48 protein-coding genes (1 of these 48 running past the window's edge) are annotated in these 57,671 nt (G+C 31.5%); 24 read left to right on the top strand and 24 right to left on the bottom strand.

Annotation, left to right across the window (positions count from 1 at the left end):
• Positions 1 to 184 precede the first annotated feature (184 nt).
• The 7 genes from CQA53_RS00005 to CQA53_RS00035 all read right to left on the bottom strand — a co-directional run bounded on the left by CQA53_RS00005 (position 185) and on the right by CQA53_RS00035 (position 7,532).
• Complete coding sequence (locus CQA53_RS00005) at positions 185 to 1,630, bottom strand: GTPase (protein ID WP_115541980.1); 1,446 nt, start codon at positions 1,628 to 1,630, stop codon at positions 185 to 187.
• Between the two features lie 68 nt (positions 1,631 to 1,698).
• Positions 1,699 to 3,360: a dynamin family protein gene (locus CQA53_RS00010; protein WP_115541981.1), complete on the bottom strand. Its 1,662-nt coding sequence runs from the start codon at positions 3,358 to 3,360 to the stop codon at positions 1,699 to 1,701.
• Positions 3,338 to 3,748, bottom strand: coding sequence for a hypothetical protein (locus CQA53_RS00015; protein ID WP_115541982.1), 411 nt, complete (start codon positions 3,746 to 3,748; stop codon positions 3,338 to 3,340). Before CQA53_RS00015 ends, CQA53_RS00010 begins: the two co-directional genes overlap by 23 nt.
• Positions 3,748 to 4,593: a GTPase gene (locus CQA53_RS00020; RefSeq protein ID WP_115541983.1), complete on the bottom strand. Its 846-nt coding sequence runs from the start codon at positions 4,591 to 4,593 to the stop codon at positions 3,748 to 3,750. Before CQA53_RS00020 ends, CQA53_RS00015 begins: the two co-directional genes overlap by 1 nt.
• A 328-nt stretch (positions 4,594 to 4,921) precedes the next feature.
• Entirely contained in the window at positions 4,922 to 6,052 is a 1,131-nt protein-coding gene (locus tag CQA53_RS00025) for a YcjF family protein (RefSeq protein WP_115541984.1), read from the bottom strand.
• A gap of 182 nt (positions 6,053 to 6,234) precedes the next feature.
• Positions 6,235 to 6,660 (bottom strand): hypothetical protein, encoded by a 426-nt coding sequence (locus CQA53_RS00030; protein WP_115541985.1) that lies wholly within the window; start codon positions 6,658 to 6,660, stop codon positions 6,235 to 6,237.
• Positions 6,661 to 7,163: 503 nt separating this feature from the next.
• Positions 7,164 to 7,532 carry a hypothetical protein gene (locus CQA53_RS00035; RefSeq protein WP_115541986.1) on the bottom strand — a complete coding sequence of 123 codons (369 nt, stop codon included), beginning with the start codon at positions 7,530 to 7,532 and terminating at the stop codon, positions 7,164 to 7,166.
• A 210-nt stretch (positions 7,533 to 7,742) separates the two neighbouring features.
• Between CQA53_RS00035 and CQA53_RS00040 the strand changes: the two genes are divergently transcribed.
• From CQA53_RS00040 to CQA53_RS00060, 5 genes are all read left to right on the top strand, one after another.
• Positions 7,743 to 8,924, top strand: coding sequence for a DHH family phosphoesterase (locus tag CQA53_RS00040; protein ID WP_115541987.1), 1,182 nt, complete (start codon positions 7,743 to 7,745; stop codon positions 8,922 to 8,924).
• 225 nt (positions 8,925 to 9,149) lie between these two features.
• The gene (locus tag CQA53_RS00045) at positions 9,150 to 9,422 is read left to right on the top strand and encodes a HypC/HybG/HupF family hydrogenase formation chaperone (protein WP_115541988.1); all 273 of its coding nucleotides are present in this window, start codon (positions 9,150 to 9,152) and stop codon (positions 9,420 to 9,422) included.
• Between the two features lie 245 nt (positions 9,423 to 9,667).
• Positions 9,668 to 11,254, top strand: a complete 1,587-nt coding sequence (gene purH, locus CQA53_RS00050; protein ID WP_115541989.1) for a bifunctional phosphoribosylaminoimidazolecarboxamide formyltransferase/IMP cyclohydrolase — start codon at positions 9,668 to 9,670, stop codon at positions 11,252 to 11,254.
• A 13-nt stretch (positions 11,255 to 11,267) separates the two neighbouring features.
• Complete coding sequence (gene cysE, locus CQA53_RS00055; RefSeq protein WP_115541990.1) at positions 11,268 to 12,080, top strand: serine O-acetyltransferase; 813 nt, start codon at positions 11,268 to 11,270, stop codon at positions 12,078 to 12,080.
• 504 nt (positions 12,081 to 12,584) lie between these two features.
• The gene (locus tag CQA53_RS00060; protein ID WP_115541991.1) at positions 12,585 to 13,556 is read left to right on the top strand and encodes a DUF475 domain-containing protein; all 972 of its coding nucleotides are present in this window, start codon (positions 12,585 to 12,587) and stop codon (positions 13,554 to 13,556) included.
• Between the two features lie 338 nt (positions 13,557 to 13,894).
• Here CQA53_RS00060 and CQA53_RS00065 read toward each other — a convergent pair whose 3' ends face one another.
• From CQA53_RS00065 to CQA53_RS00085, 5 genes are all read right to left on the bottom strand, one after another.
• Positions 13,895 to 14,107 (bottom strand): hypothetical protein, encoded by a 213-nt coding sequence (locus CQA53_RS00065; protein ID WP_115541992.1) that lies wholly within the window; start codon positions 14,105 to 14,107, stop codon positions 13,895 to 13,897.
• Positions 14,108 to 14,134: 27 nt separating this feature from the next.
• Positions 14,135 to 14,500, bottom strand: a complete 366-nt coding sequence (locus tag CQA53_RS00070) for a hypothetical protein (RefSeq protein WP_115541993.1) — start codon at positions 14,498 to 14,500, stop codon at positions 14,135 to 14,137.
• 435 nt (positions 14,501 to 14,935) lie between these two features.
• Entirely contained in the window at positions 14,936 to 15,367 is a 432-nt protein-coding gene (locus CQA53_RS00075; protein WP_115541994.1) for a GtrA family protein, read from the bottom strand.
• 72 nt (positions 15,368 to 15,439) lie between these two features.
• Positions 15,440 to 17,221: a glucosyltransferase domain-containing protein gene (locus tag CQA53_RS00080; protein WP_115541995.1), complete on the bottom strand. Its 1,782-nt coding sequence runs from the start codon at positions 17,219 to 17,221 to the stop codon at positions 15,440 to 15,442.
• A 246-nt stretch (positions 17,222 to 17,467) separates the two neighbouring features.
• Complete coding sequence (locus CQA53_RS00085; RefSeq protein ID WP_245945519.1) at positions 17,468 to 18,658, bottom strand: glycosyltransferase family 2 protein; 1,191 nt, start codon at positions 18,656 to 18,658, stop codon at positions 17,468 to 17,470.
• 316 nt (positions 18,659 to 18,974) lie between these two features.
• On the opposite strand from CQA53_RS00085, the gene CQA53_RS00090 reads away from it, so the two are divergent.
• The 7 genes from CQA53_RS00090 to uvrA all read left to right on the top strand — a co-directional run bounded on the left by CQA53_RS00090 (position 18,975) and on the right by uvrA (position 28,307).
• Positions 18,975 to 19,259, top strand: coding sequence for a hypothetical protein (locus tag CQA53_RS00090; protein WP_115541996.1), 285 nt, complete (start codon positions 18,975 to 18,977; stop codon positions 19,257 to 19,259).
• 236 nt (positions 19,260 to 19,495) lie between these two features.
• Positions 19,496 to 20,080 carry a D-sedoheptulose 7-phosphate isomerase gene (gene gmhA, locus CQA53_RS00095; protein ID WP_115541997.1) on the top strand — a complete coding sequence of 195 codons (585 nt, stop codon included), beginning with the start codon at positions 19,496 to 19,498 and terminating at the stop codon, positions 20,078 to 20,080.
• A gap of 351 nt (positions 20,081 to 20,431) precedes the next feature.
• Complete coding sequence (gene feoB, locus CQA53_RS00100; RefSeq protein WP_115541998.1) at positions 20,432 to 22,750, top strand: ferrous iron transport protein B; 2,319 nt, start codon at positions 20,432 to 20,434, stop codon at positions 22,748 to 22,750.
• Between the two features lie 248 nt (positions 22,751 to 22,998).
• The gene (locus CQA53_RS00105; protein WP_115541999.1) at positions 22,999 to 23,226 is read left to right on the top strand and encodes a hypothetical protein; all 228 of its coding nucleotides are present in this window, start codon (positions 22,999 to 23,001) and stop codon (positions 23,224 to 23,226) included.
• 19 nt (positions 23,227 to 23,245) lie between these two features.
• The gene (locus tag CQA53_RS00110; RefSeq protein WP_115542000.1) at positions 23,246 to 24,190 is read left to right on the top strand and encodes a hypothetical protein; all 945 of its coding nucleotides are present in this window, start codon (positions 23,246 to 23,248) and stop codon (positions 24,188 to 24,190) included.
• A 307-nt stretch (positions 24,191 to 24,497) separates the two neighbouring features.
• Positions 24,498 to 25,133, top strand: a complete 636-nt coding sequence (locus CQA53_RS00115) for a superoxide dismutase (RefSeq protein ID WP_115542001.1) — start codon at positions 24,498 to 24,500, stop codon at positions 25,131 to 25,133.
• 372 nt (positions 25,134 to 25,505) lie between these two features.
• Complete coding sequence (gene uvrA / locus CQA53_RS00120; protein ID WP_181882295.1) at positions 25,506 to 28,307, top strand: excinuclease ABC subunit UvrA; 2,802 nt, start codon at positions 25,506 to 25,508, stop codon at positions 28,305 to 28,307.
• An 83-nt stretch (positions 28,308 to 28,390) separates the two neighbouring features.
• On the opposite strand, the gene CQA53_RS00125 is transcribed toward uvrA, so the two are convergent.
• A complete protein-coding gene (locus tag CQA53_RS00125) occupies positions 28,391 to 29,455 on the bottom strand; it encodes a tetratricopeptide repeat protein (protein ID WP_115542003.1) in 1,065 nt (354 codons plus the stop codon).
• A gap of 169 nt (positions 29,456 to 29,624) precedes the next feature.
• The gene (locus tag CQA53_RS00130; protein ID WP_245945521.1) at positions 29,625 to 30,548 is read right to left on the bottom strand and encodes a peptidyl-prolyl cis-trans isomerase; all 924 of its coding nucleotides are present in this window, start codon (positions 30,546 to 30,548) and stop codon (positions 29,625 to 29,627) included.
• 306 nt (positions 30,549 to 30,854) lie between these two features.
• Here CQA53_RS00130 and CQA53_RS00135 point away from each other — a divergent pair, with 306 nt between their 5' ends.
• Positions 30,855 to 31,493, top strand: coding sequence for a bacteriohemerythrin (locus CQA53_RS00135; RefSeq protein WP_115542004.1), 639 nt, complete (start codon positions 30,855 to 30,857; stop codon positions 31,491 to 31,493).
• A 24-nt stretch (positions 31,494 to 31,517) separates the two neighbouring features.
• Positions 31,518 to 32,192 (top strand): bacteriohemerythrin, encoded by a 675-nt coding sequence (locus tag CQA53_RS00140; protein WP_115542005.1) that lies wholly within the window; start codon positions 31,518 to 31,520, stop codon positions 32,190 to 32,192.
• A gap of 109 nt (positions 32,193 to 32,301) precedes the next feature.
• On the opposite strand, the gene CQA53_RS00145 is transcribed toward CQA53_RS00140, so the two are convergent.
• Positions 32,302 to 33,621 (bottom strand): hypothetical protein, encoded by a 1,320-nt coding sequence (locus CQA53_RS00145; RefSeq protein ID WP_115542006.1) that lies wholly within the window; start codon positions 33,619 to 33,621, stop codon positions 32,302 to 32,304.
• A gap of 2 nt (positions 33,622 to 33,623) precedes the next feature.
• Positions 33,624 to 34,730 carry a dihydroorotase gene (gene pyrC / locus CQA53_RS00150; protein ID WP_115542007.1) on the bottom strand — a complete coding sequence of 369 codons (1,107 nt, stop codon included), beginning with the start codon at positions 34,728 to 34,730 and terminating at the stop codon, positions 33,624 to 33,626.
• A gap of 462 nt (positions 34,731 to 35,192) precedes the next feature.
• On the opposite strand from pyrC, the gene CQA53_RS00155 reads away from it, so the two are divergent.
• Positions 35,193 to 36,491: an RNA polymerase factor sigma-54 gene (locus CQA53_RS00155; RefSeq protein ID WP_115542008.1), complete on the top strand. Its 1,299-nt coding sequence runs from the start codon at positions 35,193 to 35,195 to the stop codon at positions 36,489 to 36,491.
• Between the two features lie 669 nt (positions 36,492 to 37,160).
• Positions 37,161 to 38,435, top strand: a complete 1,275-nt coding sequence (locus CQA53_RS00160) for a hypothetical protein (RefSeq protein ID WP_115542009.1) — start codon at positions 37,161 to 37,163, stop codon at positions 38,433 to 38,435.
• 214 nt (positions 38,436 to 38,649) lie between these two features.
• Here the strand turns inward: CQA53_RS00160 and adhP are convergent, their stop codons facing one another.
• Together adhP and exaC are read right to left on the bottom strand one after the other, a co-directional pair.
• Positions 38,650 to 39,699: an alcohol dehydrogenase AdhP gene (adhP, locus tag CQA53_RS00165; RefSeq protein WP_115542010.1), complete on the bottom strand. Its 1,050-nt coding sequence runs from the start codon at positions 39,697 to 39,699 to the stop codon at positions 38,650 to 38,652.
• 163 nt (positions 39,700 to 39,862) lie between these two features.
• Positions 39,863 to 41,371 carry an acetaldehyde dehydrogenase ExaC gene (exaC, locus tag CQA53_RS00170; RefSeq protein WP_115542011.1) on the bottom strand — a complete coding sequence of 503 codons (1,509 nt, stop codon included), beginning with the start codon at positions 41,369 to 41,371 and terminating at the stop codon, positions 39,863 to 39,865.
• 285 nt (positions 41,372 to 41,656) lie between these two features.
• Between exaC and CQA53_RS00175 the strand changes: the two genes are divergently transcribed.
• From CQA53_RS00175 to CQA53_RS00190, 5 genes are all read left to right on the top strand, one after another.
• The gene (locus tag CQA53_RS00175; RefSeq protein ID WP_115542012.1) at positions 41,657 to 41,947 is read left to right on the top strand and encodes a DUF2018 family protein; all 291 of its coding nucleotides are present in this window, start codon (positions 41,657 to 41,659) and stop codon (positions 41,945 to 41,947) included.
• 280 nt (positions 41,948 to 42,227) lie between these two features.
• Complete coding sequence (locus tag CQA53_RS12150; RefSeq protein WP_147289982.1) at positions 42,228 to 42,413, top strand: hypothetical protein; 186 nt, start codon at positions 42,228 to 42,230, stop codon at positions 42,411 to 42,413.
• Positions 42,414 to 42,451: 38 nt separating this feature from the next.
• Positions 42,452 to 42,991: a hypothetical protein gene (locus CQA53_RS00180; protein ID WP_115542013.1), complete on the top strand. Its 540-nt coding sequence runs from the start codon at positions 42,452 to 42,454 to the stop codon at positions 42,989 to 42,991.
• A gap of 496 nt (positions 42,992 to 43,487) precedes the next feature.
• Positions 43,488 to 44,987 carry a glycosyltransferase family 2 protein gene (locus tag CQA53_RS00185; protein ID WP_115542014.1) on the top strand — a complete coding sequence of 500 codons (1,500 nt, stop codon included), beginning with the start codon at positions 43,488 to 43,490 and terminating at the stop codon, positions 44,985 to 44,987.
• Between the two features lie 429 nt (positions 44,988 to 45,416).
• Positions 45,417 to 46,877 (top strand): OprD family porin, encoded by a 1,461-nt coding sequence (locus tag CQA53_RS00190; protein WP_115542015.1) that lies wholly within the window; start codon positions 45,417 to 45,419, stop codon positions 46,875 to 46,877.
• 446 nt (positions 46,878 to 47,323) lie between these two features.
• Here CQA53_RS00190 and CQA53_RS00195 read toward each other — a convergent pair whose 3' ends face one another.
• Complete coding sequence (locus CQA53_RS00195; protein WP_115542016.1) at positions 47,324 to 48,568, bottom strand: LL-diaminopimelate aminotransferase; 1,245 nt, start codon at positions 48,566 to 48,568, stop codon at positions 47,324 to 47,326.
• A gap of 491 nt (positions 48,569 to 49,059) precedes the next feature.
• Between CQA53_RS00195 and CQA53_RS00200 the strand changes: the two genes are divergently transcribed.
• Together CQA53_RS00200 and CQA53_RS00205 are read left to right on the top strand one after the other, a co-directional pair.
• Entirely contained in the window at positions 49,060 to 49,362 is a 303-nt protein-coding gene (locus tag CQA53_RS00200; RefSeq protein ID WP_245945523.1) for a tetratricopeptide repeat protein, read from the top strand.
• A 128-nt stretch (positions 49,363 to 49,490) separates the two neighbouring features.
• Positions 49,491 to 49,775, top strand: coding sequence for a hypothetical protein (locus CQA53_RS00205; protein WP_115542017.1), 285 nt, complete (start codon positions 49,491 to 49,493; stop codon positions 49,773 to 49,775).
• Between the two features lie 348 nt (positions 49,776 to 50,123).
• Here the strand turns inward: CQA53_RS00205 and CQA53_RS00210 are convergent, their stop codons facing one another.
• Positions 50,124 to 52,037, bottom strand: coding sequence for a lysozyme inhibitor LprI family protein (locus tag CQA53_RS00210; protein WP_115542018.1), 1,914 nt, complete (start codon positions 52,035 to 52,037; stop codon positions 50,124 to 50,126).
• 299 nt (positions 52,038 to 52,336) lie between these two features.
• Between CQA53_RS00210 and CQA53_RS13755 the strand changes: the two genes are divergently transcribed.
• On the top strand, positions 52,337 to 54,379 hold the full coding sequence (locus tag CQA53_RS13755; RefSeq protein WP_115542019.1) for a methyl-accepting chemotaxis protein: 2,043 nt from the start codon (positions 52,337 to 52,339) through the stop codon (positions 54,377 to 54,379).
• Positions 54,380 to 54,769: 390 nt separating this feature from the next.
• Here the strand turns inward: CQA53_RS13755 and rpmB are convergent, their stop codons facing one another.
• From rpmB to lepB, 4 genes are all read right to left on the bottom strand, one after another.
• Positions 54,770 to 54,967, bottom strand: coding sequence for a 50S ribosomal protein L28 (gene rpmB / locus CQA53_RS00220; protein WP_115542020.1), 198 nt, complete (start codon positions 54,965 to 54,967; stop codon positions 54,770 to 54,772).
• A gap of 68 nt (positions 54,968 to 55,035) precedes the next feature.
• Entirely contained in the window at positions 55,036 to 55,551 is a 516-nt protein-coding gene (gene def, locus CQA53_RS00225) for a peptide deformylase (protein ID WP_115542021.1), read from the bottom strand.
• 220 nt (positions 55,552 to 55,771) lie between these two features.
• On the bottom strand, positions 55,772 to 56,368 hold the full coding sequence (locus CQA53_RS00230) for a TetR/AcrR family transcriptional regulator (RefSeq protein ID WP_115542022.1): 597 nt from the start codon (positions 56,366 to 56,368) through the stop codon (positions 55,772 to 55,774).
• Between the two features lie 364 nt (positions 56,369 to 56,732).
• Positions 56,733 to 57,671, bottom strand: the 3' portion of a protein-coding gene (lepB, locus tag CQA53_RS00235) for a signal peptidase I (protein ID WP_115542023.1). 6 nt of this gene lie beyond the right edge of the window; only the last 939 of its 945 coding nucleotides appear in the window; its start codon lies off the right edge, out of view — the gene reads right to left on this strand; the stop codon is at positions 56,733 to 56,735.

Raw genomic sequence — 57,671 nt, forward strand, 5'->3', positions numbered from 1 at the left:
AAAAAAAAAAAACAAATCAAGCCTTTTTCTTGATTTAAGAATTTTTAGAATCTCCTTTATCTAAAAAGTCAAATACATAAAAATCATTTATTATCATTTTGATTTCTCTAAAAGAGCAAATTTTACTCATTTTGGTTTCAAAGTTGGTATAAGAAAACTTTAAGTTTATCCACATACAAGATGCTTATTTATCAAGCACAGGTAGTTTAGTTAAAATCTTGCTTAATTTTTCCTTTAAATTTCTTAGTGTATCCTCATCAACTTTATGGTTATCAAGAGTGTTATTTAATCCTGAAATTAAAGGATTAAATAAACTATCCACACCTTGTAAAATGGAAGATTCTGCCTCCTTTTGTAGTGAATTTTTTGCCTCTCTAAATTTATCTTGCATGGCTCTTGTTCTTTCTTTTTCTCTTTCAGCTTTATTACCAAAGACATCTTTAATCTTATCAATGAGTGGTGCAATAGTCATCAATACTGCCCCTATTGGCTTTAGCACAGGAATAGGGATTGGCAATGTCGCAAGTGTTGTTCCAAGAATAGCAACTATTTTACTATCTATTATATCTGTTGCGTTTGTCGCATCGTTAGTATCCATCTCGATTTGCTTATATTGTAATTTGAGTTGCTCAAAACTCTTTTGAAGATGTTTTGCTTCGCCTTGCAATCTGTCATTAATAGAATATTCTATTTTTTTTGCACAATTTTCTAGCATTTGATTGATTTGAGACTCGTCGATTGTGCTGATACTTCCTAAGATGTTTTGTATAGTTCTCAATAATTCTTGTTTGCAATTTCGTTTTGCCATCTCATACTTGCTTATTTCTTCTTCTATTATCTTGAGCTGGGGATTTGAAATTTTGTTATCTATATTATGGAAAAGAGTATTTATCGTTTCTTCAAACATTTTGTTTACGACATTGATGACTTCTCTTTTGCCACTTTCGTCTATTATCCTTTTAATCTCATCATCAAGTTTTTGAAAACCACTTTTCTCAAATAACGAATTTTTACCCTCAACTCTTCCTTTGAACGCACTTTGAGCATTTATGGTTTTAAGAGAGCATTTATTTTTATCAATATTGTATTTTTCAAGATTCGCATATATGGCGTCTTCTTGTGCTTTTAGCTCCTCATCACTCGCGTCTTGCTTTTTGTTTAAGACCATAATAACAGGTTTCTTGTCATCTACGATTTGTTTGATTTTATCATAAGTGATTTTCTCATCTACACCAGAAGCATTACTAATGACAAATAGTATCACTTCGCATTTCTTATAATGTTCACTTGTGACTTTTTCATGCTCCATTGGTGCATTGATACCCGGAGTGTCATAAATTGTATAATTATGATAAGTGTATTGTTGAATTTGAGAGGTTTGGGGTTTATCCCCAACCTCTGCTACTTTCTTACCAAATAATGCGTTCATGATAGTGCTTTTACCAGAATTATAGCACCCATAGAGCATGATTGAAGGAGTAAAAGATTCTAATTTAGAATCTATTTTATTACAAAACTCTCCTATATTCTCTTTTGTGCTTACTTCAAGATTTATTATATCTTGCTTTAGTCCCATCATTTCGCTTTTGAGATTCTTATAAATCTGAACTTCTTGAATTGTATTTTCCATCGTGTATTCTCCTGTATATCGAGTTATATTCTCTAATCAAATGTAAAAATATAAAAACTTTGTAAGATTTATTTTGCCTCCTTTACAAGTTTATTTTTAAGGGTTTTTAAGGTGGATTCCAAGTCATTTATACCTGTTTCCACATTTAACATTAAATCCTTAAGTTGAGATAAAAAATCTTTATCAATTTGCTTAAGACAATCTGATACAAATCCATCACAATAATGCGATATAAGTGTTTGTTCAAGTTTTGCAATGACTTCACTTTTATTATCCCCCGCAACACGCCTTTCCTTTGTATCTTCCTCACCAAAGACTCCAAATGAGACTGTATGGAGAAATTTATTCCACCAGGAAGCTTCCTTTATATAGTCTTCATAGAACGTCTCAATATTGAAATTAATCTTTAGGGATTGGATGGAGCTTGTATTCGCATTAAAGTTATTCATCACTTCGCGTATCTCCTTATTTGCGAGTTTCAATATAGAATATTCGACTTCTTGGAGCAGTTTTTGTTCTATTCCTTGCTTACCAATCTCATCATAGTATTTGTATGTTATCTCTTGTATGATTTGTGGAATCTGATTTTGAAGCCTCTCTTTAGCTTTATTGCATTCATGTTGTGTGCATTGTATTGCACCTTTGATATTTTCGAACTCTTTTTTGATGGTGCAAAGACTTTTTTCATTTTCAGACCCATTTACACCATTGGTGATAATATCTATAAGCCCTGCAAGTGTTATGTATGGATTTTTAGCTTTAAGTTTTTCTGCTTTATTTTTTACCAAATCATCTAATACTTCATAGAGATATTCGATATTGCTTCCATTGTAAAGTTCTTGATTATCATTTATCTTACTTTCTTTGGCTGCTTTGATGGAGATAGAAAATATCTTATTATCAATCTTGTTTATATCAGATTTTATGTTTTCTTTGAGACGCTGATAAATATCTTCTTGTTGTAATTTTCTATTTTCTTCACTTTTATTGTAGAATATTTTTACTATCTTTCCATCAACTTCATCTTCCTCTGTTCTATCGGATTTTGTGATAATGATATTTATCGTTTTACCCAACTTAATAAGCTCTTTTATCTGTTTTATTTCATCATTTTGTAAAGGAGAATCTGAGCTTGTGGGAAATATGATAAAATCAGCTTTTGTAATATATTTTCTTGCTAACTCACCATTTGCTTCTGTCATCGAACTTAAACCAGGAGTATCTACCCATGCTAATCCACCTAATTTAAATAGCTGAATCTCACTTGTGCATTCTGTGATTTTTGTCTTAAACCCCTCATTCTCATCAATTTCTTCAAATTCACTCGCTTCATATTGACCTGCTTTATCATATTTAGTAAATTTTGGTTTTTGATGTGGTAGACAGTTTTTTGCGATGTAATTCCCCAAAGTACTCTTACCTGCTTTGACTTTACCGTAGATGATTACAATAAAGTTATTTCTCAACTCATCTTCAAACTTCGCTTCTTTGGATTTCTTGTCAAAAAGTTGCTTCCATATAGAAATCTTTTCTTTTGTGTTGTTTTGGTATTCTCTGAATACACGAATAAGCTCTTCATCTATATCTTTTATATTCTCATTGATTTTTATAGTATCAATTTTGTTATGAAAGTCATCAATTTGTTTTTTGATTTCATCTCGTTTTTCATCAATGTTTTTATTGCGGACATTCAAAGATTCAAGACTTTTATAAAATTCTACCGAATACATTTATTTCTCCTTGTTGTTCTTCTGCTTGATTTTTAGCTTGAGCTATCTCTTTTTTGAGTTGTTGTAATACTTTAAGCTCCTTTTCTGCTTGTCGTTTGATGACTTCTAGGTTAGTAGATTGCTTACATGTAACCAATTTAAAGCGAGATGTCTCTTTGTCAAATTCAATGGTAGCTTGATATTTATCTTCCATAGATTTTATAAAATTATTTCTATATTGCTTGATAAGATTTTTCACTCTTTGTTTTTTATCTTCTTTATACTGTGATGTCCTCTCATCTCTACTGCTAGTTTTGTTGTTTTCTGGTGCATCATCTTCGAGAGTTTTCTTTATCCCATATCCTATCACTCCTACAATTGCTGCTCCGACTATCCATGGTATTGGCATTATATTTCTCCTTGTCTATAAGATTTGATTTTGTTATTTGCTTTGCTTATCTCATTAATAAGTTCCCTATCTATTTTTTTTATATCGCTCTCACATTCTTCTAGCTCCTTTTTTCGTTTGTCAATCTCTATATCAAGTTTTTTCATAAGTCGCCGAGACATTATATCGTCCTTGCTAAATTGCTCCTTTTTGCCTTGTATCATTGTATAAAGTTGTTTGATATTGCTTTGTTTGATAAGCATTTGTTTATTGTCTTGCTTACCTTTTTGGTAATTTTTTGCAGATACTACAAGCATATCTACTTTTGCTTCAGCCCCAAAGATTGTCTGGATTTGACTAGTAATCTCTCTTTCAACATCTTTGATTGCATTTTCGTCTTGTCCGCCAAAATTATTTAAGACAAAAATAGTGTTATCAAGAAATTGTTTTGGATTGTCCCAAATACGAGCTATTTCTTGCAAAAATTTTCGCTCTTGTTGATTTAAACCACCAGTAGATAAATTATGTGCAAAAAGATTTAAATGAGATTTCCTAACTTCTTTCATAGTGACATTATCATCACCTTTAGTTGCATTCAAACCGGGTGTATCTGTCCAAAGTATATCACCATATTGATATGCTTTAGATTCTGTAGTTTCTCTTTTATCGGAGGTAGCAAAAATGCTATCATCAAGTGAATTGACTAATGCGTTTAGTAGTGTGCTTTTGCCGTGATTGTAGATTCCTATACAAGTTACATTATATAGTTTGTTTAATTCATATATGCCACTTTGTAAATATTCAATCAATTCTTCAAATAAATCTAATCTATTATTCATATATTGTGAGATTGAGCTTATATACATCTAATAACCTTTTCTTAAATTAATTAAAAACTTTACCACATTCCCATGTGACGGCTGTGTGATTAGAAAATCCATAAAACTTTTTGACATATTGACTCCTTAATTTAAGAATTTCTTAAATGCTACATTTATCATGTCGCAAGAAGCATTTATAGAAGCATTATAATTGCGACCATATTGTGATTCTACAAAAAAAAAAAAACAAATCAAGCCTTTTTCTTGATTTAAGAATTTTTAGAATCTCCTTTATCTAAAAAGTCAAATACATAAAAATCATTTATTATCATTTTGATTGTTCCCATCTTTCCTTTTTTATCACCTAAAATCCCTAACCAATACGACTTTGTATACTTTTTAGTGCTTCGGCAGTTATATTATTGAATGCCTCTTGCAGATTATCAAAATTGTCATCCAAATAAGCAATATAAAGCTCACCCATAGCCTTTGTGGTTGTGCCAGCAACCGTTGCATTAATAGCTCCACCAGTGAGAGTGCCAATAAATGGCACGAATTTCAGCACACTTCCTACTGCTACTTTTGCAGCAAATCCTACCCCAGCAACAGCTACAAATGCTGGGATAACTTTTTTCGCACTCTCAAGTGAAATATCTAACCCATAAATGTTGCTAATATGGATAATCATTGCACATTGTGTAGGCAATAAAATAGCAAAATCTGCGAAAGGTATGGGTGTAGCAGCTACGGCTCCGGCAGCTACACTATAACGATTGATAATTGTTTGTGCTTGTTTCTTTGCAGCCTCTTTGCGTAATGCATTATCATAAGTTTGCTTTCTTGCAAAAGCGAGTTTTCTCGCTTCAGGCAATATTTTATATGACTTTTGAATTATCTCATTGATTCCCATAAGTGGTTTTCTCTCTCCGTCATCATCTTCTATCGATAACGCACGCACTCTTTCCATCCTATCATCATTCACTTGTAATGTCCTCTTTACAATATCAGAAAATTTTTCTCCATGCTCATCTTTATCCCGCTCAGCTTTTGTGATGGCGACTAAAGATGGAATCTGATATTTTTGTAAGAGATTCCATATTTCTTTATCTGCTACTTCAATGCGTCTCCCAGATTCTGCTATACATAGCCATGCGATATGGATTTGCTTGTCTACATCTTCTCTACTTTTTTGTTGCAAGAATCTTTCTATATCATCTTTGATTGCTGCATAGTCTTTTACCTCTAAGCCTTTAGAATCATAGAGAGTAAAATCATCACTCACTTTATAACTTTTGATTTCTTGTGTTATTGGTTTACCCGATCCTGTGACAAGACCCTCTGGGACATTATCACCAAATATAGCTCTAATCAAAGTGGTTTTCCCTATACCTGTTTTCCCTAGAATCAAAACATTGAGATTCTCATTCTTATCTTTTTTCATCTCACCATAAGCTTTTTTCATAACATCTCCCATATTCACACTGAATTCTTGTTGGTTTGCCATGCAATCTCCTATATATCAATAAATTTACATTTTACTTTTGTGTTTATGCACTCAAAGTAAAATGTAAATCTACTTTGGTCTCTCTATTGCATATAATATGAAGCTATGTCTCATATTATATTTCTCATAGTGATTCTTTCTCTCAAACAAAGAATCTTTCGCAATATTTTTAGATACCTTTCTTATTCATTTACCTCAAAATAAAATTGCACATCTGCTACATCATCTATTTTAATACCTTTTGCATAATTCACAATATACAGAATAAGGCTAGGATATTCACCACCATATTCATATTCTGCTGTGCAAAAGAGAAGCTTTTGCTTAGTATCAACTCCTTTTTCAAAAAGTGAGGAAAAGCCGGGGTCATCAACTACAACTCCCTCTGCTTTTAGCTCGTTCCTTGCTTGTTGCATAATCTTTTTTGTGATTGTGCCACCTTGTGTAATGTCCCATGCTTTGTTAAAGGCCTTTCTTTCAAAATATGCTTCCTTAAATGCCTGAAATACTTTATCATCACTACATTTTGGGATAGAATCTTGTGCTGCATAAGCATTTACAATAAATCCTAATAAACAAAACCCCATAAATACAATCTTCTTTACCATGTGTTTTACCTTTCAGTATGATTTTGAGTGTTACCTCATGTTTATTTTATACAAACTTTTTTACTTTACTTGAGAATCTGCTAAATTTCTTGAATCTTTCGGAGTTTCCTCTTAATTCTTTTTTAGCTTTTAGGATAATTCCAGAAGAGTATTTTGACATTCTCTTTTTTTGTTTTATCTTTTCTTCCCTACACTTTGTGCATTCTCCCCAAATTCTTTACCTATTTTTGTAAAAATACCTTTTTACTCATCATTATCTCAATAAGCAACAGATTCTAATTTGATTATAAAATCCTAGCTATATATCAAACAATCTCTAGAGGTTATGTAAGGATTGTATATTCTACAAAAAAAACAAATCAAGCCTTTTTCTTGATTTAAGAATTTTTAGAATCTCTTTTATAAAATACAACTCATTGCTATAAATTTATACGAAATGTCAAATTTCATAGATTTTTTACTATGATTTTACTTTGCAATGAAAATTATAGATATTAAAGATTCTAAAAATTACTACTATATACTTTTAAGTCGGGGTCATTTGTGTTCCTATGATTGTTGTTTTGACCATTCACGTTCTTGGTATCCGCTTGGGATTGTGCAAATATTGATTGGGCAGCGGACATTATGGCAGCACCCATACCAGAAAATTTTCCATTATCCATAGAATATTTTTCCTTATTGTCCTTGAAGCCTTCTTTATTGCCTACACTAGTGTCGAAAATAGGGCTTTTATATTGCTTTATTCCATAATTATTGATTCTGGCTGTTGTATTGTCTCGTGATTCGTCCATATCATCTAACATTTTTTTAAATCCATAACCCAATGCAAAACTTGCACCGCTTACTGCTAAAAATCGTAATATACCCATACAATTCTCCTTGTATTATAATTTGAGTTTTCGTATTATAATATCCTATTGCGACAAGATATGTCGTTTTTGAAAGCATTCTAAAAAATTTTATCTTTTTACTTTTTTATTATGATTATTAAGAATCTCTCAAAGAATCTAAGAATTTTGTTATAATTACAAAAGTTTTTTGTTGCGTATGCAACTTTATTTGTTATAAAAAGAGAAAATATGAAAATATATCATTTATCACATATCGATTTAGATGGCTATGGCTGCCAATTTGTGGCACGTGAATTTTTTAAGGATATTACATTTTATAATGCGAATTATGGCAAGGAAGTTATGGCACGATTAAATGCGATTTTAGGCAATATTTCTTCATATAAAATGCGTGGAAATAGTAATACAGCGACACTTTTTGGCAAAACTATAAAGATAGAACAAAAAAATCCAATACAACAAAACCAAACGAAAGAAAAATTCATCATTCTTATTACAGATTTAAATCTGACACTCAATGAATCAAAATTTCTTAGTGAGCAAGTAAAGGAATTAAAAGTTGCTGGACTTGATATTGAGATTATCCTACTTGACCACCATGCTACGGGTGAGGAAAGTGCGAAAATGTATTCGTGGTATCATTTAGATGTAAATCGTTGTGCAACAAAAATTACTTATGAATATTTATTGGAGCGATTTGGATTACAAGAATCAACACAAGTTTGGTTGAAACCTATGGTTGAAATGATTAATTCGGTTGATATTTGGGTTGAAAGTGGATTTGGTTTTGAATTTGGTAAAGTCGCTATGAGCATGATTGCAACAAGTAATGAACTCAATCGTTTTATGTTTGATACAGAAAGTAGAGATTATAAGCTCAATCTTTTACAATATGCACGAGATTTCCTTAAAGATTCTCATGTGAATAAAGTAGGGGGATTGATTGAGGGGAAAGCATTTGATGAAGTAGAATTTGATAATGCGATTTTCTTTTTAAAAAAAGTAGCACTTGGGGGCGATAAAGAAACAGAAACCATGGATAATATCGTCTCAAGGGCACAAGTAAAACTTTTAGAAATGAAAAAAGATGAATGTAAAATTTATTATAAAGATAAAACTGGTTTTTTAAGCTATTGTATGGGAGGTATCTCGGTTGTAGCAAACCGATTTTTGCATGAGAACAAAGATGAATTTGACTTCTATATTGATGTAAGCAATCGTGGAAATGTTAGTCTCCGATCAAATGGTGGTTGTGATGTGAGTGCCTTAAGTCAAGAATGTTTTCATGGAGGTGGGCATAAAAATGCAAGTGGGGGACGCATTGAAAATTTTAGAGAAAGTTTTCTTTATGAAGATATAAAGGCACAAGTGCAAGGTATATTAGAAATGCGAGATGAATGGGATTTATGATGTTGTAAGGATAAAGAGTCAATAATCTTACTTATTAGATAATTACTTCGTGATATTTATAGAATCTAAATCTTATACCAATGTATATGGGTAAAAAACTATTTATTGTAAGAATTTTCTTTCTTAAATTCTTTTGCTTCTATATTTTTTATTGTAAATATTTTGGTAAAATATTATTGATTTCTTAAAACCATACTCATAAAACTCTCTATCAAAGGAATAAAAATGTGTCTAGCAATCCCTTCAAAAGTTATAAGCATTAATACAGAAACAAATATGGCGACACTTGATACACTTGGTGTGAAACGCGAGGCAAGCCTCGATCTTATGCAAGATAATGTTCTTATTGGCGATTTTGTGCTTTTGCATGTGGGTTATATTATGGGCAAAATTGATGAAGAAGATGCCAAAGAAAGTCTGAAGCTTTATGCACAAATGATTCATGCAATGCAAGAAGAAGAGGAAGAGATTAAAGAATTGGAACAAGCAAATCAATAGGGAATAAAGATAATTTCAAACTTCTATTACTCTTCACAATAAAGAGATTTCTTAATAATTACAATGTTATAAGTTTTTATAAGAAAATTAACACAAAATTATTGAATGATTTATTTTATTTTTCTATATCATAGAAATGCGTTATGAGTTCTATTGGCAATTTATAAGTTTTTTATCCTTTTTAGCATTCTTTTGATAAAATTTGTTTTTAAACTATTTTATTGAAAATGATAAAAGGATAGACAATGACACAAAAATATGCTATTTTAAGTGTAAGCAATAAAGAAGGTATTATTGAATTTGCAAAAGGTCTCATCTCTTTGAACTATAAGATTCTAAGCACAGGAGGCACACTCCAAGTATTGCACGATAATAATATCGAAGCAATTGATGTAAGTTCTTATACACAAAGTGAAGAAATGTTTGATGGACGAGTAAAAACCTTGCACCCAAAAATACATGGTGGTATCTTGTATCGTCGCAATCTAGAATCTGATAGACAGACTGCAAATAAAGCGGGTATCTATACTATTGATCTTGTTTGTGCAAATCTTTATCCATTCAAGGATACAATCCAAAGAACACAGGATTTTCATGAAATTATAGACAATATTGATATTGGTGGTCCAAGCATGATTCGTGCTGGAGCAAAGAATTTTCAAGATGTAGTAGTTGTAGTAGATTGTAAAGACTACAAACAAGTAATAGAAACTCTCAAAAGGAACGAAAATACTATTGAATTTCGTCGTAACCTTATGATAAAGGCTTTTAGTCATACAGCAGAATATGATTGCATTATTGCAAATTATATGAATGAAAGATTCTATAATGATATGAGCGAAAATATTTTTATTGTGGGAAAAAAAGTTATAAATACAAATTATGGAGAGAATCCTCACCAAAAAGGTGCATTATATGAGAATAAAGATTTCTATTCTAAGCATTTTAAAACACTGAAAGGCAATCCTAGTTTTAATAACTTTACAGATATGAATGCTGCTATGAAAATTGCAACTTCCTTTGGTAAAAAAGCTTGTGTATGTATTGTAAAACACGGAAATCCTTGCGGGTTTGCACTCAAAGATAGCTTAATACAATCATACCAAGAAGCTTTCAAATGCGATAGCATAAGTGCATATGGCGGTGTTGTGGCAATTAATGGAATATTGGATAAGAGTTTAGCAAATGAGATTCTAAAAAGCTATATTGAAGTGGTTGTTGCAAGTAAGGTTACTTTAGAAGCAATGGAAGTATTTTTACACAAAAAACGTATTAAAATTTTTGAATGCAATGCAATAGATGGCACAAAGCCTCTTATGCAATCACATGATGAAGATTGCGATACTCTTTATTTTCCTCGTGATATGTTTGATTTTAAGAGGATTGAGGGTGGTTTTGTTTATCAAAATACCGATGTTATAGAATCTGATGAAGTAAGAAACTCTCAACTTATGAGTAACGCGAAAGCCACACAGGAACAAATGCTTGATTTGGAAATAGCTTACAAAATAGCTGCTCTTACAAAATCAAATTGTGTTGTATATGTAAAAGATTCGATTCTTGTAGCAATCGGTATGGGTATGACAAGCCGTGTTGATGCAAGTTATGCTGCAATTAAAAAAGCTCAAGATATGGGTTTAGACCTCAATGGTGCAAGTCTTGCAAGTGAAGCATTCTTTCCTTTCAAGGATAGTGTTACTCTTGCGGCAAGTGTTGGAGTAAAAGCAATTATACAGCCAGGCGGAAGTATCCGTGATAATGAAGTAATTGAGGAAGCTAATAAACATTCAATTGCATTATATTTTTCAGGTAAAAGACATTTTTTACACTAAAATGAGGTATAGAATGAGTGAAAATAGCAACATAAATACAGAGACAAAAATTGATACAAAAAATAATATTATTCTAAAAGAAATACAACCTTTGTGGCAACAAATCAAAGAAGATTTTTCTACCCCACAGCAAAAAGATCCTGCATATAATGGTTTTTTAGAACTTTTTTTTAATTATCCTGGATTGATTGCTATCGCACATCATAGGGTTGCCCATCGTGTTTATAATAGGGGATTCAAATTGCTTGGAAGAATCATTATGGGTTGGGCACAATTCATGACAAGTATTGATATACATCCAGCGGCATATATTGGAAGACGTGTGTTTATTGATCATGGCATTGGTGTTGTGATTGGTGAAACAGCACAAATTGGTAATGATGTAACTATTTATCAAGGTGTGAGCTTGGGTGGTGTGAGTCTTGAAAAGACAAAACGACATCCAACAGTGCTTCATAATGTAACAATTGGTGCGGGTGCAAAAATATTAGGAAATATAGTTATTGGTGAAAATGCAAAAGTAGGATCAAATTCTGTTGTTATTAAAAATGTTCCAAATAATGCTACTGCAGTTGGTATTCCAGCTCGAATCATAGGGCAAGATGACAAAGAAAATGACAAGCAAACAACAAAATTACCCGATATTGATCAAAAAATGTTTGAGTATATTTTATGTCGCTTAAAGATTTTTGAAGCGATGGTGCAAGAATGCACACAACAAGATATTAATACAACAATGTGTGAAAAATATGAGGAATTAAAAGAACAAGGCAAGATTCTCGATAATATGTATGCCGAGTTTCTTAAAGCTATAAAAAAAGAATGAAAAAATAATGTTTTATTTATGCAAGAGCATCAAAATGAAAATTAATAGATTTTTCTTGTGTTTGCTTCTTTGTTCTAGATTCTACTTAATTACCATTATTTATAATTAGATAATAAAAATAATTTAAAAGTAAGTTATGTTTGTCAATCTTTTATCTCTTTTGAGTAGCTTTGAGATTGATTAAGACTATTTGATTTTGTGTTTCTTTCAATTTCTCATGTTGGCGATAGGGATTTTTTTATTTAAAATTAAAAAATAAATGAACCAAAAAAGTAAAATATATTTACTTAATCTCTTCAAAATATTTGAGAATCTTTTTACTTTTTGAGGTATTATTTTATTTTTATAGTCAAAATATAGCAACATGAAATTATTTGCAAACCAATAAATATTCTAATATGTTTTGATAAACAAAAACTCGACTAAGTGCTGTATTTTCTCTAAATATTACAAACTATCGATACAAATTAATTCTATTTATAGAATCTTGAACAAGGATTGGAATTGAAATATTTTTATAGTTCTTTCGTTGTTACGCTCATAGGTTTAGGAATAGCATACTATATTGACACATGGGAAGCTGTATATATATGTGTCATTCTCTCTTTGCTTGAGATTAGTTTATCGTTTGATAACGCTGTTGTCAATGCAAAAGTTCTTAACACAATGGAAGAAAAATGGCAACAAAGGTTTATTTATTGGGGGATTCCCATTGCGGTATTTGGTATGCGTTTTGTTTTTCCCATACTTATTGTTGCAATTGCAGCAAGAATGGGGATATTGGAGACTTTACATCTCGCAATTTATAAGCCAGATGAATACCATAAAGCACTTGAAACAACGCGTTTTGAAATATATGCTTTTGGTGGGGCATTTCTACTCATGGTTTTTCTGCAATTCTTTTTTAGTGATGAAAAAGATGAACATTGGATTTCGTTGCTCGAGGCTAATCCTATAATGCGTATGTTGGTAAAATTTCCGAATGTTTCGTTCATGATTGCTATTACTTTTGGTATTATCTTGTTAGCAATAACAAAAGAATATGTTATAGGAATGGCATATTTTAGTGCTTTAGCACTCTATTTGCTTATACATTCTGCTGATACACTATTTGGTAGCGATGGTATTCGCAATGGCTTAATGGGCTTTTTGTATTTGGAAGTTTTAGATGCAAGTTTTAGTTTTGATGGCGTTATTGGTGCGTTTGCTTTAAGTGAAAATATTTTTATTATCATGGTAGGTTTAGGTATTGGTGCCATGTTTGTTCGTAGTTTGACACTTTATTTTGTCAAACGACAAGTGTTGCAAAAATTGATTTACTTAGAACATGGTGCTCATTATGCCATTGGTGCATTAGCTGTGATTATGATTGTAAAAATTTTCACAGAAGTGAGTGAAATTATCACAGGACTTGTTGGTGTTGGCTTCATTGGTGTATCTTTTATTTGTTCTATAATGACAAAGAAAAAACCTTAGAATCTCAAACTAAACCTACTTGATTCCTTAATTATTCAAATTGTCTTGTAAATCAATAATATAATTTGATAGGAAAAAGAATGTATTGGGGTAGGGGGGATTAAACAATATAGAATCTCATTTATTTTAGTAATATGAGTTATAGATGATTTCTTGACAATAAAAATCAATTCTATATAGAATAATATGAATGCTATACAATGCAATAGAAAAAAGCTTAAAATATCCAAGAAATACTATAAATATTCTTATAAAGACTTTTATGTTATTGTCTCTATATTTTCCATAAAACCAATAACAAGATACACTAAAGACAAATATCACACAAAAGCTAAGTTTCAATGCAAACCACACACACACACACATATATATATATATATATATATACCAAAGTCTGCATTTTTTGTATCATACACATAAAATCTCTCTTTACCAAACCATTCAAGAGCTATAAAATTAAGCAGTTCAATACCATAATCTGTAATAAATAAACCTATCACAAAATTAACAAAAATTAAAAATACAAATAAATATACACGCTTACCAAGCATGAATTTCTCTTCCATCAGAATCTAGGGCTAATAAAAAGAAGGGTTGGGGTTTAAATCTATAAAAATCCATTCGTTATGAGTGGGATATACTCTTCTTTCTACTACTTCATATTTTCTTATAGCAAATTTTAATCCCCTATCTACTATTTTATTATCATAATTGTCGGTTAATTCATCTTTTGGACTTTGATACGATATACTTAATCTATCTATTTCCACAAACTCTACAATCTCTTTCCAAGTAAAATACAACACTCCCAGTTTTTCACATTGTTCTTTATCTTTCAAATCAGGATTTACCCATAATAACTTATGATATTTATCTGCACTGCTTTCAAACCATTGGATATTCGGAATTTTATAGAGTTCTTGAGACGATATAATATTTTGCATAATTCTAGTTTTGCTATGGCAAAAAGATATTCTCCTTTGTTATTTGTAATCATTAATTCTTTTGTTCTATCATGACTTCTTACCCTTACTCCCTCTGTTCCCATAAAGTCTCTTTGTGGATTAAGTATGGTTATGCCACTATCATTATGAGAATCTTGATATTGTTTATATCCTTGATAATTATTTCTATTCGGATAATTTATATCAGTGTATGTATTTTTCTCTTGTTCATTTTTACTTATATTGTTTCCTCCCTGTAATTTATATTTTAATGCAACAAAAATAATTCTATCATAGCATGGAGTAGTAATTTAGGAATCAATAAAGATTTTTGATTATTAAGTTAAGATGAATAAATAAATATGCACGATAGAAAATATTATTTCTTCTACGATATAAAGGCACACCGAGTATTGTTTGTATTGCATGATCATCTTAAGATTTTGTAAAATTATCATTCTTTGCTGTTACTGGAACATAAAATGCCCAAAATTTGCTTACAAAATATCCCACAATAGTATAGGTAACACCACCTAATATCAAGGCAATATATTCATTCATATTAAGGATTCTGTATGTAATAAAAATTATTATTGTGCTAAAGATATAGGCAATCCCCATAGCAATTCCAAATCGCACAAAATCTTTTTTATGTGAATTTTGTGATTTGAAAGTAAATTTTTTATTTAAAATATATGAATTTAGCACACCAAAGATAGTGCCAATTGTATTAGCAACCTCTGGTATCACCCCCAGAAAAGTCAATCCGAATGTAATAGAATACCCTACAATAGTATTTGCTATGCCAACAAGTGCGTAGAGGAAAGCAGAGTTATTGAGTAATTTTGTCATCGTTGTTTTTATCATTTTATTATCTTATTTTTATTAGGAATTTTTTGAAACTAGAGTCTTTTCTTTATAGGGGTTAATATCACTTTGTTAGTATGGTATTAATGGTTGTAATGCCTCCTCCTCCTCAATTTCTTTATGTGTATATTTTTCTTCACCTTTAAAGGTAATAATTGCACAATGTGGATACACTTCTATTTTATGGTAAATATTATTTACTCGTTTGATGAGTTTCCCAGCAGTCTCTGGGATACATTTTTGATTCTTAGCAATTTTTTCAGGATCTTCAGAATCTGGTAACTCAATCCATTGTTCCTCTGGAATCTCGCCCCAACCATAATGTTTCATTACCATACGAATCCAATATTTTCCATCAGTAATGAGTGCCAATCGTTTCATGATACGATTACTTTTTGATGAATTTTCAAGGACGGGAGATGCAGTAACCCAGCCTTTTACTCTAAAAAGGTAATCATCATAACTCACTTGCTTTGGTATTGCATTTGCAAGATCGCTTAATAAGATTGTAATTCTAAAGTTTTGATATTCTTTCTGTTTTGCAAGTGCGTTTCCATACATATTTGCAAAGACAATGAGCGACCAAGACAACATACCAACAATAACACCAGAAGCAACAAAGAATATTCTTTGAGTAAGATTTCTTGAGACAAGTTTTTCCGAATTTGTTTGTTGTTGATCCTCTTGTTTGTAAGCCCAACCTCTCCATGAGCTTACAATATAAATTGCAATAATAGCGGTAAAAATTCCAATACCAATGAATGCACGGGGACGAGTAAGTGGCTCTTGCAAAAGTAAATAAGTTCCATAAGAAAATGAGATTCCAAAGATTATAACAAGCAAGGAAAGTGTAAGAGAAAGAATCTTATTATTTTTACCTTGATAGATTGCAGAGAGAATAAAAAATATAATCAACGCAATAAAAGAGATTTTAATGCCACTCCAACCAAAATCGTTCCATAAATAATCAAGATATGTTTCCAGATTCTCTAAGAATCCTTCAATAAAATTAGAGGGCGTGAGTGTAGCAGTCCCAGCTTGTGCATGTGCAAATGGATGCATAATGATAAATTTAAAAATTGATAATGCAATAATATAATTTATCATTGAAACCCCCATAAAAATAAGTGTTTTTTTCAGTCCCGCATTTGTTTGATTAAGCATTAGAAAGCCAAAGAAAAGCACTAAAATTATTTCTATTCCACTGCTTGCTTGATATGTCATACACATTCCCAGTGAACAAAGAATTGAAACGGGAATATACGCACGAACATGGTGGATAAAAATAAAAGGTATCACACTAAAAAGCACCGATAATGCCATGTAGGGAGAATCAAATCTAAAAGATAGCTCTTCTAAAAAATAAGGTGAAAGTCCAATGGGTAATGAAGCAATGATTCCTAAAATCGTTAAACGTTTTTTATGTGGCACTTCTTTTTCTTCCCATATACTTGTTTCATTTTTCCACAGGACTTCACGAATGCTCCATACCACAATAACAGATGCAAAGCTTAAAAAACCGATTGCAACAAATTGTGTTAATGGTGCAATATCAGATAAGACACTATCCATATGCATAAAAGTTGAGAGAAAATAGCTAATATAGCGTGAGAAATTATCCCATTCTTTATAGCCAATAGCAGAACGCCCCCAATCATCAATATAATACACATCCGCACGAATAATAGCAGTAATCCCTAATAAATAGAGAAAAAATGCTACACAAATATATTTCCAAAACCCCTCTGTGTGGAAGAATGCCCATAACGCACCTTTAAAGTCAGTAAAAATTTGTGAAAATAAATTTGTCTTATGATGTGTGTTTTGAGTGTAGTATTTTTTTGTTTGATTCATTATTGCCTCCTAAGATTATATAAAATTGATCTAAAAATAATCTTGACATCTTTCTTATGAAGATTTGCGGAATCTTTCTCTAAATTATTTATATTCTATTTTAGCATTACATTGAAGGATTCTATTTTGTGTCTCCCATGTTATATTATCACATCTGATACCATGTTGTTTCCCTTTACGAAAAATAAGAAATATATTTTATCTTTTCATATATTCAAATAAATATTGAATAACTCTTGTTTGATTCTAATGAATATTAGCACTTATAATCGAATCTTTTATTGAATCTTGTTTTGATTCTGTATTTACAATATGATTGCTTTGTAAATTTGTTTGGAAATTTTCTAAAATATAAATTGGTCGCATTTTTACTTGTTCATAAATTCTTGCAATGTATTCACCAATGACACCTAATACAATAAGTTGGATACCGCCAATAAAACTAATTAGGACAATAAGGCTAGGGTATCCTGGTACAAGATTACCATAAAGTAATGTAAAGACAAATCGATAAGAACCATAAATAAATGCTCCAAAGCTGATGATAAAACCAAGAATAAATGCAAAACGCAATGGCATTGTGCTAAAGCTAATGATACCTTCGATAGCATATTTAAAAAGTTTCCAAAAACTCCAACTTGATGCTTCTTTAAAATGCGGTATATATTCATATTCTAAGCATTCTCGTTTAAAACCAACCCATGCAAACATTGCTTTTGAGAATCTGTGATACTCACCCATTTGTAATAATGAATTAATAACTTCTCTATCCATGAGGCGAAAATCTCTAACGCCTGATTCTATCTTAACTTCAGACATAAAATTTGAAATTTTATAAAATGCTTCACTAAGTATCGCACGAATCTTACTTTCTCCCGCACGCGTTGTGCGACGAGCATATATAACTTTTGTTTGACGATTAGATTCTAACCAAATTTGAATCATTTGAGGAATGAGGCTTGGTGGATCTTGTAAATCTGCATCAAGTAAAATTACTCCTTCGCCCCGTGCTTTCTTTAAACCAGCTAAAATTGCAGCTTCTTTGCCAAAATTGCGTGAAAGTGAAAAGGTACGAATGACAAAATTATTAAGAACAGCGGTTTCATTAAGATTCTCAGTGTTAGATTGTGTTGCATTTGATATGTTGTTTGTAGTTTGAATGGGTGGCTGCTTTGTATGGATATCTGTATTATATTTTTTTTGCATATCTTGCAAGATTTCCAATGTTTTATCCTTGCTACCATCATTTACAAAGATAAATTCATAAAAAGGTATATTGTTTGCAGTATTAAAGTATTTACATATTCTTTCTTGCACACCATTCATAGTTTTAATAATTTCGTCTAAAAATTTTGGTAAAGAAACTTCTTCATTATAGCAGGGTACAACAATTGAAATACTGGGGTTATAGTTATTCTCAGATTCATATATTTCCACAATAGCTCCTTATAAACCATAGCCTTTATTTTTGTATTTTAGATTCTAAAAACTTAAATATTAGATATAATTTTAGCTTTATATTGCTAATTAAGCAATATAAAGTGTTAAATTTCAAGGGTCAAGGGTAATGTTCTCATACAGATTACAAAATTAAAGCACTAATAATAACAAATTTATTATTAACCAATAGATTATGAAATACTACTTAGTAAATATAATATTATGATAAAATTTAAATAAACTTTTAAGACTCTCATTTGAAGTTTTGTTATAACTCATTTATATAGTTTAAGTTAAGCTACGGAGTAAATATATGCAGGAAATGAAAATAAGCAAAGCATTTCTTAGCATTGACATAGCCTTTGCACTAATAATCATGTCTTTTGCATTTATACTCTTATTGATTATTCAAAATGATATTTCACAAGAAATGCAGCGAGAAGATATTTCTGATATTCAAAACACCAATCAATATCTTTTTGATATGATAAAAGTAGATCGGGGACGAAATCACATGCTTTCTACGAATAAGCAGATTCAGTATCAACTTAAGTTATACGAAACACAGGGGAAAATAAAATTATATTATTTTGAATAAATTATTACTTATGAAAATATTTTTAAAATATATTTATAAGTAATAACTATATATGTTATTGAGTGTTTGATTTTAGGTAACAAGATTTCAAGAAACCATTTACTTAAATATTACTTAACTTATGCATTATGCTAAATGTTTTTAATAGCAAATTTAGAGATGTTTATTGATCGTTACTAAGTTATAGTAATATTTAAGAAATAGTTTAATTCAATTATGAGAATAAGGAAGTCAATATGAGCTTAACTTTAGTAAAAAAAGAAATGCAAACACATGTAGAAGTAGCACAAAAAAGTCTTGATGAACTTTCATCAACTCTGCACGATGTTGCAAAAGCCATTATAAAAACATTAAAAAATGGCAAGAAATTACTTATTTGTGGAAATGGTGGTAGTGCCGCAGATAGTCAGCATTTTGCAGCAGAGCTTACAGGAAGATACAAAAGGGAACGCAAGGGGATTAAGGCAATAGCACTTAGCACAGATACTTCAGCATTAACTGCCATAGCGAATGATTATGGGTATGAATATGTTTTTAGCCGTCAGGCTGAAGCTCTCCTTGATGAAGGAGATATTTTGTTTGGAATCTCAACAAGTGGCAACTCCAAAAATGTTATCAATGCTTTTGAAACTGCGAATAGGATTGGTTGTTTAACGATTTCGCTAACAGGTAGAGATGGTGGTAAGATGAAGAGTGTATCTGACTATAATATTATCATTCCAAGTAATGATACCCCACGCATTCAAGAAATGCATATTCTATGTATCCATATTCTTTGTGAGATTATTGAAAGGAATTTCATGGAGAAAATAGAACAATAATATTTACTTTTGTATGTAAAAATTAGATTATTCTTGAGATAAAGATATACTTTCTTGTAAGTCATTGTGTATAATCATTTGTCCAGAATCTAGTTTTTAATTGTAATTTATTTTACATTTTATAACTTTTCATATTAATGTCGAACAAAAAATATTTGCAGTATTTTCTCATATACAAAACTTTCACATTCAATCTAAGTCTTATTGAAGAGATTCATAATAAAAATTTTATGCCCTAAAAACACAACCACTTCTTTTTATAAACTTATAAACATATTGATATTTTTTTAAATTAACAAAAAGTAGATAAAATTAAGAGCAAAAATCATTAATAACTTAAGTGGAAAAAGCATGAAAAAAATTACTATTGTTTTGGTAGGACAACCAAATGTTGGCAAGAGTTCGTTAATTAACGCAATTAGCGGAGCAAAAATGCGTGTAGGGAACTTTAGTGGTGTAACCATTGAAAAAGCAGAAAAAACATTTCATCATAAAGATTATATGATAAATATAGTTGATTTACCCGGAACCTTTGCATTGAATGGCTATACAATGGAAGAAAAAGTTTGTAAGCAATTTCTTCTTCATGAATATTATGATGTGATTCTAAATGTCCTTGATGCTACGAATTTAGAACGCAATCTTATTCTTACTTTGCAACTTAAAGAATTGCAGAAACAAACCAACAAAAAAATCTTTGTTGCACTCAATATGATTGATGAGGCGAAAAACGATGGTTTAGAAATTGATATAGAGTTATTATCCAAACAATTAGGTCTTGAAGTGTGTGCGGTATCATCTGTAAAAGAACATAATCTTGATATGCTACTTGATGGCATAATTGCACTTTATGAACAAACTTCTTTATGCAATAGAGATTCTATGAACAATACTATAAAAGTTAAAGAATCTCCTAGTTTGAATGATAGGATAGAGAATATTTCACAAATAAATCATAATTTAGAATTGAATAATCAAACAAATAAACCTTTACTGAAAAACTTTTCTCAACTACCAAACACAGACCGCAAAACAAATTTTAATACCATAACAATCACGAGTCAGAATGCATTACTAGCAAGGAATATTGCTACTTCTGTACAGAAAAATTCAGCACATCGTGGAAAATATACAAAAGCATTAGACTCTATCTTGTTGCATAGATTTTGGAGCGTTCCGATTTTCTTGTTTGCCATGTTTATTGTATTTGAGGTAAGTTTTGAATTAGGGAAATTTTTACAAGATTTATTTATGGACGAAGTTGTTGGACCATTGGCTACTTGGAGTAAAACAATAATTCACAATGAATTGCTTGGCTCTTTAATTGGAGATGGTGTAATCAATGGTGTTGGGACAGTTGTTGGATTTTTACCGCTTATTGCTACACTTTTTTTAGGACTTACACTTCTTGAGGGTAGTGGTTATATGGCACGCATTGCATTTATGCTTGATGGTTTATTGTTCCATTTTGGTTTGCATGGGAGGAGTTTCGTCCCGTTAGTTCTTGGTTTTGGGTGTAGTGTGCCAGCTTATATGGCTACACGCACTTTACAAAATCAAAGGGATAAATTACTGACACTTTTTATTATTGGTTTTATGAGTTGTAGTGCACGTATGCCAATTTATTTACTTTTTGTAAGTGCATTTTTTGCTACAAAATATGCAGGTATCATTATGTTTGCAATTTATGTTGGTGGTGTATTAATTGCTTTATGTCTTGCTTGGGTGCTTAAAAAACTTGTATTCAAGGGAAATGCGGAACCTTTTGTCATGGATATGCCAAGATACCGCATACCAACTTTACGAGTCATATGGTTTAGCGTTTGGGGTAAGAGCTATATGTTTTTACGAAAAGCAGGAAGTGTGATTCTGATTGGTGCAGTGTTTGTGTGGGCATTGGCGAGTTTTCCACAAAGCAATTCAATCGCTCAAGAATATAGCAATAAAATGGCTTTTATTGAAAGTTTAGGCAAAAAAGATATTCAATCTTCTGATATAGATATACATGAAAAACAAGATTTCAATCAGAGTGTTCCAGACATTAATGAAAAAGATTCTGGTAATAATTCACTTGATTTTTTGCAAACTTTTGATAAGAACAAGCTTTTACGCGATTTAGGGTTAGAATCTTTTATGCTAGATGATACTACAAAAATGCAACAAAAAGATTCCCAAATAGATATTTTTCACGATAAAATCCTAAGTGAAGAAGAAACTAAAAAAGCTCTCATAATACTCCAAAATGAAATGAAAGAAAAACAATTAGAATATAGTTTTGCTGGCAGATTAGGACATATAATGGAGCCATTGTTTGCTCCATTAGGTTTTGATTGGAGGTTGTCTGTATCACTTATTACTGGCTTTGCTGCGAAAGAAATGGTTGTTACAACTTTAGGTGTACTGTATGCTTTGGGCGATGAAGTTGTTGATTCAGAAGATGACAACTTTGCATTACAAGAGACATTGAGAAAGCATATTGCATTGCCTGGTGCAGTTGCTTTTATCTTATTCATTATGCTTTATATCCCATGTTTTGCTGCTACGGCAACTTTTGCATACGAAAGTGGAAAAAAAATATATACATTTTATTTGTTGATTTTTACAACAGGTGTTGCATATTTTTTTGCGTATGTCGGACATGAGATTACAAGATTTATTCTTAATATTTAAGAATCATGATTTAAATTCAAAATTAACATTCACCAAAAACTGAAATATATCTTTTAATAGATTGGTAGTTTGGATTTACATTGTTTGGCGATACTTTCATTGCCCCTAGTGAAACAAAAAATAAAATTGCTTCAATTATTCCATGTTAAATTATGAATAAAAATATTGTAAAAAATTGTTCAATTCATATTGACATCTTTTTTTTTTGATAACATTCTGCTACAAATCATTTAATAATAAGGAACAATATGAGTATGAATCATAGCTTTGGAATTAAGGTATTTGCAGGTAAGTTTTTAGAGGATATACATGAAGACAATAGCGTAAATGGTCAATGGGATTGGAAACCTGCGAATAATGCTACTGATGTTTTTGCTAGTGGTGCTCCCACAGCTACACAGCAAAGCACATATAAAGATCAGAGGGATAATCAGAAAGATAGTGATAGACCAAATGAGGGTTTGAAAGTTGTATAATTTGATGTAGGCTTGTAGCATGATTCTTGTTGTGAGTGATGTCTTTGACGCACATGCTGATTTAGTATGTTCTCAATTAAATAAGGCATTTTTTAGATTGAATCTTGATATTGCTTCACTACAAAATACAAGTTTAAGTTTTGATGGTGAAAAATGGGAAATTATTTTCCAAGATTCTAAGATTAAATCAACTGAAATATCTTGTATTTGGTTTAGACGAGCTTTTGTTGAACTCAATTCTCAAGAATATGAATTACAAAATGATATACATTTTAGGCTTTTTAAAAACGAATGGAACGCTATTTTAAATGGGCTTTGGGCATATTTAAAAAAGATTCCAGCACTTAATCCTCTCAAAGAAGCTTATGCTGGTGAAAACAAATTTTATCAAATTATGGTGGCTAAAGAAGTTGGCTTTCAATTACCCAAAATGTTAGTCAGCAATAAAAAGCAACAATGTATCAACTTCCTCAAACAACAAAAAAGTATCTTTAAAGTATTCAATCAAGATTTCTATCTTAAAAATGAAAAATTAAAAGGTATCTACACAAATATAATAAGTCAGAGTGATTTTGATGACTTTGATGCAAGACAAAATCCCATTCTTTTGCAAGAATATGTAAGTAAATCTTATGAAGTTCGCTATACCTTTGTAGAGAACAAACACTTTGTTTGCAAAATTGATTCGCAACAATCAAAGATAGCAAATATAGATTGGCGTAAATATGATTTAGCTCATACACCGCATGAAGCTATAAAACCACCAGAAGAAATTGCTATGAAAGTAAATCTATTTTCTCAACAAATGGGGCTTAAATATGGTGCAATAGATTTTATTGTCATGCCAAATAATACATGGATATTTTTAGAAATTAATTGTTTTGGGCAATGGATGTGGATTGAGACATTAAGTGGATTAAACATATCTCATGCGATAGCAAGTTGGTTAGATAGTTATAATTAAGTTTTCTACTTTAGAGAAGTAAAAGTATAGGCATACTAGATACACCATAATGTTGGGAATAATTTGGGATAATTGTTGAGCAAAACATATTCAAAGTATATTTATGTAGTGATGATTATAGTAGATGATACCCTCAATCTCTATTTGCATGATTCCAACATAGTTCTTATATTATTAATAAATCAGAGAAATATCGATGAAAAATATTATTGTAGTCTTGATTTTAGCAAAAAATAAGACTACAAATATGAGAAAATTAAATAATTCATATTATAATTTTAGGACATTTTAATTTTTAGGAGATAATATGTTTGAATTACGAAAATTACCTTATGAAAAAGATTCTATGAAAGATTTTTTAACAATAGAAACTTTTGAATATCATTATGGAAAACATCATAATACTTATGTTGCAAATTTAAATAATTTAATTAAAGGTGGTGAGTTTGAAAATGCAGAGCTTTATGATATTATAAAAAAATCAAGTGGTGGATTGTTTAATAATGCGGCACAAGTCTATAACCACGATTTTTATTGGGATTGTATTACACCAAGTTCTAGTGCATTGAGTCAAGAATTGCAAGATGCGATTACTGCAGAGTTTGGATCTCTTGAAGGATTTAAAGAAAAGTTTCTCCAAGCAGCCACAACGCTTTTTGGTGCAGGTTGGTGTTGGCTTGTTTATAATCCTGCAAACCATAAGTTAGAAATCGTGCAAACAAGTAATGCGGCTACACCGGTTACAGAAGATAAGATTCCATTATTAGTAGTTGATGTGTGGGAACATGCTTATTATATTGATCACAGAAACGCTCGTCCTGTATATTTGGAAAAGTTTTTTGCCCATATTCATTGGGCGTTTGTTTCTAAAGCTTATGAATGGGCAAAAAAAGAAGGAACAAAATCAATTAGATTTTATATGAATGAAATTCATAAAAAATAATTAATATAACTTTTGACAAATATATAAAGTTTCATTAAATCGAATAACTTAATAAAATGTTTTTATAATACTCAAAATTTTTGCTTTGATTGTTTCATAATCTTTTAAGGTTTAAATGATAATAAAAGAATGTTATTGAAACAATCAAGCACAAATCAATAACTGACAATAACTATAAAGTTAGTAATTATATGATATTTTTGTATAACTTTATTTAAAATTTCTTTCATAATACTTTCATTCAAAACTTACAAAACTTTATTATTTTCTTAGCAAAATTAGATTGAAATTCATTCATAAATGTTAGTATTTTAAAACAGATAAATTATATGATTTTATAAATAAATTAAAATCAATTTCTAAGGATTTATTATGCAAAATTACATTACAATAACAGGGGCAAAAGAAAATAACCTTAAAAATATTAATTTGAAAATACCTAAAAATAAACTTATTGTTTTTACAGGACTTAGTGGTAGTGGAAAAAGCACACTCGCATTTGATACGCTTTATGCTGATGGGCAAAGACGTTATATCGAATCTCTTTCAAGTTATGTGCGACAATTTCTTGATAAGGTTGGAAAGCCAAATGTTGATAAAATAGAAGGGCTTACCCCAGCTATTGCAATTGACCAAAAAACGACCTCTAAAAACCCACGTTCAACGGTTGGAACAATCACTGAAATCTATGACTATTTACGCCTTTTGTATGCTCGTGTAGGAGAACAACATTGTAATGTTTGTGGTGAAAAAATTAGCTCAATGAGTGCAACAGATATTATTAATGAGGTATTAAAATTACCTATGGATTCTAAGCTTATCATCTATGCGCCACTTGTTAAAGAGAAAAGGGGGAGTTTCCATGATAAGTTAGAATCTTTGCGTGCAAAGGGTTATATTCGTGCAAAAATCAATGGTGTTATTACGCGACTTGATGAAGAAATTACTCTTACAAAAACAAAAAAACATACAATCAGTTTAGTTATTGATCGTGTTGTATTAAATGATTCAAACAAAACGCGAATCGCACAAGCCATAGAATCTGGACTAAAAGAATCTTATGGCGAAATTGAGGTAGAAATTTTGCATGATGAAAGTGAAAACGAGTTAATTCATTATAGCGAACACTTGGCATGTTTCCATTGCAAGGTAAGTTTTGAAGAATTAGAACCTCTTGCTTTTTCATTTAATTCTCCAAAAGGTGCATGTAAGGAATGTGGTGGACTTGGTATGAAATATAGTCTTGATACAAATTGCGTTGTTGATAAAAATGAGCCAATGAATAAAGGGGGGCTGAAATTTATTTTTGGATTTAATAAAAGTTATTATTATGCACTTTTTGAGGGATTTTGCAAAGCATATAATATTAATCCTGCAGATTCTTTTAATGATTTAAATCTGGAAACACAAAATGCACTGCTTTATGGTAGCACCAAACAAATTGAGGTGCAATGGAGAAATTCTCAAATTAAGCAAATATGGCGTGGTGTATTGCAAATCGCACTTGATATTTTAAAAGATGATGCAACAGATTATATGGTAGAAAAGACTTGTCCTTCATGCAAGGGCAATCGACTAACCCCTCAATCTCTTAGTGTGCAGGTTGCCAATAAAAATATTGCTGAAATCATCAATATGCCAATACAAAATTGCTATGAGTTTTTTAATGATTTTGAAAATTTTGATTATCTTAGCAATCAACAAAAACAGATTTCCACTTCGATTCTTAAGGAAATTAAAGAAAGACTCTTTTTTCTCTATGATGTGGGATTGGGTTATCTCACACTTCATAGAGATGCTCGTAGTATTAGCGGTGGAGAAAGCCAAAGAATCCGTATTGCTAGTCAAATAGGTAGTGGTTTAACAGGAGTAATGTATGTGCTTGATGAACCAAGTATTGGACTGCATGAAAGGGATACGCTCAAGCTTATTAAAACCTTAAAATCACTACAAGAAAAAGGAAATACAGTGTTGGTTGTCGAACATGACAAGGAAACTATTTTAAATGCAGATTTTATTGTAGATATTGGTCCTGGAGCTGGAATTTATGGTGGAGAAGTCGTTTTTAGCGGAAGTGTGAAAGATTTGCTAAAGACAAAGACACTTTCAGCACAATATCTTAATGGACAAAAAGAAATTTCTTACCATTATAATCGCACTCAAGACAAATGGCTTGAAATGAGCAAAGTAACATTACATAATCTCAATAATGTAAGTGTGAAGATTCCATTATCAAACTTTGTGTGTATTACAGGAGTAAGTGGAAGTGGCAAAAGCTCCCTAATCTTGCAAACATTGTTGCCTGTGGCACAGGAATTACTTAATCATAGAAAAAAAACGAAGGCAAATAATGGTGTAGAAATTAAAGGATTAGAGAATCTTGATAAAGTAATTTATCTTGATCAGAGTCCTATTGGGCGCACACCGCGTAGTAATCCTAGCACATATACAGGGTTGATGGATGACATTCGTAATCTCTATGTCGAAACAAAAGAATCAAAAATTAGAGGATATAGTGCAGGTCGTTTTAGTTTTAATGTGAAAGGTGGGAGATGTGAAAAATGTCAGGGTGAGGGTGAAATCAAAATTGAAATGCATTTTCTTCCCGATGTAATGGTGCAATGTGATTCTTGCAAGGGTGCACGTTATAATGCACAAACGCTTGAGATTCTCTATCGTGGAAAAAATATTGCAGATGTTTTGAACATGAGTGTTGATGAAGCAATTGAATTTTTTGCAAAGATTCCAAAAATTCACAATCGTTTAAAAACTTTACAGGCAGTGGGGCTTGGTTATATTAAGCTTGGGCAAAGCTCACTTACCCTTAGTGGTGGTGAAGCTCAAAGAATAAAATTAAGCAAAGAGCTAAGTCGTAAAGATACAGGGAAGACACTTTATATTCTTGATGAACCTACAACAGGGTTGCATTTCGCTGATGTTGATAAGCTTACCGGCGTTATTCACCATCTTGTTAGTCTCGGAAATTCTGCGGTAGTAATAGAACATAACCTTGATGTTATTAAAAATGCAGATTATATCATTGATATGGGACCTGAAGGGGGAAGTGGAGGTGGATTAGTGGTAGATTGTGGTAGAGTGCAAGATTTGATTAAAAATCGTAAAAAAAGTCGGAGTTATACAGCAGAATTCCTCTATAAAGAGTGCAAGAAATAATCGATTGTTATTGTTAATAATCATGCAATACATTATTTACTGATTGTTGAGTGTAGAAAAAAATTATAAATTTTATAAAAAATCTATAATAGATTTATTTCTTGGACTGGTTTCATAATAAGTTCAATAGAATTGATTTCAGCACAAATCGAGCAACGATAACTATAAAATGGACTTGTTCCATTGCATATTTTACATCGATAAGTAAATTCAAGATTTCCTTTTGTATATGAATACAAATGCAATAATTGCAAGACTTCTAATGGGAAGCACTCAATTTGAGAATACTCTTTTCCTAAAAAACCTTTTGCACGATAAATATTAAGAAGTTGTGGATGTTGAACAATAGAATCAAATGGTATTTCATGTTTTTGAAAATGCCATAAAATATCTGTATATGGGTATATCTCTTCTATTTCAAGAATTTTTTGCCAAAATAAACCGGTATTGTAAAGTTTAAAATGTCGCAGAATAAGATTTCTTAGATTTTTATCTTTTTCATAAATTTCCAGTAATTTTTCTTGTTGAGTGAGTAAATCTATCCGATGATCACTTATGACTTGCATTGTTTTTAGATAGTTTCTTGTTTGTATAATTTTATTATATTCATGGGCTATATAAGATTGATTATTATAAATTTCATTAATACAGTTGAGTGCTTCAAGTGCCTCTTTATATTGTTTTAGATTTTCACATGTTCTCATATAATGTTCTAAAATTGCCATATTGTAGGGATAATGTTGTAAAATTTCCGCAAAGATTGATTTACTACGTTCCAAAAAACCAGCCTTATAATAGCTTTCTCCAAGAGATTCCAAGATTTCAATTTTTTCATTTACATTATTGCTATATTCGTTCAATATTTTATAAATTGCAATAGCTTGTTCATGGTTGCCAGCTTTAGAATAAGTTTTTGCAACAAGAAGCAACATTGGTGTTGGATTCTTGGCGTAACTCATAAAGCTTTTGAGATTCTGACTTATATCGGTATTTTGAAAATTTTTACTCAGATTATTAAGAGAATCTCGCTTCTTTTTACGATTTCTTTTAGCTTTAAGAGAATCTGCAAAAGCAATAATAATTACGATGCATAAAAGCATAAGAATCCCAAATATAGGATTTCTATAAATATTGATAAAATCATGCATATTATTTCCTTAATCTGACTATTATAGAGAGATGTAGAGGATTATTCTGAAGCAATTATACTTAATTCTTGTATAACTATTAACTAAAATTTAATTGTAATATACACATATTCTTCCATGTAATCTTTGATAGCAATGGAGATTCTAAATAGAGAACATTTTGATAAGGTTAACGCACAAATACAATTTTAGAGCTACTTCTCACGCGTTCAAAATAATCGTGTAAAATTTTTTCTTGATTATTCATCATCAGTTTTTGTGCAATATAATTTTTTGCTTGATCGAAATCAACACGTTTTGTATCAATTTTTTTATTAATATAAAATGTTACAAAGTTACCATCTCCTGTTTCAAGAACTTGACTAAAGCTTTTCTCGGGAGTAATTAATAAAACATCTGCAATTTGTGGAGGTAATGATTCTAAATCAATTATTTCATTATCTTTCGCAATATTATTTGGTAATGCACTTGCTATTCCTTGTTGTTTAAATTTTTCTAGTGACTCTTTGCTGGTGCTTACAAATTTTGTGCTATCAACTTGTTTTGGAATGACAAACTCATGAGAATGTTCATTGTAATATTTTCTCAACTCATCTTCTTGCCCAACATTACTTGAGAAAAGAATTTTTCGCATAAGTTCTTGAGTAAGTATTTGTTCTTTTAATTTTGATCGATATTCTGTAAGATTCATGCCTTCTTTGATTACAGCCGTGTAAAATTGATCGAGATTCATACCATTTTGTTGAGCGATTTGATTAATCTGCGTGTCTATTTGAGAATCTGATACTTCAATCTTTAATCGTTTAATTTCATTTTTCTTTAACTTTTCCATAATTAAAAAGTCGGTTGCCCGCAATTTGTCAGTATTCAGTGTTCTTTGTGCTTGCTGGATCGCATATATAGTAATTGGTTCACCATCTACGAAAAGTGCAATACCTCCAACTATTTTGGCATTACTTGATTCGATGGGAGCTATTGAGGCAATTGGAGATTTGTTTATGCTACTCATTGCATTATCTGGAGATTCTATTGTATCTGTATATGCAATACAAGTAAATGAAAGGTAGCATATTGTAAGAATTTTGTTTCGCATTTCTATCCTTGAGTAAAAACTAATTTTAGTCATTATAAAATTATTATTTTGTTCAAACACTCTAAAAATATAAAGAAATCATATAAGAATAGTTTAAACATTGTAAAATATTCATTGAACTTATGCAATATTTTCTTCCATAAGTATTTATTATAGTGTGCGATGAGAGGTATTTTTGATAAAAAAATAAATATATAAAATAAAATTTCTATAAAATTCACTAGAATTAAACTTTTTTTAAACTCAAAAAAGGTAAAATAAAGAGCTTAACAGCATAAAAAGATGAATACTAAGGGAGGTTTTATTATGTTATTACCATGGGATGATAAGTATAGCGTAAAGAATTATTTAATTGATCAGCAGCATAAAAGGCTTTTTGAGTTAGCAAATATGGCACATAATATGGTTACGAAACAAACCAATCCTACGGAAATTAAGAAAATGTTGGCAGCCTTATTTGATTATATGCACACTCATTTTTCTGATGAAGAAGCATATATGGAAAGCATTCAGTATCCAATGCTTGACGCACATAGAGATAAGCATAAATTTATCATTTCAGAAATGACACATCTTGTTCGAAATATGGAATTTGATTTTAAAAAAAAGCTTGCCATTATTATGGAGCAATGGCTTTTAAAACATATTTTACAAGATGATATGGGCTATGCAGAATATTGTGAAGAGATGAATGAAGCTCGAAAAAAACAAGCCACAAAAACAGCAGATGCTCCCAACAAAAATGATGAGTTATTGCAACAATCTGTCATGGAAAATAAAAAAGGTAAAGTAGCAAAAGGAAAAATGCATATGTATACCTGCTTATGTGGTAGAACATATAATATTCAACCAGAAATTCATGCAAAGATTCAAGGGGGAGAAGCAGTAAAATGTCCTGACTGCACGACCTTTATTAAGTATATTACAGATATAGAAGCCTCATAATTCTATAATAACGAAGGAATAAATATGTTGCCCAAATGGAGCAATGAATACAGTGTTCATAATTTTCTAATTGATGAGCAACATAAGAAGCTCTTTGAGCTTGCTAATATCGCAGATAATATGATTGGCAGACAAACAGAAGTAGCTGAAATCAAGAAAGTTCTTATGGCATTGTTTGAGTATATGAAAACACATTTTCGCGATGAAGAAGCATATATGGCAAGTATCAAGTTTCCATATTTTGAAACACACAAAGAAAAGCATAGAGAGATTATCTCGGAAATGACTTTGCTTGTGAAAAATATGAAACATGATTTTAAACAACAACTTGCCATCATTACAGAGCAATGGCTTTTAAAACATATTTTGCAAGATGACATAAGAATTGGTGAATATCAGCAAGAAATACTAGAACAAAGAAGAAAACACGCGAAGCACAATCAAGAAGCTAGAGATAAAATGCTTGATGATTCTTTTGTAGAATCTGAATATTCCATACAAAGTAAGCCAGAAAATAATCCAAATATTAATGAGGCAAAAGCAATAAACAAGAATAGTGTATTGCATATTTATAGCTGTATGTGCGGTAAAGTATATAATATTTCACCAGAAATTCATGCAAAGATTCAAAAAGGTAGCAAGATTCATTGTAAGCATTGTAACACAAATATTACTTATATTAATGATTTAAAAATGTAATGGTGTTCTGAATTCTACTTGATATATAATACATTTTACTAAAAATGTATTTACATAATTGTAATTACGGAATAATTTTATTTTTGCTAATTTCTATCATAGAAATTATCTACCTCATATTATGACTAGACATGAGATTATCAATATACTGCTCATTAAGTGTAACCACCATCACTTTTTGTTGTTGCTTATCGGCATAAACTATATAAGCATGTAAGCCATGAACGATAATATTTGGGCTAATAAATTCACTTTTTTGATTTTTTTCAATTTGTTGAATTGTAATAAAATCCTCTCCATTCCATATGGCAAGTTGTAACATAGAATGAGTAACATTTGTATAAACTAAAATAACATACTTACCAAATGTTGCAAGACTTAAATCCCCAATATTTTCTATATTATGACTTATTTTTAATGGTTGAAATTCAAAAATACCATTGTTAATCTCACATGTCTGAAAATGCAAATTTGCAGAATGTTCCTTGTGTATTTGTGCATTATGATAAAGTGCAAGGCATGAGCGTGAATTATTCATTGTGCTTGTATATTTATTCATCTCTGAAATATGTCCTTGAGGAACTTTTGCAATGATTGGTTTATAGAGGTGAGAATTGTTGTGCGGCTTGATTACTTCTTGTAGTTTAAAATTAGAATCAAAAATGCCGAAAAAATTAATATATTCATAAAATTTTGCATAAAGGGGTAAAATAAAATTTTCATTATATATATCTCGATAAACTTCCAGAATCTTTGTTGAGAGAAAATAATTCAGATTTGCTAAAGACCCTAGTAATACTCTTCCATAAAAATCAAATTCTGGTGGTTTGTTTTCTTCTTTTATCATTTGTAATTCTTTCAATGAGGAATGTGTAATATGTGAATCTTGTAAATATTTCAATACATCATGAAGATTTGTGCGAAAGATATGGATTCTTGAAGTTGCCAAATGTGCAAGATTCCTAGCATTTAAAAATAAATAAAGTGTTTCTTTATCTTGTTGTAATATAGGAGCACTAAAAGAATATATTTTTTGTTTAATTTTTGAAAGCAACATATCTTGTGTTGCAAGTATGCGAAGATTCCCCCAAACTTCTGTATTTACAGCAATATTTTGCCATTTATTATCATAAGTCTGGATAGAATATTTATTTGGCGAAAACAAAATACCATAGAGATTAGAATCTTTTTGGGTATCCCCTTCAAAACATGAAATGAGGTAGTTGCTCTCATTAAGTTTTGTTATATCTACGGATTGTATATGCTCAAAAGGGACTTCTAGAATATCTTTTTCATATACTTCATACGATACACTATCATCAATAAATGTAGCTGGAAAATATAAATCAGAATGTAAATCATATACAAAAAGTGCAATACCCACAATCAAACATAAAAATAAATAAAAGAGGAAATCTAATATTTTCATTACTATGCAACTTCTGTACGAATATCAGCAATGCAGTAATCCAATATCTCATTTCCCATAAATACTTCAATATCACCAACTTGAGTTGAAATTTGTCTACCAAAAACAAATGGTTTTTTCTGTAAAATAACATGTTTTACAAAAGGAAGAGAAATATCATAAATTTGCAGAGCATTACAACTAACAAAGTCTTGGAGATTTTCTATTTTTTTATGTTTATCGAAAAGTGAACAAAGAGCCTGCAAAAGTATTGGTGCATTAAAGATTCCAGCAGCACCATTCATTTTTGCCTCTATTGTATGTGGTGCACTATCTGAACCAAAACTAAACTTAGAATCTCCACTTAAAGCAACTTCTAAAATCGCTTCCCTATCTTTTGGTGTCTTAACAACAGGTTTGCAAAACATGAATGGATTGAGCTTTCCGCCAATCACATCATCGAGGGTAAGCAATAAGTGGTGTAGGGTAATTGTCCCAAAAAGATTGGGATATTTATGCACCATTTCAATAGAATGCCTATCGCTTAAATGTTCAATGATAATTTTTAGTGTTGGAAAACTCTTTGCTAATTCTTCAAATATAAATAAAAATTCACGCTCCCTATCCATACTAAAACCATTGCTTTCGCCATGAATACTAAGAATCATACCAAGTCGTTGGGCTTCCTCTAAAAGTGTTAAAAAGTTTGGGGTTAATACCTCGCTCATTCCATTCTCCGCATTTGTTGTTGCACCTTTTGGATAAAGTTTGAGAATCTTAATACCAGATGTTTTTGCTTTTTGTATTTCTGCAAGAGTTAAATTATCATGCACATAAAGACTCATGATTGGCACAAAATGTTGTTGTATATTTAAAAGGTTGGCTTGAGGATTCTGATTATTTATATGTGGTAAAATGATATTATATGCTTTCTCAAAATCGCATTCCATCATAATTTTTTCTTTGTATGCCAAGACTGATTGAGTATTCAAAAGTGGTGGATTAAGATTTGGCATAGCAAGCACAGCACTAAAGCAAGAAGCACTATAAGGTAAAACAGCTTGCAATAAAGAATCCTGACGCAAATGTATGTGCATGTCTATTGGATTTGTGAGAGTAATTGTATCCATAAATTTTCCTTCATTTTTTACATTTCTAAGAATAGAGCAAGATATTGATAATATTCATGGACTTCTTGTAGTTTATAATAACTTCGTTTATACTCAACTCTTTTGATGTTGCTTACTAAATAAAAATCTAAAAAATAATCTATTATAAACAAAGAATTTAATGTAATCCAAATGAGCAATTATAACACAAAGGAATAAATTACACCTTATTTATCCCATAGAATCCTTAAGTTTTCTTGTTATGAATTTTTTAATAAATTTCTTTTCAAATAATTTCTGACAATGAGCTAAACAGATAAAATCATTCATTTAAAATCTAATATGAAACATATTCTTTAAAAAATATAAAAAATCACGAAAAGATTCATATATTTATAAGAAGTCCAAAATTTTTTATTGTTAATCGCTTGATATTTTGCTACAATTCCAAAAGCTTAAAATTCAAGGAAGGATTATTTTCAGATGGCAAAGTTAAGGCAAAATATTGCTGTTAAGTCCAAATTATCTTCCACGCTAAAGAGTTGGTTGCCAATCTTGCAAAGCCCAATTAATGAATTAGAAGAAATGTTAGGCAAGATTAGTGAAGATAATCCATATATTGAAATTCAATCAGCATTTTCTACAAGTCTGCAAAATAAACTTACCCCACTTAAATCACCTCAACGAAGTATGCATAGTGCAAAAAATTCGATAGGAGATAAAATTGAGCTTTTAACAATCTATGAAAAAGGACTTATAGAAACACTTGAAGAACAAATCAGTTCACCATTATTCCCGACACAACGGAGTCAGCAAATCGCTTATGCAATTATTGGGAATCTTAATAGTGAAGGTTTTTTTGATTGCGATATACAGGAAGTCATACAAGATTTGCAAAGAGATGGGATAGAGTGTGATGAAGCTGAAATTGAACGTGTGCGAAAGAGATTTTGTCATTTAGAGCCAAGCGGAATTGGTGCAAAAAATTTAGAAGAAAGTTTAGTTTTTCAACTTGATATAAGTAACTTAGAAGATACAGATTATGACATTGCCTTACAAATTATTAGAAATCTTGAACAACATACAAAATTTAAAAAATATAAAAATTATGAAAAAATTATGAAAGTTATTCGAGATTTTCGTCGTATTCCAAGCCTTGATTTTCAGGAAGATTCGTGTGCAGTTATCGCTGATATAATTATCATTCAGCAAAACAATAATATAGAGCTTGCACTCAATGATTCATATTATCCAAGCATGATAATTGAAAAACCGAAGTTAAAAAATGTTGAAGAAGATTCTTATTTTAAAACAAAATTGAAAGAAGCAAGAGATTTGGTTGATGCACTTGATATGAGAAAAGCAACTATACGCAAAATTGGATTAATGATTATTGAATACCAATATGATTTTTTCATGGGTGGTGAGATTAAACCAATGAAACTAAAAGATTTAGCAGATGAATTTGGACATTCTCCAAGCACAATTTCTCGCGCTATTGCTAACAAATTTTTAGAATGCAATCGTGGAATATTCCCTATTAAGAGCTTTTTTACAACAGCCATCGATGGTGATACTTCTAATGCAAGCATTAAAGAGTTTTTAAGTGACCTTGTAAACAATGAAGATAAATGTAAGCCACTTTCTGATATTAAGATTCTTGAACTAATCGAAAAAAAATTCGATCTCAAAATGGTTCGTCGCACAATTACAAAATATCGTAAACAACTTGGGATTCTAGGCTCAAGCCAACGCAAACGCATGTATGCAATGAGCATATAACCTGGTTACTAAAATATATGATACATTTTACAAATAACCATTCTAAATAAGAATATATTTTAAGGTAAAATTCATGAGTAGTTATTTAGGAGTACTAGAAAAATTGGAAAAAGAAAAGTCTTTCGGAGATACGAAATTATGTTTTTTGAGGGTAATATTTCTACAAAATTTTTCTTACTTTTATCAGGAAAAGCAAGATCTATAAGAGTCAAAATATAGGCATAGAAAAAACACTGCATATTTTATCTAATACGATTTATTGCAGAAATGTCAAATTTTCAATGTATAGCTACCCTGCTAATGCGGTATATGGCGAGGAAAGTATTTTATTGATTTTAGATTCTGAAATTTTTGAATAACAGCTTGATAATAGAAACTTTTTTTACTTTTATCAATTCATTATTACAAAATCAAGTTTTCTTGCCAATCATTGATCAAGTTAAAATTGCGTAAATGCCCAATATTACAGCACAATTTCTTTCAAGAGTTCCCACAAATCTTAAAGCCGAAGAGTTAGTGAAAATAGAAAAAGGAAAAATTTATCCTATACAGAAACTCTTAGAAAATATTGAAAATTCTAGAATCTTATGCAATATCCATAAATCTTGTAAAATATCTTGTAGAATTTCGTTTTAAATCTCATAAATAATCACGAGATAAAGGAGTATTATGCGATTATTTATAATTTTTATATGTTGCTCTTATTTTATGTTTGCACAATATAAAACTTTAGATTCGGCACTCTTAAATGGAATGAAGCAAGTTGATATTATATTATATGGCAATTATATGGCAAGTAGTGCCGCTGGAAATTATACCAATAATCTTTATGGTAGCAATAAACAAATAGGCAATGGTGGCTATATTAATGCGTCTGTTGGACTTGGATATACCACAGGGTTTTACTATAATTTGCGTTTAGCAATTTCATTTCGTGCAACACAGGCACTTTTTAATCCTAATCATTTTGCAAGAAAGGATTTTTTTCCAAATACAGGCAATGAAGTTTTAGGTGATAGTAGTATTGCATTAGGTGAAACTTTTTTAGAGTATTTTGATGGTGACACAGCAATAAAAGTTGGGAGATTTCAACCCATAAGTGAATGGATTAATTATCTTACAGACGGAATCTGGTTTCGGAATGGAAGTCTTAGAAATCTTGTAATTGAAGCATTGTGGGCATATGATTATGGTCGTGTCAGTTATTATGAAATCTCTAATTTCAAGCGACTTGATACAACAGGTTTATTTAATGTTGGTGTGCGTTATTTTGTTGATGGTGATCAAAAAAATTATAAAAATTCAGCTTATGTAAATGCTTTTAGTATGTTTATCCCAAGTGTTTTTACAGGTATTGGTGTTCGTGCACACTGGGCATCGAATTTTCATGGAAGAGTATGGTGGATTGGTCTAGATCTTGGCTTTGCTGGGAGTATAGAGGATCATCGTAACATTCATGCTTTTAGTAATAATACTTTTTTATTTGACACAAAAATTATTGGCGGTTATCGTAATATAGATGTGATGGTTGGGTATCTTGCAAATGGAGATTCTGGTATGGGGAGTCTTGGCATTCTAGGTGTTGGGAATGGCACACAGGCAGGTTTTTCTCATGCATTTTATCACAATATTCAACCCTTTTTTGTATGGGGGGGACGAGCAATCAAAATGGGAAAAAATGCACATTTGATTTATATCGCTTCAAAAATGAGTTTTTTTGAAAATAAGTTAAATGCTTATATAGCTTATGGTGCAACTTTCTTTAATGGGTCAAGATATTATGGAGGAAATACACAAAATATATCTCAAAATGAATTAAATGCAATGATAGAATTTGGAATTACAAGAACATTAAGTGTTATAGCACATATTAGTAGCACGCATGCCGGTCGTGGTGTACCCAATATTTTTGAATTAAATGGTGGAGTGAGATTTATGTTCTAGCTTTGCAATAAATATTGCTCATCTAAACAATTTTTAAAGATTTGAATCCTATAGAACTCTTCTTAGAGGATATGGTTTTAATAATTGTAAAAAAGTTTTTCTATCCAAATGACTTGGATAGAAAAATTCTCTAAGTAATTGTGATTTACTTAAAAAAACTTGTTTTTACATAGAGTAATCCAATATTGAAGACTAAACAAAAATTACATTACAATTAAAGATTCATATCTAGAACAATTCTACCATCAATTTTACCTTTTTTCATTTTATCAAAGACTTCATTGATGTCATCTAGCTTGGCAGGAGCAACATGTGCTGTTACCCGCCCTGTTTGAGCAAAGTCGATTGCCTCTTGTAAATCAAGTCTTGTTCCTACAATAGAACCTCGAATTGTTATACCATTCAAAATCATATTAAAAATATTTACTGGGAATTCACCTGGTGGTAAGCCGTTCATAGCCACGGTGCCACCTCTTCTTGCTACACCCACAGCTTGTTTGAATGCTACGGGACTGACAGCAGTTACCAAAACTCCGTGTGTCCCGCCTTTTGTTTCTTTTACGATTTTATCAATCGTTCCTTGTTCGCCTAGCTCTTTAGCATTTGCGACAACTTCCGCACCATATCTTTTTGCTAATTCTAGTTTATCGTCAGCTACATCAATAGCCGCTACTCTTAAGCCCATAGCTTTAGCATATTGCACAGCTACATGTCCTAATCCACCAATTCCTGAAATAGTAACCCATTCACCAGGACGCGTATCAGTCATTTTAAGCCCTTTATACACGGTTACACCTGCACAAAGTATAGGGGCAATATCCACAAGTTGTTGATGAGTGAGGTTTCTATCCAACACGCCCACATAATCTGCTGCACCAACAGCATATTCTGCAAAGCCACCGTTTACGGAATAGCCACCATTTTCTTGTTTTTCACAGAGTGTTTCCCAACCAGCAAAACAATGTTCACAATGTCCGCAAGCACTATAAAGCCACGGAATTCCAACTATATCTCCGACTTTCAAGTGGGTAACACCTTCACCAAGCTCTACAATTTTACCTACACCTTCATGCCCAGGGATTATAATGTCTTTCGGTGGCACAGGCCAGTCGCCTTCCACCGCATGTAGGTCAGTATGGCATACACCACATGCTTCAATTTTCACAAGAACCTCACCCTTTCCTGGTTTTGGGATTGGCACTTCTTCGATAACTAATGGTTTTTTGCGTTCTTTTGATACAGCTGCTTTCATAGTTTTTGACATATTATCTCCTTACAATCTAAGTTTTATGCAAATACATCTAGTAGCCCATCATGATTTATGATCTTTAAGGAAAAGAATACTATCATGAAATCCTTGCTTCATAAAAATGCTACATAATTTTTATAAAAGGATGAAACATAAGATTTTCTAAAATTCCAAAATCTTAGAAGAACCCAAGCTTATTAGGCGAATAGCTCACAAGGAGATTCTTTGTTTGTTGATAATGCTCTAACATCATTTTGTGTGTCTCTCGTCCGATACCACTTTGCTTATATCCGCCAAATGCAGCATGTGCAGGATACGCATGATAACAATTCGTCCATACGCGTCCTGCTTCAATGCCTCTTCCCATGCGATATGCACGATTGATGTCTCGTGTCCAAACACCGCTACCTAAGCCATAAATTGTATCGTTAGCAATTTCTAATGCTTCCTTTTCATCTTTAAATGTTGTGAGAGCAAGCACAGGACCAAAAATCTCTTCTTGGAAGATTCTCATTTTGTTATGTCCTTTGAAAATTGTAGGCTTGATATAGCACCCTTTGCTAAGCTCACCGGGTAGGCTATTTGCTTCGCCACCTATGAGACATTCCGCACCTTCTTCTTTGCCGATTTTGATATAATGAAGAATAGTATTGACTTGCGTTTCATCGACTTGTGCACCAATCATCGTGCTAGGATCAAGTGGATTTCCAGCTTTAATGGCTTCAACTCTTTTTAGCACTTTTTCGATGAATTTATCATAGATACTCTCTTGCACGAGGGCACGTGATGGGCAAGTGCAGACTTCGCCTTGATTAAATGCAAAAAGCACTAATCCCTCTACCGCTTTATCAAGGAATGCATCTTCATGATTATAAATGTCTTCAAAGAAAATATTTGGTGATTTACCACCAAGCTCTAATGTGCATGGGATAATATTTTCAGTAGCGAATTGCATAATCTGTCGCCCCACGCTTGTAGAGCCTGTGAAAGCGACTTTAGCGATTTTTGGGCTTGTTGCAAGGTGCTTACCGATTTTGCTTCCGCTCCCATTGACGACATTTAAGATTCCCTCTGGAAGTAAATCTTTAATCACATCAAGGAGGACTAAAATACTTGCAGGTGTGGCGGAAGCTGGTTTCAACACAATACAATTTCCCGCAGCGAGTGCTGGAGCGATTTTCCATGCTGCCATAAGCAGTGGGAAATTCCATGGGATAATCTGCCCCACAACCCCTAAAGGCTCATGAAAATGATAAGCCACAGTAGTGCTATCAATATCACTAATCGCACCTTCTTGTGCGCGGAGACAGCCTGCAAAGTAGCGAAAGTGGTCTGCTGCGAGTGGAATATCAGCATTAAGTGTTTCGCGTATTGGTTTACCATTATCCCAAGTCTCTGCGTGTGCAATAAGCTCAAGATTTTCTTCAATTCTATCTGCAATTTTAAGTAAGATTCTTGACCTTGCTTCTACACTTGTATTTGCCCATGAAGATTTTGCTTTATGTGCTGCATCAAGGGCATTTTCAATATCTTGATTGCTTGAGAGCGGCACTTCACACAGCACACTGCCATCGATTGGACTTGTATTTTTTGTGTATTTGCCATCAACCGGAGCTACCCATTTACCACCGATAAAATTCTCATAACGAGGCTTGAAAACCTCTTTACTATCTGTATATTCACTCATAAGACAACCTTTCATAAAAAATCAAATATAATTATGACACTTAAAAAGAGATTATTAAATATCACAATTATATTTTTTAGTATAAAGTATTTTTAGATGAACAAGATACTAAAAGATACCAAAAGTATCAAAAAAACTAAAAGGTTACCTTTTGTAAAAATTACAGATAAACATACTTTCTAAATAAAAATAAATAAATTTTCAATCAAAAGAACTTGCATAATAATGAAAAATATGTAACAATAACAATTCATCTAAAGTTTATTTTCGTAAGAAAGGATAAGTATGTGGGAAAATCCACTTGATAGCATGGAAATCTTCGAAGGCAATCCAATCAATAAATGGAAAGAAGTTGTTTTTAATGCAAGTCGCACACTTGCTGAAAATGAAATCGAAAGGCTTTTAGAGACACTCGCTCTTTATGAATTAGCATTGGAAGAACAAGATTCTCAAATCAATTTACGTGATTTTTTTTATAAAGCACATCATGATGAGCATCTTAAACAACAATTTCATGAACGCAAAAATAGTCTCGCAATGGAATCTATGTCAAAAATTCTTAGTGAAAATGAGTAGAATAGATATGTTACCTCAACTTATCATGAGTTGTATATATCATAGAATCTAGCGGGGAAAATTTCCTTAGAATTTAACTCAACAAAAGTGGGAATATTAAATGTTTCAATTTATCTAAAAATACTCTAAAGTTGTATTTGTTGTATTTTATAGCTAAAATACAACAAACATATTCCATAAAGACTATATTCAATAATTAAGGTTGTTGGGTTACAATCCATTTCTTCATAAGCATATTTTTATACTATGAGATTCTGGCCTACAACAAATGGTTTTTGTTATGTTAAGACAATTTTTATTTATCTCTCTGTGTTCGTTACTCTTTTTTACTCATTCGTTATATGCTTCTCATTGTCATGATAATCGTTGCAATGATATACGTGTTGGAATAGGAGTATATTACGATAATATAAATATTCTGAATACTTCGCACAATAATACTGGTGGGTATGCTTCCCTTTTTTAGATGTATATTGGAATCAAGGGCTTTATCTTGGTAGTAAATTGCAACTTGGTATTGCTCATGCCTTTATAAATGGTGGTATTAATAATCCAACCCAATTGAATGATGTAGCTTATAGAATGGCTTTTGATTTAGAAATTGGCAAGGTAATTGGTTCTCTTACGCACCCTATCATTGTATCCATGCATATACCTTTTAAGGGTAATTTTGTAGCTCCTCATTTTCGTGATAGGAAAATGCAAGTTGCTTTAGGAAAAGATGTTAATTTAGAATATAAAATAGGTTATGGATATAATATTATGGCGAGACACAAAAGCTATTCTTTCAATAAAGAATCATGGTTTAAAGAGGGAGGGCATAGGCTAGAAGCATCTTTAGCTGTGATTTTAGGATATGGTATAGGAGAAAATCATCAAGAAAGAAGAAAAAAGTTAGATTTTTATGCAAAGTTAAAAGGTGTGTATCATCGGATAAATCCCTTTAATATCATGCAATTTGATGGAACTATACATACATATCCTGCAAGTAATAATTTTCTGCTTCTGTTTGAGTTTGGTATAGGACTAGATTGGAGATACTAGATTACAATTGTATTGAAGAGTTATTCTCATCAAAAAACTCAATGCTGTAAATAACGATAGAAAAATACAAAAATCTTTAGTGATGAATGATTACAAAAGAGATTAAAATATTGAAACAATAGAAAATGATAAGGATTTGAATCATAAGGAGTTTTAATAAAATCACTAGCAAATGAGGGTAGGGCATTCCAAATAAAATAGTGAGGTAATCACATTCTATTCTATACTATGCTATAATTACATGTTTTATAGATTCTCTCTTATGAAATACAGGACTATAAATACATGTATAGAATCATTTATCCTATAATTCATAAAAAGACATCTTAGAGAATCTCTATTTTATATAATTTTTGTTGATGTAATAAAATAATCAAGCATTCTCAAGGATTTAATTGCTTCTCAACAATATCGTTAAACAAGTATAAACAAAAACTTGCAATAAAGAGCCACTTGAAATTCTTGTGTATAATGAGTATATTTCTTAAGGATTATTATGGATTCACGCATTGGTATCATTATCCCAATCTACAATGTAGAGCAATTTCTTAGCGATTGTTTAGAATCTGTTATAAAACAGACCTATACAAATCTTAGCATTATCATGGTTGATGATGGGAGCAATGATACAAGCACACAAATTGCACAATCTTATTTTTATAAAGATTCTCGTTGTATTTATATTAAAAAACCAAATGGAGGATTATCAAGTGCAAGGAATGCAGGACTTGATTATCTCAGCAATGAGCTTGATTTACATAGCCACATTCATCACAATGAATACTACATCGCACAAGGAAATTATACTTATAAAGGCTGTTTCCAAGATTCTCAACAAGAATATGAGGGCATGACACTCCATACACCACAACAAGTTGAAGTATGGAGTTATACAAAAGAAATCATTGAATGTGATTTTGTGCGTTTTTTAGATTCTGATGATTGGCTCATGCCTGATTGTATAGAATCTTGTTTGCAAATCTTTGAAACCCTGAAACAAGAAAATGAGGAAGTGGATATTGTATTGCATGATTATTATTATGCGTCTGAAGATGGCAAACATTTGCACCAATCCAATATGCTCAAGGCATTTGATTCTATACACAATAAAAGAATAATTGCAAATGAGCCTTGTAAGATTCTTTCTCGCTTAGAAATGCTTGAATACAAATTATACGCACCAACAACTTTTGTGTGGGCTGGATTATTCTCATTTCAAAGTATTTGTAAAAGACATATCCGCTTTATGGATTATATGTATGCAGAAGATCAGTTATTTAGTTTTTTCTTATTTACCAATATTCAAAAAGTTTGTATTTCATCAAAGCCACTTTATGCCTATCGCCAACAAGCCAACTCAATAATGCATTTTAACCCAAGTATTCACCCATATCCCTCCTTTAAAGCTGATGTGTATGAGATTTTTAAAGATAAACGATTAGCAAAAGAATATGATAGAGGATATTCATTTTTAGCAATGAGTAATGCACTCTATGATTTTATACAAAAAACACCTGATTTTAGAGAGAATAACAATGTTGGGAGGGGGGATAATGTAGTAAAACAAAAGAAAAATATTAAAAACATAGAATCTCATCATAATGTATCTACACAAACAACACACGATAGCTTATTACAGCCCCATAATAAAAGCTCTCAAGTAGATTCCATATCAGATGATACTCAATCTTTGTCTCAAGATTCTATAACTCAAGAATCTATAATTGCAACACAAGAGTTATATAAGATATTAATGAAAGGATTTCTCTCTATGACTCCTCGCAGTGTAAAAGCATTACAATGTATTGCTATTGAGGGTAAAGACCCAAGAAATGCTAAAGGATTATTTCTAGCTCTTAGAAAAGTTGTGCCAAAGAATCATTTTGGAATCTCTAGCAAAATAGCTTATGCTTGTCCGATTCTTTTTAAAATCTTTTTTATTGTTAAAGATTTTATGAGACAAAAAAGATATAAAAGAACAACAAAAAGTGTATGAGTTCTTTGAAAATATGCAAGTTTTTCATAGGCTATACCATGAAAAAATTAATAAAAATTATTAATTCATATATTTTATTGTATTTTTATTTACTTTTTGTTTATATTTGTAACATGTGATTTGCGAGAAAAATATATTATAAAAAATAACAATTTTTTGAGACAAAAACAAAACCTTGAACTTTCCTACAATAGTTTATGAAATAGCGTGTATATCGCATATATCCCAACAGATTATTACTCCATATCTTAGCTTCCCATGAGTCTCTATCGTGCTAGATTTACACGCTCAAAGTAAGACTTCTTATAATTTTTAGTGATTAAAAATACTTTATTTGTATATTATTAATTGATTTTTTGAAATGAATTTTTCTAAAATTATAAGAACCTAAGCGATAAATTTAGGATTTATTATAATAAAGGATTGTTGATGAAGAAAAGTATTCTAACTCTTAGGACATCATTACTTTCTGCACTCATTGTAGGAAGTAGTGCAATGAATCTTGAGGCAGCAAAACTCATGGATGTGATACAAAATGCGACTATTAGTGGATTTGCATTTGGTCGTATCCAAACCATACATGGCAGAGATGGTAATGGGACACGCTATCAGTTGCGATTTAAACCAACAATCACAACAGGAGAGGTATATGGCTGGAGTGGCTCTGCTGGGATATTTTTCTCTAAAGGGAGTGGAACTCCTGATTCAAATAACACAAATGCTGATATTTCTGGGAGTAGGGGTGATATGCATATCTCTCTGGTTGATAGATTTAGTATCGGGGACTTTTATATCACTTATCAGGCAAAAGAGCAATTAGGCACAAATACCCTCATAAGAGCAGGGCAAAAATCCCCTACGACTCCATATAATGATACAAATTTAGATAGGGCATTGGGGATATTCCTTGAGAACTCTGATCTATCAGCATTGAATATAGGCTTCCAATGGTGGGATACTTGGATAGGTGATGATATGTTCATTTCACCCAATTTAACTGGTAGTAATTACTCTAATTCTTCTACTGGTATAGGCAATGATGTCTTTATGCTCTCTCTCACAAGTGGCAAGGACTTCACTGAGAAAACTGGCTTTGGCTATCAAGTATGGTATTCGTATGTAGAGGGGTTATTTGACTACATGACATTTGCTGATATATCCTATACTGCGAAGTTTGGCTCACAAAGTCTTGGGATACTTGCACAAGTGAGTGCTACTGGATTAAACAAAAAACCGACATTCTTGAGTAATGGTAGTTTGGAATTTAATACATTATTTCAGAACACAAATTATGATTATGCAAGAAATCGCGGTATGTATAATATCCGCTTAGATTATCGTTATAATTTTACACAATCACAAAGTGCAGCTACAGAAGATTCTGATGCTCCGGCACCTGCACCAACAAATGTTGGCTTTATCGGTGTGGCTGTAGGCTTTGCAGGGAGCTTTGGTGATGGCTATGGGACTTTGATAGATAATACAGGTGGGTTAAAAATTGGTGGAAATATCTGGAACAACTTCGCTGGGACAGAGGCAAATGGCTTTGGTATATTAGGCACAGGGAGCTTTCGAAATAGCTCAATAACTGCCCCATATCTCAAAGTTGAGTTTGGTTATAAGAAATTCGGCTTAGCTCTTGATGTCGTGTATGTGGATACAACACATTTCTATTACTTGAAAAAAGCTGGAGCTACAGGTAATCTCAATGGAGCTACAGGTAATCTCTATGGACCTAACAATAAAATCGCTGTTGCAAACTTTGTAGAGACAAGTTTATCAGCGACTTATAAATTCACAGATAGTATTAATATGGGTGCATATTATGGATATTTGATCGGGAATCCATCTATGGGAAGATTTCGATTTCAAGTGAATTATGTGTTCTAACACTATCATGATTTATATATAAATTTTTTATTACAGAATCTCTTAGGTTGTGTTCTTATGGGCTTTCTTTAGGTAAAATTTTTTCTTGCTATGAGCGTTTATTTGAAGTCATAATTCAAATAAACTTATACATTTCAAACTACTCAATTAACTTTATTTTATAGAATCTAGGAAACGAACTCATTGGATTATATAGAGTTTCATTCATGGGATTTTAAAACCAATAAAGAGCGTAGAACAAAACTCCAAAATAAATATAATGTAGCATAAACTAGGAATCGAGTAAAAATCTTTGAAAGAAGATTTTAGAGTATTTCTGCTGGAAAAAAGAGTTGAATTGATGTGATGAAAGAATACAATGGAGTTTGATTTTCTTTTTAAGAATTTATGACAATATAAAGCTTCTGTATTTCTCAATCTATAATCATGAATACTCTAATATTGCATTATTCATGTGTATTTTTAGATTTTCTTTGAGTTTTGTCTTCAAAAGATTCTAAAAAAATCTTGATGTTTTTACCCGCTTGGCGAATCCTTTTTTCATTTTCGATTAAAGCAATCCGCACATAAGAATCTCCTGCTATACCAAATCCAGCACCTGGACTAACAGCTACTTTTGCTTCCTCCAATAATCTTTTTGCAAATTCTAAGCTTCCTAAATGTTGGCATTGTGGGGGTATTTTTGCCCAAATAAACATACTCGCTTTTGGCATAGTAAGCTCCCATCCAGCTTTGCCAAAGCATTCTATCATAACACGCATACGTTTTTCATATATCGCCCGAATCTGCATTACAGAATCATCACATTCATTCAGTGCGATAGTAGCTGCAACTTGGATAGGCGTATAGATTCCATAATCAATCCAGCCTTTTATTTTTTGCACTGCTTCTATAATGCGTTTATTTCCAGCAACAAAACCTATGCGCCAACCTGCCATATTATAACTTTTACTTAAAGTATAAGTCTCCACAGCGACATCTTTTGCCCCTTTTACTTCGAAAATACTTGGAGTTTTAAAATCATCAAAATATAATTCAGCATAGGCAATATCACTAATAATATAGAATCTTTCTTTTTTTGCTAATTTGACAAGTTTTTGATAAAAGCTTTTATAGACAACGACACTTGTTGGATTATGTGGGAAATTGACTACAACAAACTTAGGTTTAGGGAAATTCTCATACAATGCTTTTTCCAAACTTTCAAAAAAAGCATCTTCATTGAGTTCAAATGTATTATTATACACAATAGGAAAAGTGCTGACATTTGCACCATTAATAATAAATGCGTGATAATGAATTGGGTAAGCAGGCTCTGGAACAATGGCAAAATCTCCAGTATTTGTGATTGCTTGCACTAAATGTACATAGCCTTCTTTACTACCCATACCAACACATACTTCAGAATCCGGGTCAAGCGAAACATCAAATCTGCGTTTATACCAATCACATAATGCAAGACGCAATTTATAAATTCCTTTGCTGACTGAATAGCCTTGATTTTTTGGTTTTCTCGCACTTTCACAAAGTTTATCAATGACAATTTTGGGTGGGATACCATCGGGATTACCCATCGAAAAATCTATTACATCTTTACCTTCTTGACGCATTTTTAATTTAATTTCATTGATTGTGCTAAAAAGATATTTTGGCAATCGGTTGATTTTATTAAATACAATTTCTTCAAACATTTTATGTCCTAATTCTTTTAGAATAATTTATGATATTTTCATATCTATTCTTGTGGTTTCTATTGGTTTCTGTGGAATACAAAACCATACAATTATAATATTACATTATATTTATAGTGGTTGTATTACAACTTAGCGCATATTATCTTATTTTAATTTCACTGAAAGCAGTTCAAAAAACAAGTGATTTTTGGCTTAAGAATTATTGTAGCGTTTTGTATTGATTTTAGCAAGATTTTTTAAGAAATTACACTGTATTTTGCTCTATTTAATAGAATCTTTAATGCTAAACTTACAAAAATGCGGTGTAATTTTCATCATTCTCTGTGTAAATTGTAAATAAATATAAGTATTTCTGGTTTCTTTATTATGAAATATTAATACAAATAATACAATATTTTAATAATTATAGAATAATCTAATTTTCGTGAATTATATTTACTATTTTTATATTACAATATAATGTAGTTTTATTTACAAAAGGAAGAATCATGAAAAAAATCCGTGTTTCTATAATGGCATGTGTTACAGCATTTGTATTTGGGAATGTAGCCTTTGGTGCAGAAACTCTTGATGATGCAAATAAAGCATATAATGAAGGAAATTATACAAAGGCTGTTGAAATCTATAAAGTATTGTGTGATGCAAAAGAAGCAAAGGCATGTTCAAGCTTAGGACTTATGTATCGAAATGCAAAAGGTGTAAGCGAAAATGCTACACTTGCAAAACAATATTATCAAAAAGCTTGTGATGCTGGAGATAAAGAAGCTTGCAACAGCATAGATTGGAATTAAATCAAGTTAAGTTCCAACTTAGTTATATTTTGTATATATTCTAGATTTAATAACGCTAAGAAATTAATACATATAAACTCTTGTAATGACAAGAGAGATAAGCCATAACCAAAAAAGTAAGGATTGTCATGAAATTATTGCATAAGTTTTTATTCGTTGGTATAATATTACAATATATAATACCAGCATGTTACGCAACAAATACAGAATCGAAAAATCATTCTGAATACAATTCTATTCAATTACAAAAGAATAGTTATTCACAGCATGAGCCTAAAATACAAATCAAAGGAGATTCTCTTGTGATTATGGATTCTTCATGCGAATCTAAAAATGCAAATTCAGTTTTATCAAGTTTTAAAAAACAAAATATATCACAAGCAAATGCACATGATGACTGTGAGAGCAAATAATATTATGGTATATTATTCTGTAATATGACAGATTCTATGTTTGTGATATGTTTCAATGTTTGTTTTGTTCTGCAAATCAAAAAATCAGTTACAATTTAGTTTTGATTTTTATAGTCTATTTCCTCGCCATATCTTTATGCGGAATGTTGAATAAAATATCAATCCGTTTTTTCTTAAACTATCTTCCTAACAGCATTAATATTACATATATCGTAACCTAAAAATTAGGAATAGCGATACATTAAAGAAAATTGTAGAGATAGAGTTGCTAAAGCTTTAGAACTACGAGCGATAAATAAATTAAAAGTATATTTATTAATAGAAATTCTTGGAAGATAGAATCTATTTTTACCTTACACTATCCTTTATTTCCTTTATGCGTCCGCTGATTTGATGATAGAGACACGCTATATTGCCACCTCTGCATTGATTGCGTTTTTCGAGCCAATCCATTTGTGCGTTAAAGAGTTTCTTTTTCGCCTCGCCACTCGCATTGAGGTATTTGGCATTATAAAATTCATTGAGGATTCTATCGCCAAGTGTGAGGGCGAAATCCGCACAGATTTGCTCCTCAATATTGTTGAGATTCCCATTCTCACAATCAAAGCTTGTTACACTCCCATATCGCTCACGATTTATAAGCTCCTTTGCCCAATCTGCGGGTGGCTCAAATCCCGTGATTTGATATTTCACACTTTCCCATGATTCCACGACTTCAAGGCTCAATGCGCCATTTTCATTGTTGATAGCATAATAGTTTTGCTCACCACTTGCATAATCATTAGCAAATAGCACCTCGCCGTATTTCGCGTGTTTGACGAGCTTCGCCTCGCCATGTATGCTATCATTATAGAGGACATTCATATCTTTATCGATGAGACTGACAAGGGTTTGAGGGTATCCACGCCCTCCGACTTGCGTCCCCCATAGAAACATCAATGCCTTTTTCTTACTCTGTGGGAGTGCGACTTCACCCGCGAAAGTCGGTCTATCAAGCGTTTGCAACAATGCTTCATAGTCTATCTTGCCACCCTTGTCGTATTTGCTCCCTTTGAGATAAGATTCCATTATCTGCACCATATCTTTGGGACATTCATCAAGCCGATAGAGGCTACATTCGGGCATATCTTTTGCGAGCGGATTGTCTCCCATATCTGCTTTATTGACGCTTATATTTGTCGTCTTTATCTTTGCGATGCGATAGTGTTGCGGATTTGCTTCGACTTGACCTAGTGAGCCTTGAGCAAAAAAGTATAAAGAGCGCGGATTTTGCAATCTATCACTTGCTTTGCCATTCACGCCATAGAGGGCGAAATAGCCTTTCTTGTATGGCACGACAAAGGCGGAGTAATAGTCCCCTCGCCCGTCATCTGTCTCTATTTCTATGTCAAGGAATGCAGAGCAGTTTGCAATTTTATTTTGTTTGCAATATTCTAGGTTCCTTAGAGGCTCACTCACATACCACCACGCAAACCGCCCACTGCCTTGATATGAGACGAGGTAGGCAAAGAGGTCGTTATCATTGGAGAGTTTGCCGATACCATTTTCGCTCCCCATAAAGCGTAGGTTGGTAAGACTAGCATTAAATTGCTTGGTAATGTATTCCATAATGTTTGGCGTAGAATCCGCTACTGCCTTGCTTAGGAAAGCTATCAAGTCCTGATACTCCGCAAGGACTTGAGGGACGCCTACTTTGCCTTCACCCCGAAAATATACACGCATAGCAGATTCTATCTCATCAAACTCATAGAGATAGTCTTTGGCATAATAGCTAAGGGCGGTATGAAGTGCGATGATAGCGGTAATCTCGGGGTCATCGGTATGCTCGAGGGCGTGAAAGAGTGCGAGACGCAAATCGCGCAAGGATTTGGCGTGTGCCTCATAGTCGGCGAAATGCTTTTGCAGACTTATAGAATCCTCCTTCACTCCCATCATATCCATATCATACTTTGGCTCAAAGGGATAAAAGCTTGTGATATTGTTCAGTGCATTGACTAGCTCGGGCATTCGCTCTACAAAATCTTGCCATTTTTTATCGATTTGTCCGGATAAGTTAGAGGGTCTTTGCTGTGTTGATTGAGAATCTACTCTGGAATTGGCTGACAAAATTGTAGAATTCCTCACATTTAGTGTTTTTTGTGCATTTAGATTTTGCGTGGTTAGTGATATAGTATTGTTAGCATATAAAATCCCACAAGTTAACACAACGATACAACTTAAAAGCAAATAAAAACATTTTTGCAGAGTATTCATAATTTTCATATTCCTCCTTTTTAGCTAGTATAAATTATGAACAAATTACTTTTCAGAGAAATTCTGTTTTTGTTAGATTGGGTATATAGTATTACTAAAATCTATTGTACATGCAATTATACTCCAATTAAATATTTTTAATCATTTTATATCACTCATTTTAATGTATTTTGCTTCAATTTTTTAGTTGTATAGTCTGTATTTGATATTAAGGTTGTAAAAAAATTGTTTCATTGTGAAAACATTTAGCATAATCGGTTATTCTAATGCTTATCAATTTTACCAAGTGTTTTTTAAAGGATTTTTGAATGAATAAAATGTCGTTGTCTCTCAAGGTACTCATCGTTACACTTATAACAACCTTTATTTCTGTAACAGCTCTATGCTTTTTTGTTTTATTGCAAATGAAACAACAAGAAGCAATAAATGCTAAAAATAATATGCTTCTTACTTCTGGATACTATGGTATGCATGTTGCTTCAAATTTAAATATGAGTTCCCATCTGTTTGCTACTTATGCAAGTACACTTTCTGAAAATGATAACTTTTCCGTAGAAACACTTGCAAGTCGCCTTGCTATTCTAACCCACGAAAATTCAAATACAACTCATAGTTTTTTATATTTTAAAGACAAAGATTATTCATATCTTTCAGAACAATATAAGGTCAATAACAATGAAATGTTGGTTTTTGTAGATTCTAATAATACTCTCGTGGCTACAAAACAAATAATAGAATTACCAATTGTGCAAACCACTTTACAGATGGCAACACAACAATTAAGTAATCCTATTAAATTTCGTCTCAATAACACAGATTTTTATGCAGTTGTTTTTACTTTTCCAATTTTTGACAAACAAAAGAATGTTATTGGGGTATTAGGTGGTATATTAGATATTCATAAAATCTCTGCAAATTTTATGAATATCCGATCTGATTTACAAGGAGCAAAAGTATTGACAACACATAATGGCACTATCATTGCAGCAACAAACAAAGATATAGTTGGAGCAACACTTCATCAGCTTGCAATGAAAGCAACTTATCTTAAAAATGCCGTGGATAGAGCAATGAATAATGAAGAATTTACAGCAGAAATAAAAGATACAGCAGGCACAGATACATTTGCTGCACATACGAATATAGAGCTTGATATTTTTCCAAATTCTAATTGGCATATTATTACACTTGTGCCAAGGGATTTTGTCCTTGCAACTTATCATAATCTTCGTTTGCAAACAATTTTAGCCTCTGGAATTGTGCAACTTATTCTTTCAATTGTCATAGTTTGGTTTGTAAGACTACAAATTATTAATAGACTAAATATCTTAAATGTATTCTTAGATAAGTTCTTTAAATATATTAATCATGAGGGAAAAAAGCCTGATATATTAAGGGTAAAAAATTCAGATGAAATTGGTAAAATGTCTCAAGCAATTAATGAGAATATTAGTAAAACACAAATAGAACTAGACAAGGATTACGAACTTGTAAATCAGGCCACAGAAACCGCTAAGGAGATAGAATCTGGGAATTTTACTGCTCGTATTAGTGGTATTAGTAATAATCCTCAATTAGAAGAACTAAAAAGGGTGTTAAATAATATGTTGCATATATTAGAGCAAAAAATTGGTTCAAACATGAACGAGATACAAAGAGTATTTGATTCATATACTAGTCTTGATTTTACAACAGAAATACAGGATGCAAAAGGAAATGTTGAGCTTACAACGAATACACTTGGAGCAGAGATCAAAAGTATGTTGCAAACTTCAGCAAATTTTGCTCAAAGTCTAGAGCAACAATGTAAGGTTCTTGAAGATTCTGTGGGCTTACTTACCGAATCTTTTAATGCACAAGCTGCGGGTCTTGAAGCAACAGCGACAGCAATAAATCAGATAGCCTCATCAATGCAAGGTGTCAATAGTAAAACACACGAAGTAATCTCGCAAAGTGAGGATATTAAAAATGTTACAGGTATTATTCATGATATTGCAGACCAAATCAATCTTTTAGCATTGAATGCAGCTATTGAAGCAGCAAGAGCTGGAGATCATGGACGTGGATTTGCTGTTGTTGCCGATGAGGTTCGTAAATTGGCAGAAAGAACGCAAAAAAGTTTAAGTGAGATTGAAGCAAATACCAACATACTTTCACAAAGCATTAATGATATGGTAGAATCTATCCGTGAGGAAACAGCAGGTATTGAGCAAATTAATGTAACATTATCAAATCTTGAAGAAGCAACCCACAACAATATTACTATTGCCCAAAATACACAAAAAACAACTGATAAGGTGAATGTTATTGCTACTAATATTCTCCAAGATGTAAATACAAAGAAGTTTTAATGCAATGAAATAAAAGCTGATTTTCCTATTTCAATTTTAATGCATTAAATCTTGCAAATATCATTGCATTACTTAAGATAGGAAAAATGTAATAATTCTCTAAGCAACAACTAGAAAATTATTACATGAGAATTACATTCTATCTCTTGATAATCTCTCATAAGTGTAAATTTATTCAACAATTTTTGAATGTTATAAAAGTAGTTTGATAAAGAAAAGCTAGTATTATAATTGATATAATTATTGGGATTATGGGTATCTTTTATAGATTCTATAATTTAAATAGATAAGAAATTCACTATTAAATAGTTTGTGTCAATGAGAATTTCTTTCTTGAAGCTTTACGCCTATTCTGATAAAAGTGCAATACAAATAAGTTTTAAAGTAAATTTATTTCTTTTTTGTATTCTTTTTAAGTGTGCGAAGCACTGAAGTAGAAACTTTAATACGCATACTGCTCCCATCCTCAAGCTTTATACACATATTCCGAAGATTTGGTAAACTGCGTTTTTTTGTTTTGTTATTTGCATGGCTTACATTACATCCAACCATTACGCCTTTTCCTGTAACATCACATCGTCTTGACATTCTGAATCCTTCTTTTGATAAAATGAAGCTCGTATTATACCGAATAAAGCCTTATAAAATGCTTAATGCTACACAACTTTATAACCATTTTTCTTGAGTTCTTTTTCAAACTTTTTCCGTTTTAGAAGTGAAAGTTTATCAATAAATAAAACTCCATTAAGATGATCCATTTCATGTTGTAAAGCAACAGCTGTAAAATCTTCAAATTGCCCCTGACATTCATTTCCCGTTCTATCATGATATTTTATAGTAATTGTGTTAAATCGTTTTACTTCTTCATAGAATCCAGGAACAGATAAACAACCTTCATTCCATAGAATCTCACCACTACTTTCAAGTATTGTAGGATTAATAATTTCAAGTAAATCTTCTTTGTATTGCTCTCCATCTTCTCGCGGGATATTGACAAGCAGGATACAAAGTGGTTGTGCAACTTGAATTGCAGCTAGACCAACACCATTTTTTGCCAACATTGTCTCATACATATCATCAAGTAAAGTATGAAGAGATGAATCGAAGTTCAAAACTTTTTGTGAAATTTTCCGTAATATTTTATTAGGATAATGAATCACATCTAAAATCATAATAGCAAACTCCGGCAAGTAAAATAATTATCTTTGCTATTGTATCAAAAGAAATCAATATTTTTACAACAAAAGTGTGTAAAAGCTAAGTCCATAGATTTACCATATACAACAACTCTGAAGAAAGTAAATCCTGTATCTTTCCACCATTGGCATGAAATTACTTTCGTATGATTATCTTAATACCAAACTTCATAAAATGGTAATAAAAATCAAATAATTATTTTGCATTGTTTTTGATTCCATGAAGTAATATTTCATATACATGGGCAAAATAATCAGTCTCATTTGTCTCAGAAATATTCTGAGTGTGGGTATCAATAGCTTTTTTATTGACAACATAGAAATTAAGCATTCCTACAAATGCAATTAAAGTATATGTTATATTTATATCACTGCGAAAATCTCCTTGCTCTATACCTTTTTGTAATAAATTACCAAAAAAAGTATGTACTTTTAAGGTATAGCGTTGTAAAATATCCTGTGTGAAATGCTTTGGGCGTCCAAATTCATTCATAAATAAGAAAATTGGTATTTTTTGAAGATGACTTTGTATAAAGTTTGTGTAAGATTCCAAAAAAGCTATTGGTGATAAACCTTGTTTTTCTGATTCATTAATAAAATCAAGAATAGGATTGAGACATTCTTCTAATATTGCCCGATATAATCCCTCTTTATTTTTAAAGTAATATGCAATCATTGAGAGATTTACATTCGCTTTTTGTGTAATTTCTCTCGTTGATGTTGCTTCGTAGCCTTTAGCAGAAAAAAGCTCTGTCGCAACAACAATTATCGCTTTTTTTGAATTTTTTGCCACTAAGCTTCCTTAAAAAGTATATCATGCAAAGCTTAATATATATATATATATATATATATTATTTTTCTTTCATTTGAAAAATAATCATTCTTTTCTCATAATCCAGATTTATATTCAATCCATTAAAATCTAAATCTTATAGTATCAAAAAAATATAAACCAAATTAAATACCCAACAAACTTAAATAGTATATTGTTAAATATTGGAGGTGTTTACAAAAGATTACTTATATTATATAAAAGTTTTTTATCATTATTCCCGAAGATTGATTACTATAAAAATAATACAATCAATTATTCAAATGCTTTATAAATCTCATCTTTGTATTGAATGTTTCCTAAAGAGTATGAAAAATTAAAGATATTAATATGCTATTGCTTCTCTACATGGATTATCGCTGTAATAACGGCATTCTCCTTCAAAAGAAGTTGCTTTGTTCTCTAAGGTTTGAATGCTATTGAAGATTCTATTCCATCGAACTTTGTAGCGATTTTTTGGATCTTGTGCATTTTGTTCGATACTATCTTCTAAAGTAATACTAAAATAGGTAAACCATGGTGTACCAATAATACGACTATAATCTACGACACCCCAAAAGCGAGAATCACCGCTATTATCACGATTATCCCCTACCATAAAAAATGAATCACTTTCAATTTCGCGATAGAAAATCATTTCACCATCATCAGTAAGCTGTGGATTCATGGCGATACCATGACCTGTTGTGCTTGTATTGTTTGTATTAATGATTGCTAATCTTTGCATTGCATAAAAACTACTTAGGGGGGTGATTCTGAAATCTTTTTCACCATAGTGAATTCCATTAAATTCTTGAGAGTAAGGTTCTTTGACATACATCTCACCAAAAAATTCACGCGTATCATAACTTTTAAAATATTTATCAATATAAGAATCTCCTTGAAATGGTCGCAAATACATACCATCTCTAGCAAAAATAACTTTATCTCCACCGATTGCGAAATTGCGTTTAACATAATAAGTTTTATCATCTCCGGGAGGATTAAATATCACTATATCCCCTCTTTGTGGTCTTGCTCCTTCAAATAAATGACGATCTCCGCGAAAATCTGGAAAAATTGGAATCTCAAGCCATGGAATCTTTGGTATAGGGATACCATAAGCATATTTTTTAACAAACATCATATCCCCTTCGTAAAGTGTGCCAACCATTGAACGACTAGGAATTACAAAGCCTTGTGCAACAAAAAATACAAAACACAATACAATAATAATTGCACCTGTCCAACTTGACGCAAAATCCACAATTTTTTTTATAATTTT

Origin of the sequence: Helicobacter didelphidarum (genome assembly GCF_003364195.1) — a bacterium.
In the GTDB taxonomy this organism is placed as follows: domain Bacteria; phylum Campylobacterota; class Campylobacteria; order Campylobacterales; family Helicobacteraceae; genus Helicobacter_A; species Helicobacter_A didelphidarum.

Bases quoted from the DNA above. Each gene is read 5' to 3' on its own strand.
- CQA53_RS00005 (WP_115541980.1), bottom strand. From the start codon at position 1,630: ATGGAAAATACAATTCAAGAAGTTCAGATTTATAAGAATCTCAAAAGC.
- CQA53_RS00010 (WP_115541981.1), bottom strand. From the start codon at position 3,360: ATGTATTCGGTAGAATTTTATAAAAGTCTTGAATCTTTGAATGTCCGC.
- CQA53_RS00015 (WP_115541982.1), bottom strand. From the start codon at position 3,748: ATGCCAATACCATGGATAGTCGGAGCAGCAATTGTAGGAGTGATAGGA.
- CQA53_RS00020 (WP_115541983.1), bottom strand. From the start codon at position 4,593: ATGTATATAAGCTCAATCTCACAATATATGAATAATAGATTAGATTTA.
- CQA53_RS00025 (WP_115541984.1), bottom strand. From the start codon at position 6,052: ATGGCAAACCAACAAGAATTCAGTGTGAATATGGGAGATGTTATGAAA.
- CQA53_RS00030 (WP_115541985.1), bottom strand. From the start codon at position 6,660: ATGGTAAAGAAGATTGTATTTATGGGGTTTTGTTTATTAGGATTTATT.
- CQA53_RS00035 (WP_115541986.1), bottom strand. From the start codon at position 7,532: ATGGGTATATTACGATTTTTAGCAGTAAGCGGTGCAAGTTTTGCATTG.
- CQA53_RS00040 (WP_115541987.1), top strand. From the start codon at position 7,743: ATGAAAATATATCATTTATCACATATCGATTTAGATGGCTATGGCTGC.
- CQA53_RS00045 (WP_115541988.1), top strand. From the start codon at position 9,150: ATGTGTCTAGCAATCCCTTCAAAAGTTATAAGCATTAATACAGAAACA.
- purH (WP_115541989.1), top strand. From the start codon at position 9,668: ATGACACAAAAATATGCTATTTTAAGTGTAAGCAATAAAGAAGGTATT.
- cysE (WP_115541990.1), top strand. From the start codon at position 11,268: ATGAGTGAAAATAGCAACATAAATACAGAGACAAAAATTGATACAAAA.
- CQA53_RS00065 (WP_115541992.1), bottom strand. From the start codon at position 14,107: ATGCTTGGTAAGCGTGTATATTTATTTGTATTTTTAATTTTTGTTAAT.
- CQA53_RS00070 (WP_115541993.1), bottom strand. From the start codon at position 14,500: ATGCAAAATATTATATCGTCTCAAGAACTCTATAAAATTCCGAATATC.
- CQA53_RS00075 (WP_115541994.1), bottom strand. From the start codon at position 15,367: ATGATAAAAACAACGATGACAAAATTACTCAATAACTCTGCTTTCCTC.
- CQA53_RS00080 (WP_115541995.1), bottom strand. From the start codon at position 17,221: ATGAATCAAACAAAAAAATACTACACTCAAAACACACATCATAAGACA.
- CQA53_RS00090 (WP_115541996.1), top strand. From the start codon at position 18,975: ATGCAGGAAATGAAAATAAGCAAAGCATTTCTTAGCATTGACATAGCC.
- gmhA (WP_115541997.1), top strand. From the start codon at position 19,496: ATGAGCTTAACTTTAGTAAAAAAAGAAATGCAAACACATGTAGAAGTA.
- feoB (WP_115541998.1), top strand. From the start codon at position 20,432: ATGAAAAAAATTACTATTGTTTTGGTAGGACAACCAAATGTTGGCAAG.
- CQA53_RS00105 (WP_115541999.1), top strand. From the start codon at position 22,999: ATGAGTATGAATCATAGCTTTGGAATTAAGGTATTTGCAGGTAAGTTT.
- CQA53_RS00110 (WP_115542000.1), top strand. From the start codon at position 23,246: ATGATTCTTGTTGTGAGTGATGTCTTTGACGCACATGCTGATTTAGTA.
- CQA53_RS00115 (WP_115542001.1), top strand. From the start codon at position 24,498: ATGTTTGAATTACGAAAATTACCTTATGAAAAAGATTCTATGAAAGAT.
- uvrA (WP_181882295.1), top strand. From the start codon at position 25,506: ATGCAAAATTACATTACAATAACAGGGGCAAAAGAAAATAACCTTAAA.
- CQA53_RS00125 (WP_115542003.1), bottom strand. From the start codon at position 29,455: ATGCATGATTTTATCAATATTTATAGAAATCCTATATTTGGGATTCTT.
- CQA53_RS00130 (WP_245945521.1), bottom strand. From the start codon at position 30,548: ATGCGAAACAAAATTCTTACAATATGCTACCTTTCATTTACTTGTATT.
- CQA53_RS00135 (WP_115542004.1), top strand. From the start codon at position 30,855: ATGTTATTACCATGGGATGATAAGTATAGCGTAAAGAATTATTTAATT.
- CQA53_RS00140 (WP_115542005.1), top strand. From the start codon at position 31,518: ATGTTGCCCAAATGGAGCAATGAATACAGTGTTCATAATTTTCTAATT.
- CQA53_RS00145 (WP_115542006.1), bottom strand. From the start codon at position 33,621: ATGAAAATATTAGATTTCCTCTTTTATTTATTTTTATGTTTGATTGTG.
- pyrC (WP_115542007.1), bottom strand. From the start codon at position 34,730: ATGGATACAATTACTCTCACAAATCCAATAGACATGCACATACATTTG.
- CQA53_RS00155 (WP_115542008.1), top strand. From the start codon at position 35,193: ATGGCAAAGTTAAGGCAAAATATTGCTGTTAAGTCCAAATTATCTTCC.
- CQA53_RS00160 (WP_115542009.1), top strand. From the start codon at position 37,161: ATGCGATTATTTATAATTTTTATATGTTGCTCTTATTTTATGTTTGCA.
- adhP (WP_115542010.1), bottom strand. From the start codon at position 39,699: ATGTCAAAAACTATGAAAGCAGCTGTATCAAAAGAACGCAAAAAACCA.
- exaC (WP_115542011.1), bottom strand. From the start codon at position 41,371: ATGAGTGAATATACAGATAGTAAAGAGGTTTTCAAGCCTCGTTATGAG.
- CQA53_RS00175 (WP_115542012.1), top strand. From the start codon at position 41,657: ATGTGGGAAAATCCACTTGATAGCATGGAAATCTTCGAAGGCAATCCA.
- CQA53_RS12150 (WP_147289982.1), top strand. From the start codon at position 42,228: ATGTTAAGACAATTTTTATTTATCTCTCTGTGTTCGTTACTCTTTTTT.
- CQA53_RS00185 (WP_115542014.1), top strand. From the start codon at position 43,488: ATGGATTCACGCATTGGTATCATTATCCCAATCTACAATGTAGAGCAA.
- CQA53_RS00190 (WP_115542015.1), top strand. From the start codon at position 45,417: ATGAAGAAAAGTATTCTAACTCTTAGGACATCATTACTTTCTGCACTC.
- CQA53_RS00195 (WP_115542016.1), bottom strand. From the start codon at position 48,568: ATGTTTGAAGAAATTGTATTTAATAAAATCAACCGATTGCCAAAATAT.
- CQA53_RS00200 (WP_245945523.1), top strand. From the start codon at position 49,060: ATGAAAAAAATCCGTGTTTCTATAATGGCATGTGTTACAGCATTTGTA.
- CQA53_RS00205 (WP_115542017.1), top strand. From the start codon at position 49,491: ATGAAATTATTGCATAAGTTTTTATTCGTTGGTATAATATTACAATAT.
- CQA53_RS00210 (WP_115542018.1), bottom strand. From the start codon at position 52,037: ATGAAAATTATGAATACTCTGCAAAAATGTTTTTATTTGCTTTTAAGT.
- CQA53_RS13755 (WP_115542019.1), top strand. From the start codon at position 52,337: ATGAATAAAATGTCGTTGTCTCTCAAGGTACTCATCGTTACACTTATA.
- rpmB (WP_115542020.1), bottom strand. From the start codon at position 54,967: ATGTCAAGACGATGTGATGTTACAGGAAAAGGCGTAATGGTTGGATGT.
- def (WP_115542021.1), bottom strand. From the start codon at position 55,551: ATGATTTTAGATGTGATTCATTATCCTAATAAAATATTACGGAAAATT.